At 62.3% G+C, this 57,671-nt stretch carries 43 protein-coding genes and 1 tRNA gene (1 of these 44 only partly in view); 14 read left to right on the forward strand and 30 right to left on the reverse strand.

Features of this window, described 5'->3' with window-relative positions; all coding sequences use genetic code 11:
* Positions 1-157: 157 nt before the first annotated feature.
* Positions 158-2,725, forward strand: a complete 2,568-nt coding sequence (gene glgP / locus HPY64_07540) for an alpha-glucan family phosphorylase (protein ID NPV66981.1) — start codon at positions 158-160, stop codon at positions 2,723-2,725.
* 79 nt (positions 2,726-2,804) lie between these two features.
* On the opposite strand, the gene HPY64_07545 is transcribed toward glgP, so the two are convergent.
* From HPY64_07545 to HPY64_07565, 5 genes are all read right to left on the reverse strand, one after another.
* The gene (locus tag HPY64_07545; GenBank protein ID NPV66982.1) at positions 2,805-4,043 is read right to left on the reverse strand and encodes an ABC transporter permease; all 1,239 of its coding nucleotides are present in this window, start codon (positions 4,041-4,043) and stop codon (positions 2,805-2,807) included.
* A gap of 1 nt (position 4,044) precedes the next feature.
* Positions 4,045-5,280 carry an ABC transporter permease gene (locus HPY64_07550; protein NPV66983.1) on the reverse strand — a complete coding sequence of 412 codons (1,236 nt, stop codon included), beginning with the start codon at positions 5,278-5,280 and terminating at the stop codon, positions 4,045-4,047.
* On the reverse strand, positions 5,273-6,193 hold the full coding sequence (locus HPY64_07555) for an ATP-binding cassette domain-containing protein (protein ID NPV66984.1): 921 nt from the start codon (positions 6,191-6,193) through the stop codon (positions 5,273-5,275). The genes HPY64_07550 and HPY64_07555 overlap by 8 nt, the downstream gene beginning before the upstream one ends.
* A 150-nt stretch (positions 6,194-6,343) precedes the next feature.
* Positions 6,344-8,140 carry a hypothetical protein gene (locus tag HPY64_07560; protein ID NPV66985.1) on the reverse strand — a complete coding sequence of 599 codons (1,797 nt, stop codon included), beginning with the start codon at positions 8,138-8,140 and terminating at the stop codon, positions 6,344-6,346.
* Positions 8,141-8,243: 103 nt separating this feature from the next.
* Complete coding sequence (locus HPY64_07565; protein ID NPV66986.1) at positions 8,244-10,394, reverse strand: DUF1926 domain-containing protein; 2,151 nt, start codon at positions 10,392-10,394, stop codon at positions 8,244-8,246.
* A 213-nt stretch (positions 10,395-10,607) separates the two neighbouring features.
* Between HPY64_07565 and HPY64_07570 the strand changes: the two genes are divergently transcribed.
* Positions 10,608-12,023, forward strand: a complete 1,416-nt coding sequence (locus tag HPY64_07570; GenBank protein NPV66987.1) for a hypothetical protein — start codon at positions 10,608-10,610, stop codon at positions 12,021-12,023.
* Here the strand turns inward: HPY64_07570 and HPY64_07575 are convergent.
* From HPY64_07575 to HPY64_07595, 5 genes are all read right to left on the reverse strand, one after another.
* Positions 11,977-12,330: a hypothetical protein gene (locus HPY64_07575; protein NPV66988.1), complete on the reverse strand. Its 354-nt coding sequence runs from the start codon at positions 12,328-12,330 to the stop codon at positions 11,977-11,979. The genes HPY64_07570 and HPY64_07575 overlap by 47 nt on opposite strands.
* 40 nt (positions 12,331-12,370) lie before the next feature.
* Positions 12,371-13,960: a hypothetical protein gene (locus tag HPY64_07580; GenBank protein ID NPV66989.1), complete on the reverse strand. Its 1,590-nt coding sequence runs from the start codon at positions 13,958-13,960 to the stop codon at positions 12,371-12,373.
* A gap of 7 nt (positions 13,961-13,967) precedes the next feature.
* Positions 13,968-14,654 carry a hypothetical protein gene (locus tag HPY64_07585; GenBank protein ID NPV66990.1) on the reverse strand — a complete coding sequence of 229 codons (687 nt, stop codon included), beginning with the start codon at positions 14,652-14,654 and terminating at the stop codon, positions 13,968-13,970.
* Between the two features lie 192 nt (positions 14,655-14,846).
* Complete coding sequence (locus HPY64_07590) at positions 14,847-15,611, reverse strand: class I SAM-dependent methyltransferase (protein NPV66991.1); 765 nt, start codon at positions 15,609-15,611, stop codon at positions 14,847-14,849.
* 39 nt (positions 15,612-15,650) lie between these two features.
* On the reverse strand, positions 15,651-16,313 hold the full coding sequence (locus tag HPY64_07595; GenBank protein NPV66992.1) for a DM13 domain-containing protein: 663 nt from the start codon (positions 16,311-16,313) through the stop codon (positions 15,651-15,653).
* Positions 16,314-16,473: 160 nt separating this feature from the next.
* Here HPY64_07595 and HPY64_07600 point away from each other — a divergent pair, with 160 nt between their 5' ends.
* On the forward strand, positions 16,474-19,557 hold the full coding sequence (locus tag HPY64_07600; GenBank protein ID NPV66993.1) for a GAF domain-containing protein: 3,084 nt from the start codon (positions 16,474-16,476) through the stop codon (positions 19,555-19,557).
* A gap of 14 nt (positions 19,558-19,571) precedes the next feature.
* Here HPY64_07600 and HPY64_07605 read toward each other — a convergent pair whose 3' ends face one another.
* The 13 genes from HPY64_07605 to HPY64_07665 form a co-directional block, all read right to left on the reverse strand.
* Entirely contained in the window at positions 19,572-20,588 is a 1,017-nt protein-coding gene (locus tag HPY64_07605) for a flippase-like domain-containing protein (protein ID NPV66994.1), read from the reverse strand.
* A gap of 87 nt (positions 20,589-20,675) precedes the next feature.
* Positions 20,676-20,752, reverse strand: a tRNA-Val gene (locus HPY64_07610).
* 60 nt (positions 20,753-20,812) lie between these two features.
* The gene (locus HPY64_07615; GenBank protein NPV66995.1) at positions 20,813-22,174 is read right to left on the reverse strand and encodes an Hsp70 family protein; all 1,362 of its coding nucleotides are present in this window, start codon (positions 22,172-22,174) and stop codon (positions 20,813-20,815) included.
* A gap of 166 nt (positions 22,175-22,340) precedes the next feature.
* Positions 22,341-23,630 (reverse strand): site-2 protease family protein, encoded by a 1,290-nt coding sequence (locus HPY64_07620; GenBank protein ID NPV66996.1) that lies wholly within the window; start codon positions 23,628-23,630, stop codon positions 22,341-22,343.
* Positions 23,630-24,187, reverse strand: a complete 558-nt coding sequence (locus HPY64_07625; GenBank protein ID NPV66997.1) for a dCTP deaminase — start codon at positions 24,185-24,187, stop codon at positions 23,630-23,632. Before HPY64_07625 ends, HPY64_07620 begins: the two co-directional genes overlap by 1 nt.
* A 56-nt stretch (positions 24,188-24,243) precedes the next feature.
* Entirely contained in the window at positions 24,244-25,953 is a 1,710-nt protein-coding gene (locus HPY64_07630) for an arginine--tRNA ligase (protein ID NPV66998.1), read from the reverse strand.
* A 69-nt stretch (positions 25,954-26,022) separates the two neighbouring features.
* Entirely contained in the window at positions 26,023-26,901 is an 879-nt protein-coding gene (locus tag HPY64_07635) for a methyltransferase domain-containing protein (protein ID NPV66999.1), read from the reverse strand.
* The gene (locus HPY64_07640) at positions 26,901-27,896 is read right to left on the reverse strand and encodes an NAD-dependent epimerase/dehydratase family protein (GenBank protein NPV67000.1); all 996 of its coding nucleotides are present in this window, start codon (positions 27,894-27,896) and stop codon (positions 26,901-26,903) included. Before HPY64_07640 ends, HPY64_07635 begins: the two co-directional genes overlap by 1 nt.
* A 13-nt stretch (positions 27,897-27,909) precedes the next feature.
* Complete coding sequence (locus tag HPY64_07645) at positions 27,910-28,827, reverse strand: homoserine kinase (GenBank protein ID NPV67001.1); 918 nt, start codon at positions 28,825-28,827, stop codon at positions 27,910-27,912.
* Positions 28,828-28,877: 50 nt separating this feature from the next.
* Entirely contained in the window at positions 28,878-31,418 is a 2,541-nt protein-coding gene (locus tag HPY64_07650; protein ID NPV67002.1) for a hypothetical protein, read from the reverse strand.
* Positions 31,419-31,457: 39 nt separating this feature from the next.
* A complete protein-coding gene (locus HPY64_07655) occupies positions 31,458-32,141 on the reverse strand; it encodes a hypothetical protein (GenBank protein ID NPV67003.1) in 684 nt (227 codons plus the stop codon).
* A gap of 110 nt (positions 32,142-32,251) precedes the next feature.
* Positions 32,252-32,845, reverse strand: coding sequence for an AmmeMemoRadiSam system protein A (amrA, locus tag HPY64_07660; GenBank protein NPV67004.1), 594 nt, complete (start codon positions 32,843-32,845; stop codon positions 32,252-32,254).
* 57 nt (positions 32,846-32,902) lie between these two features.
* Positions 32,903-33,826 (reverse strand): peptidase, encoded by a 924-nt coding sequence (locus HPY64_07665; GenBank protein NPV67005.1) that lies wholly within the window; start codon positions 33,824-33,826, stop codon positions 32,903-32,905.
* A gap of 175 nt (positions 33,827-34,001) precedes the next feature.
* Here HPY64_07665 and HPY64_07670 point away from each other — a divergent pair, with 175 nt between their 5' ends.
* Both HPY64_07670 and HPY64_07675 read left to right on the forward strand, forming a co-directional pair.
* Entirely contained in the window at positions 34,002-36,593 is a 2,592-nt protein-coding gene (locus HPY64_07670) for a hypothetical protein (protein NPV67006.1), read from the forward strand.
* A gap of 340 nt (positions 36,594-36,933) precedes the next feature.
* Positions 36,934-37,326: a hypothetical protein gene (locus tag HPY64_07675; GenBank protein NPV67007.1), complete on the forward strand. Its 393-nt coding sequence runs from the start codon at positions 36,934-36,936 to the stop codon at positions 37,324-37,326.
* A 7-nt stretch (positions 37,327-37,333) separates the two neighbouring features.
* Here HPY64_07675 and HPY64_07680 read toward each other — a convergent pair whose 3' ends face one another.
* The 3 genes from HPY64_07680 to HPY64_07690 form a co-directional block, all read right to left on the reverse strand.
* Positions 37,334-37,978 (reverse strand): MBL fold metallo-hydrolase, encoded by a 645-nt coding sequence (locus HPY64_07680; GenBank protein ID NPV67008.1) that lies wholly within the window; start codon positions 37,976-37,978, stop codon positions 37,334-37,336.
* On the reverse strand, positions 37,968-39,629 hold the full coding sequence (gene murJ / locus HPY64_07685) for a murein biosynthesis integral membrane protein MurJ (protein NPV67009.1): 1,662 nt from the start codon (positions 39,627-39,629) through the stop codon (positions 37,968-37,970). Before murJ ends, HPY64_07680 begins: the two co-directional genes overlap by 11 nt.
* Before the next feature lie 94 nt (positions 39,630-39,723).
* Positions 39,724-41,205: a tetratricopeptide repeat protein gene (locus tag HPY64_07690; GenBank protein ID NPV67010.1), complete on the reverse strand. Its 1,482-nt coding sequence runs from the start codon at positions 41,203-41,205 to the stop codon at positions 39,724-39,726.
* Positions 41,206-41,652: 447 nt separating this feature from the next.
* Here HPY64_07690 and HPY64_07695 point away from each other — a divergent pair, with 447 nt between their 5' ends.
* Together HPY64_07695 and HPY64_07700 are read left to right on the forward strand one after the other, a co-directional pair.
* On the forward strand, positions 41,653-42,513 hold the full coding sequence (locus HPY64_07695; GenBank protein NPV67011.1) for a methyltransferase domain-containing protein: 861 nt from the start codon (positions 41,653-41,655) through the stop codon (positions 42,511-42,513).
* A 105-nt stretch (positions 42,514-42,618) separates the two neighbouring features.
* A complete protein-coding gene (locus HPY64_07700; protein ID NPV67012.1) occupies positions 42,619-43,308 on the forward strand; it encodes a response regulator transcription factor in 690 nt (229 codons plus the stop codon).
* A gap of 94 nt (positions 43,309-43,402) precedes the next feature.
* Here the strand turns inward: HPY64_07700 and HPY64_07705 are convergent, their stop codons facing one another.
* A complete protein-coding gene (locus HPY64_07705; protein NPV67013.1) occupies positions 43,403-44,626 on the reverse strand; it encodes a DUF362 domain-containing protein in 1,224 nt (407 codons plus the stop codon).
* Positions 44,627-45,041: 415 nt separating this feature from the next.
* Here HPY64_07705 and HPY64_07710 point away from each other — a divergent pair, with 415 nt between their 5' ends.
* The 3 genes from HPY64_07710 to HPY64_07720 all read left to right on the forward strand — a co-directional run bounded on the left by HPY64_07710 (position 45,042) and on the right by HPY64_07720 (position 47,650).
* Positions 45,042-46,130: a hypothetical protein gene (locus tag HPY64_07710; protein ID NPV67014.1), complete on the forward strand. Its 1,089-nt coding sequence runs from the start codon at positions 45,042-45,044 to the stop codon at positions 46,128-46,130.
* Positions 46,131-46,248: 118 nt separating this feature from the next.
* Entirely contained in the window at positions 46,249-47,064 is an 816-nt protein-coding gene (locus HPY64_07715; GenBank protein ID NPV67015.1) for a transcriptional regulator, read from the forward strand.
* Positions 47,065-47,092: 28 nt separating this feature from the next.
* Positions 47,093-47,650 (forward strand): tetratricopeptide repeat protein, encoded by a 558-nt coding sequence (locus HPY64_07720; GenBank protein NPV67016.1) that lies wholly within the window; start codon positions 47,093-47,095, stop codon positions 47,648-47,650.
* Between the two features lie 78 nt (positions 47,651-47,728).
* Here the strand turns inward: HPY64_07720 and HPY64_07725 are convergent, their stop codons facing one another.
* Both HPY64_07725 and HPY64_07730 read right to left on the reverse strand, forming a co-directional pair.
* Positions 47,729-49,804, reverse strand: a complete 2,076-nt coding sequence (locus HPY64_07725) for an elongation factor G (GenBank protein NPV67017.1) — start codon at positions 49,802-49,804, stop codon at positions 47,729-47,731.
* Positions 49,805-49,908: 104 nt separating this feature from the next.
* The gene (locus HPY64_07730; GenBank protein ID NPV67018.1) at positions 49,909-50,817 is read right to left on the reverse strand and encodes a hypothetical protein; all 909 of its coding nucleotides are present in this window, start codon (positions 50,815-50,817) and stop codon (positions 49,909-49,911) included.
* 141 nt (positions 50,818-50,958) lie between these two features.
* Here HPY64_07730 and HPY64_07735 point away from each other — a divergent pair, with 141 nt between their 5' ends.
* The gene (locus tag HPY64_07735; protein NPV67019.1) at positions 50,959-53,262 is read left to right on the forward strand and encodes a heavy metal translocating P-type ATPase; all 2,304 of its coding nucleotides are present in this window, start codon (positions 50,959-50,961) and stop codon (positions 53,260-53,262) included.
* A gap of 255 nt (positions 53,263-53,517) precedes the next feature.
* Positions 53,518-54,606: a hypothetical protein gene (locus HPY64_07740; GenBank protein NPV67020.1), complete on the forward strand. Its 1,089-nt coding sequence runs from the start codon at positions 53,518-53,520 to the stop codon at positions 54,604-54,606.
* 28 nt (positions 54,607-54,634) lie between these two features.
* Here HPY64_07740 and HPY64_07745 read toward each other — a convergent pair whose 3' ends face one another.
* On the reverse strand, positions 54,635-55,579 hold the full coding sequence (locus tag HPY64_07745; GenBank protein NPV67021.1) for an esterase: 945 nt from the start codon (positions 55,577-55,579) through the stop codon (positions 54,635-54,637).
* A gap of 245 nt (positions 55,580-55,824) precedes the next feature.
* Between HPY64_07745 and HPY64_07750 the strand changes: the two genes are divergently transcribed.
* The gene (locus HPY64_07750) at positions 55,825-55,971 is read left to right on the forward strand and encodes a pilus assembly protein (GenBank protein ID NPV67022.1); all 147 of its coding nucleotides are present in this window, start codon (positions 55,825-55,827) and stop codon (positions 55,969-55,971) included.
* A gap of 216 nt (positions 55,972-56,187) precedes the next feature.
* Positions 56,188-57,671 carry the 5' portion of a serine hydroxymethyltransferase gene (locus HPY64_07755; GenBank protein ID NPV67023.1) on the forward strand. 1,669 nt of this gene lie beyond the right edge of the window, so only the first 1,484 of its 3,153 coding nucleotides appear in the window; it begins with the start codon at positions 56,188-56,190; the stop codon falls past the right edge of the window.

The raw sequence follows: 57,671 nt of genomic DNA on the forward strand, positions 1-57,671 counted from the left end.
GCCCGTCCCAAAACCGGAGAACAACCGTCATTTATCGATTCCATCCGAAGGGGCATCCGCCCTCATTCGTCAAAGTTGACCAATACTGCCGCTTGACCCTGACCTGTGGGCAGGCTATTCTTGGCAAGCACTGTCTACTCGCCGAATGGAGCACTTCATGATTCGACCTGTGGCGACCGTGGAAGTTACCCCCAAGCTCCCGGAGAAGTTGCAGGGTCTGCTTGAACTGGCCTACAACCTGCGCTGGAGCTGGGACCACGACACGATCAACCTATTCCGCCGGCTTGACCGCGAACTCTGGGAGCAAACGGAGCATAATCCCGTCCGAATGCTTGGCACCATCCAGCAGAGCAAACTGGAAGCCGCCGCGGAAGATGACGCCTTCCTGGCTCATCTCAGCCGGGTTTGGGATGATTTTGAGCATTACATGACCACGAAGAACACGTGGTATCGCAAGCGTTTTGGCGACTTTGACAAGCCATACATCGCCTACTTCTCCACCGAATTTGGCCTGACCGAGTGCGTCCGCAACTATTCTGGCGGCCTGGGCGTCCTCAGCGGCGATCATCTCAAGAGTTCCAGCGACCTGGATGTCCCCCTGGTTGGTGTGGGTCTGCTGTATCAGGAAGGTTATTTTCAGCAGTATCTGAGCGCGGACGGCTACCAGCAGGAAGCTTACCCGATCAACGACTTCAGCAACCTGCCGGTGCGTCGTGTGCTGGACAAAAACGGTCAGCCGCTCAAAATCAGCGTGCCCATGCCGGGCCGCCAGATGTACGCCCAGATCTGGAAGGTGCAGGTAGGTCGCATTCAGCTCTATCTGCTCGATTCCAACCTGACGGAAAACATTGAGGAAGACCGCGATCTGACCGATCGCCTCTATGGTGGCGACCGGCGCACCCGCATTCGCCAGGAAATCCTGATGGGCATCGGCGGTTTACGCGCATTGGATGCGCTGGGCCTGCGCCCGCTGGTCTGCCACATGAACGAGGGGCATTCCGCCTTTCTCTCCTTGGAACGCATCCTGCAGATGATCAAGGAGCGCGGCCTGTCCTTTGAGGAAGCGCTGTATATCACCAATGCGGGCAACATCTTCACCACCCACACCCCTGTCTCTGCAGGGTTGGAACGCTTCGGCTTTGACCTGATCGACGAGCATTTCACGCCCCTGTTCCGCGAACTGGGGCTGAGCCGCGAGCAGTTCATCGATCTGGGGCGGGAGAACATGGGCGGTTATGAGTTGTTCTCAATGCCGGTACTCGCCCTCAGGACATCAGCGGCGGCTAACGCCGTCTCCCGTCTGCACGGTGAGGTTAGCCGCAAGATGTGGCAATGGATGTTCCCACGCCTGCCCGAAGCGGAAGTGCCCATTGGCGCCATCACCAATGGCGTCCATGTCAAGACCTGGGTCAGCCAGGAGATGGCCGTGCTGCTGGACCGTTACCTCGGCCCGGCCTGGCGGGAAAACCCCGATGATCCTGACGTGTGGAAGAACATCGATCTGATCCCGGATGCCGAGTTGTGGCGCAGCCACGAGCGCCGCCGCGAGCGCCTGGTGGCCTTCGCCCGCAAGCGTCTGCGTCAACAACTGATCCGGCGCGGTGTTTCCCAGGCGGAGATCATAGCCGCCGGGCAGGCCCTTAACCCGGACGCGCTGACGATCGGCTTTGCCAGGCGCTTCGCCACCTATAAGCGGGCTACCCTGCTCTTCCGTGATATTGACCGCCTGATCCACATCCTCAACGATCCGGAGCGCCCGGTGCAGGTGATCTTTGCCGGCAAGGCGCATCCGCACGATATCGCCGGTAAAGAACTGATCAAGACTATCATCACCATGGCCCGTCGGCCAGAACTGCGCAACAAGATCGTCTTCCTGGAAAACTACGACATCACCATCGCCCGCTATCTTATCCAGGGTGTCGACCTGTGGCTGAACACCCCGCGCCGTCCAAAGGAAGCCAGCGGGACTTCTGGCATGAAAGTGATCTACAATGGCGGCCTTAACGCCAGCATCCTGGACGGCTGGTGGGCGGAAGGGTATGACCTCTCGCTGGGCTGGGCCATCGGCAGCGGCGAGGAATACGCCGAAGCTGAATGGGAGATGCAGGATCAGATCGAAAGCCAGGCGTTGTATAACCTGCTGGAACAGGATGTCATCCCTACTTTCTATACCCGCGGCCATGATGGCCTGCCAACTGCCTGGATCGCTAAGATGAAGGCCTCCATGCGCCAGCTCAGCCCGATCTTCAATACCCATCGGATGCTGCGGGAGTACACCGAGAAATACTACGTCCCGGCTCGCGACCGCTACTTGCGCCTGACCGAAAGCGATCTGACCAACGGGCGCGACTACCTCCGCTGGTGGCAACGCATCAAGAGCAACTGGGATCGTGTCGCCATCAAGCGCGTGGAAATCCCCACCGACGAACTGAAAGTCAGCGAGGAAGTCACCGTTCGGGCCTGGGTGGACCTGGCTAACCTGACGCCGGGAGATGTCAGTGTCCAGCTCTACGCCGGGCGGCTGGATACCGAGGGCTTCATTCAGAACGGACAATCGGTTGAAATGCAGGTTGCCGACCGTCGTGATGACGGCACTTATGAATACGTGGTGACCACCCACTACACCGAAAGCGGGGCGCGCGGCATCTCCGTGCGGGTGATGCCCCACCACGAATACCTGGATGGTATCTACCAGACCGGCATGGTGCACTGGGCGGTCGAGTAACCTAACCCTGCTTGCCAGATCACAAAAGCCCCTGTCAAGATAGGCAAACAGGGGCTTTTGTTTGCGCGCCTGCGGCGGCTTAACGCTCGCGAACCAGCTGTGGAATGTCACGCCAGCGCGGCAGATGCCCGGACAGCAGCACCTGTACCCGGAAGAGTCGTCCGGCCAGCCAGATCGCCCCGAAACCAGCCAGAAGCAGCAGCGCCAGGCCAAGCAACAACTGCCAGAGCGGCACAGTGGTCACCATCAGGCGCATCACCATCCCCACCGGCGCCGTCACCGGGAACAGACTCAACACCACCGGCAGCACGGCATTGGGCGTTTCCGCAAAGATAGCCAGGAAGTAGTAGGGTAGCATCGCCGGCAGGGTGAATACCACCGCCATTTGCGGCCCTTCCCGCATGGACGGGGCGATGGCTCCAACAGCGGCATACGCCCCGGCAAACAGCAGGAAACCGCCAATGAAGTACAGTAGTACCCACACGAGCATCTCCGGCGCCACAGCCAGATCGGAAAGCGACGGTATGATCGCGCCCAGTTGCCTCAGACCATACACCGCAACAATCCCCCAGACCACGATCTGGATCAATCCCAGCAGGCCGGAAGCCAGCACTTTGCCCGCCAGCAACGGCAATGGCCGCACTGAGGAGAGGATGATCTCCATCATGCGGCTCTCCTTCTCATAGATCACGCTACTCATCAGGTACCCGCCGGAGAAGAAGATGGCGATCGCCAGCAGCAGGGCAAACACGTACACCAGCACAAAGGACGAATCCTCGCTGCGGGCTACCGCCGCCTCCCCACTGGCAGCGACCTGATGCTCCACAATCACAATGTCAGAGCGCAGCCGCAGCGCCAGATCGCGATCCACGCCCTGCAGCAGCCGGTCCATCAGGAAAGCCTGAAAGAAGCTATCCCCCTGCATGCTGTTGATGCTCACCGAACGGATATAGCGCGTCACGTTGCCCGTATCCAGATAGTCAGCAGCGATCACATATACGGAATCGACCTCGCCGGCGCGCATCGCGTCCAGAGCCGAGTCCTCATCGGGGTAACGGATCAGCATTGAACCGAAAAGGCCGGGACTCTCGAACAGGCCGCTGTGATCCACATAGCCTAACTTCCCGGTGAAAGTCTCCTCCGTCTGCGCTTCCCCTCCGCTCTCCCGCTCACGGCTGGCCTGATAGTTCAGAAAAGCCTGTACACCCAGCAACCCCACCACCACCAGCACCGGCAAGATAAACGTCGTGAACAGGTAAGCCCGCCGCCGGAACTGATGCACAAACTCAAACTGGAAGACTTCCCACAAGTGGCGCATTTCAGCCAGCCTCCTGCGACGTTGTCAGCATTGACCGCCGCCCCTGCCGCAGCGCGTTGAGCAACTCCCGCAGCGACAGACGTTTGCCGTACATCAGCAGCCCGATCCGGAAGATCTGCGCCGCCACCCACACCGTCAGGAGGCAGGCCGCTGCCAGCAGGACGATACTCAGGATCACCTGCCAGCCCGGAACCGGCCCCATGGGTATACGCAACAACATAGCGATCGGCGCTGTCAGCGGGAACAACGACAGTGCAACCGGCACAGCGTCATTGGGATTCTGCATGAATAGCATGATCATCAAATACGGCAGCACAGCCGCCAGCGTGATCACGCTGGCGAACTGGCGGCCTTCCTGCTCTGCCGTGACTACCGCGCCGATGCCAGCCATAATCGAGGCTACCAGGAAGTAACCCAGCACCAGGTAGACCAGTCCGATTGCTAGGTAGCCCGGATCCAGGTAAAGCGATTGCAGAAAGGCACTCTCCGGCTGGCTCTTGATCAGCAGCGCCCCGCCGATGCCCCACAGAACGACCTGCGTCAGCCCCAGCGCGCCCAGCCCCAGCACCTTGCCCCACAGCATCTCCAGCGGCGTGCAACTGGTGATCAAGATCTCCATCATCCGGCTCTCTTTTTCCTCCACCACGCCGGACATCAGGAACTGAGAGGTGGTATTGACCGCCATGAGAAAGATGAGGCTAAAGACAAGTGGCGACATGAAACGGCCCAGAAAGGCGTCAGTGCTGGAAAGTTCCGCGCCGGTATCCAGCTCAATTACGGTCAGGTCCAGCGGGTTGCGCAGGCGTTCCACCGGCAGTTCCGGCGGCGCCAGGCGAGCCAGGTTGGCCTGCACAAAGTCGGCGAACTGGTCTTCAATGCCATCGGGGACGCTCTCCAGCGTATAAGCTTCCGCCACTCCTGTTTTCAGGAAGTTTTCCGGCAGCACAAAATACGCGCCAATGCGCTTATCCAGCAGGGCTGCCTGCGCCGATTCGACATCAGCGAACGCCTGATACTCTTCCGGCTTTTCCACCGCCTCGTTCAACACACCGGTCTGATCCACATAACCGATGTTTCCCAGCTGGCCGGTGCCAGCAAACGTCGTGTCGGAGATCGCAAAAACCACGAACATCATGACAAACGTAAACAGCGGGACACCGAACGCCGTGAACAGGAACGAACGCCGGCGGAAGTTGTACCAGTATTCGCGCCGGGCAATCAGCCATATCTTACGCATTGTTGTTCCTGCCTCCCACGACCTCAATGAAAATCTCGGTCAGGCTTGGCACGGCCAGGCTGAAGCTGCTGACGTGATGATCCGGACTGATGGCCAGACGATGCATGATCTCAGCGGCGGTCACACCCTCCGCCAGTTGCAGGGTGAACTCCCGCCCGCTATCGTTGACCGTTACCCGCTCCACGCCATCAATAGTTGACCAGTCGCCCCGGCCCCGTACCACCACAGCATTGTGGGCAAAGCGGCTGCGCACTTCGTCCACCGGCCCATACAGCACACAGCGCCCGTGATCGATCATCAGCAGGCGGTCGCCCATCTCTTCCACCTGGTGCATCTGGTGGGTGGACATCAGGATGGTTGCCCCGCCATTGCGCAGTTCCAGCAGCATATCCTTGAGCGTCTGGGTGTTGACCGGGTCCAGACCGCTGAATGGTTCATCAACGATGATCAGCTCTGGCCGGTGCAGGATCGTGGCGATAAACTGCACCTTTTGCTGCATACCCTTACTTAGCTCGCTGACCTTTTTGTTGCGGTACTCGCCCAGTTCCAGCCGCTCCAGCAGGCGAATCGCTTGCTGGCGGGCGTCCGCCGCACTCATTCCCTTCAAGACGCCCAGGTAACCCAGCAGTTCCAGCAGCGGCACGCTCTTGTACAGGCCGCGCTCCTCCGGCATATAACCAATGCGGCTCTTGGTCGCCTCCGTCAATGGCCCGCCCAGTACGGTAATCGTGCCCGAATCGGGCTTCAGGATGTCCAGAATCATGCGCATGGTCGTCGTCTTACCCGCGCCGTTCGGCCCCAGGAAAGCGAAGATCTCCCCCTGCCTGACCTCAAAAGTCAGATCATCAACGGCGCGGTGACTGTTGTACGTTTTGGTGACGTGGTTAACAGCAATCACCGTAGTCCCTGCCATAATGACTTCCCCCTCTTCAGCATACGGCTCTTCCCGCGCTAACTTCTTCCGGGTCGCCACCCCATCTTAGCATGCCTGCCAGGAACGCTCACCCCCAATTCTGGTGGGATCGGCGGCTACCAAAGTATCTATACGCAAAACCCCCACGAATCATTCGCTTGCGGGCAAGGATTCTGCACCGGTCAGGTTCATCGCCGCCAACGCCTCAGTCATAGCTTCCTCAAAGGCCCCCAACACTGGTGCGACATCTGCCGGAGCGGGGTCGGCGGGGTAGGCCTGCCGCCAGATCTCATTCACCTCCACGGCGTTGACCTCCCGGCGCAGCCAGTTCTGGAAGTGTACCGCCTTGATCTCGTCATACTGGTCAGGCGTCAGCATCTGTACACGGCTGTCCAGCACCTGGATCACGTGGTAGCCATATTCCGTTTGTACCGGCCCGATCAGGTCCCCCACCGCCGCAGCAAGGACCGCTTCGGCAAACGGCTCCGGCATCTGGTCGGCGGTCAAAAAGCCCAGGTTGCCGCCATTGCCCCGGGCATCTGTATCGATAGAGAGTTCGGCGGCCAAAGCTGCGAAATCCTCGCCAGCCGCCAGCCGTTCCAGCACCTGCCGGGCCTCCTCCTCAGTTTCTACCAGAATGTGACGTGCATGGACACGGTTCACCTGACGGTCAGTGATCTGCAGTACGTTGAAGCCGTCCGCCGATTGCAGCGGACCAACCACCTGCCCCACTTCTGCGCCAGCGATCGCCATTCGCCAGGCAGGCAACAGATCGCCGGGGCTATAGAATCCGATATCACCGCCATCCGCCGGAAACAGCGACAGTTCTTCCACCAGCGCAGCGAAGTCCTCTCCGGCGGCCAGCCGGTCAAGCACGGCCTGCGCCTCCGCTGTACTGGCTACCACGATCCGCTGCAGCCGGTAGGCGTCTTCCTGTTCCAACACCTGAATCACGTGGAAACCGTATTCCGTCTGGATCGGGCCAACTATCTCGCCTACCTCTGCGCCAAAAGCGGCTTCCTCAAACGCAGTCACCATTTCCCCGCGCCCGAAGAAACCCAGATCGCCGCCATTGCCACGGGCATTCTCATCCAGCGAACGCTCGCGGGCCAGGGCCTCAAAATCCGCGCCAGCCGCCAGTTCGTCCAGAATGGCCTTTGCCTCGTCCTCGGTGGCCACCAGGATGTGCCGCACGTTCACCGCCCGCGGGTCAACCTGCGCCTCAGCGCCCATCGCCTCAACCAGCGCTTGCTGTTCGCTGCGGACAGTCAGCTTGAAACGCAGGTCAGCCTCGCTGATCGCCGTGTACGGCGCGATCCGGGCCAGGTAAGCGTCGCGGGCGGTTTCAAAACCCGCCGGAAGGCTGCCATCACCGGCAGGCGACAATCCCACCAGATTCAGCCACAGGTTGTTATAGAGGGCGGTATTGGCTGGCAGGCCGCGATCTTGATACTCCCGGTGCATGATTCGCTCGCGGATCATCATCGTCAGGACGGCACCGGCGAATTCCTCTGCTCTGGACAGGGTATAGAGTACGCCGATAACCGTTGGCGACATCGCCTCCCGGGGATTGGCGACCGTTTCCGGCGTCAGGCCAGCGACAGCGATATTCTTGCTCAGGGCATCCAGCGCCAGCCAGCGCTCGTACCGCACCCGTTCGCGGAACTCGGCGACAGTGATCTCATGCCCGGCGACGCTGGCAATAACCGCCCGCGGGTCGATCGACGGGTCGTCAGTCGGGCGAACATATGGCGTTGGCGACGGGCCGGGTGTGGCTGTCGGCGGCACACGGGCGGCAGCAGTAGCTGTCTGCGCTACAAAGTAGGCGGTCGCCGCAGCGGCCGTTTCTTCCGCGCCGCTGATCGTCACGCGAGGCCGTTCCACTGCACAGGCTGTCAGCAGAGCCGCCAGCAGGATCATCGAAACCAGAACAGGGATGCGTTTCACAGCGCCAATCTCCAGAGATACCAGAACCGGAACAAAACAGCGGGGCAGGCCCAGGCCCGCCCCTCTGCAAACCACTGCGATGGTCGTAACGCTTGCGGTGGGATCACCCCAGCAGACGGGCCTGCAGCACCATACCCACCTGCCACTCCTCACCCGGTTCCAGATGCAATGGCCACCACGGCAGGAAGATCGTCCCCTGGTAGCCACGCTCAAAACCGGCTTCAGACAGGGTGACTGTCTCCAGCGGGAAGCGCCACAGGGTCGCCGGACGGGAGAGAACAACATCCGTGCGCAGACTGCGCAACATGCTGGTCGCGCTGAAGTCGGTCACTGCCGGGTGTTCCGTCACGTCCAGCAGGGACATCCGGCGGCCATCCAGCTCAAAGACGCAGTGCTCGGTATCAGCGCCGCCATCATAGGCCAAGGCCAGCTCCACGCCAAAGCGAATGTCAAAAGGCTGCGCCGACTGATTACGGATAGTGTATAGCGCCTCGATCTTGTTCTCATCGCGCGGGATGCGGAAGCGCTTGGAAACCAGCACCGGCAGGTGCGCCTGCCCGATCCAGACATGGCCATCCCGCCACAGATGCAGGTTGGCTACCTCACCGCCAACTTCCCATTCGGCCTGGTAAGGCAGGATGACGCAATCCCCCTGCTCTGGATAAGCGGAGCGGTAGAAGCCCTGCAGGGTGGCGTCTTCCCGCAGGAAATGGTCGATAAACGAACCACGGGTATACCAGTCTGCGATCAGGTACTGCTCGATGCCCGGCTCTTTGACCCGGATGCAATCCACTGGCAGGGTGTCGTAATCGACATTCTCGCCGACAACTACCAGCCGACCTTCCGCTGCCGCGGTCACCAGATCCTGGTGATATCCCTCGTCACGGCGTGTCATCAGGTTAATCAGGTTATACTTCGCCGGACGATGATCCCACTCTTTGAGTGCGCCGCCATAGGCCAGGTCAAAGATCATCAGGGTCTGCGGGCCACGCAGGACCAGTTCCTGCTGATTGTCCAGGTTGACATCCATCTTCTGGACGGAAAGCGGCGGGTTTTCCCCTTCGGCCAGCATCTCGGCGGCGATCAGGTTGGCGTAATTGGCCACACGGAAGTGGAACAGGTAGATGCCCCCAAACACGCCGTGCCAGTAGGCATCATTGCTCTGGGCCGCCCAGAGCAAATCCAATGCCAGGTCTTTGTCCGGCCCGTCCGGCATCGCGTGGACGCTGCGGCTGATGTGCAGCGCCCGTTTGTGCATCCGGTTGATCTCTTCATACTTGACCATGAAATTACGCCAGATGCCACCCCGGACAAAGCGCAGAAGCTGGTCGTTGCGCTCCCGGCGCAAGTCCTGCACGATATTGCGCAGGGCGTATTCCTGGGCCGGGGGCAAGGCCCATTCGCCCATCTCCCGGTAACTGGCAGCCGGTAGATAGGCCCGCCCCAGCGCCGGGAAGCGATTCATAAACGCGCCCGGTGTGATCGTCTGCAACCAGTCACGATTGGCATCGATGGCCGCAAACAGCGCCTCCATATAGCCGCGCTGCCAGCAATGCTCATACGTGCCCGGCCACACGCCGAACTTCTCGCCATCCTCGCCCATAAAGACCAGCTTGGGCTGGAGCCGCCGCAGATCGCCCTGTGACTGCTCCCGCAACCAGGCGATGTTTTCCTCGACGCTACGCCAAGGAATGCTATAGCGCAGAACGCTCAGGGTGGGGAAGACGGCCAGTTTGTGTCCCTGTTCCTCAGTGACGTAATAGCCAAAGAGGTCTTTGTCCTTGTCAAAGCCAACTTCCTCAAAATGCGCGTCATCCACGATCACGTACCTGGCCCCGGCCTCGGCCAGCGGTTTGGCCAGGTGCGGCTCCCAGACGCGTTCAGCCAGCCATAACCCGGCCGGTTCCGTGCCGAACCAGCGGCGGACGGTCTCGGTTAGCTTCTGAATCTGTCCGATCTTGTCCGCGTCTGGCAACGCCGCCAGGATCGGCTCGTAGTACCCGCCGGTTAGAATCTCCACCTGGCCGCGTTCTACAAGCCCCCGGACACGCTCCAGAAGCTCCGGGTAATGCTCCGCCAGCCATTCCAGCAGGCTGCCAGAGAAATGCAATCCAACCTGGATGCCAGGATGGCGCTCCAGCAGCTCAATCATCGGCAGGTAAGCTGCGTGGTAGCTCCGCTCATAGACAAAATCGAAGTTCCCAATGGACTGATGATTGTGAAATACCAGCGACAGATACATCGGATTAGACATGCGATTTACTCCGGCGCAGGCGAGATCCGAGCGGCGGGGATTGTAACATGGCAACACGCCCTGCGTCGACCGGAGTCATTGGTAATAATGACTAAAGAACTGGCCGGATCGCGCATTTGCCGCTGTGAGTGGGCAGCCTGCCGGGGGCATTATACAATCAGCGCCAAGACAGGCTGGCAGGCGGCCTGCCGATCACGGGAGGAGGTGGGTAGCATGAGGCATCATCGTTGCCGCGCACTGGTGGCCGGTCTGGCGATCTGTCTGCTGGCGCTGGCGGCCTGCGCCGGGCCAGAGCCAACCGCCACCCCCACCCAGACCGCTACCCTGCCCGGCCCGGAACCAGCCCGTTTCACCGTGACCCCTGTGCCGACCCTCTCCCCGACGCCGACGCCCATCCCGCCAACAGCTACGGCGACCCTGCCGCCGCCGACCGAAACACCCACCAGCGAACCTACCCTGACTGAAACGGCTACTGCCACGGAGACAGAGACGCCGCTCCCACCCAGCCCGACTCCCAGCGAAACACCAACGGTTACACCCACACTGACCGCGACACCCCTGCCGCCCAGCCTGACTCCATCTCCCTTGCCGCCAACGGAGACAGCAACCCTCACCCCACCGCCGCCTAGCGCGACGGCCACGCCTTCGCCCAGCGTGACGCCCCTTCCACCAACGGTGACGCCCAGCGAAACGCCAACAACCACACCAACAGCGACGGCGACCACCACCCCTGCCCCGCCGACACCGCCCCCGCCCCCCTCGCCCACGCCTCCCGCGCCGCGCCTGGACATTGCCGTCGGCCTGGAGCCGATGGACATCGCGGCAGCTAGCGGGCTGCTATGGGTCGTCCACGCGGATGGCACCGTCCTGGGGTTGTCCGAGAATGGGGAGCCGGCCGCCGTGCTAGCTACTGATCCCGGCGCGGTCGGTCTGGCGACGGATGGCGCGCGCCTGTGGGTCGCTCACCGCGCCGGCATCGTCACCCAGATTGACACATCCAGCGGGGCAGTCACCGCCCGCTGGACGCTAAACTGCACTGACTGCCTGCTGCGGGGGATAGCCTGGGATGGCAACCGCGTGATCGTCAGCGATTTCGCCAGCTACACCCTTGTCTGGATCGATGTGGCCAGCGGGGCGATCACCACGCTCCCCGCCGGGGCGGAAGGGCCGACGGCTATCGCTGTAGACGACTATGGCCTGCTGGTCATGCACCAGAGTCTGCTGGAAGGCAGCACCGTCCTCACCCGCCATGCGCCCGATGGCACGCTGCTAGCCAGCCTGACCGCGGAAGGCTTCCCCACGGCGATGCTCAGCGCTGGTGAAGATCTCTGGCTAGCCCTGCGCCAGCAGGACTCCGGCAGCCTGGTACGTTATGACGCCCGCACGCTAACCGAAACCTGGCGTGTGGAGGCCGCGCCAATCAACGATCTGATTCTGGCGGGGGGACGGCTGTACAGCGCGGATTTCATCAACGATACGGTAACCGCGCGCAACCCGGCCAATGGGGATGTCCTGGCGGTGGAAATGGCCGCCGACCTGCCACAGGCGCTGGCGGTTACCCCGGATAACTTCCTGTGGGTGCTCAGCCGCCGGGCGGGTGTCCTGACCCGGCTGTGGCTCGGGGGCTAAGATCAGCTGCTTCAGAACCGTCTTCCTCTGTGGAGACGGCAGGAGACGCCATTGGTGCAATTCCCAGCAGGCGCTGGCGTCGCTCCAGCGGCTGGGCCAGGAACCAGATCAGGATCGGCCCGGCGACCAGCAACGGCCCGGCGCAGGCCGCCAGAAAAAAGGCTGCCACCCTGGGCAGGCCCAGCGCCGCCCCCAGTAGCCACAGCAACCCGCCAGCAACGGCGAACGCCACAAATACGGCTATGCCCAGCGCCAGGGCACGGCGAACCGCCCCGGCGCTATCCACTGTAGACGGGAATTTGCTCATCTGCCGCGCCGTCCTCCAGCCTGCTGCAGGTCGCAGTCGTCTATTCCTCCCACACCCAGAGCCAGGTGTTGCCGAACTGGCAATTCACCAGCCGGCCATCATAGCTCAGGGCAGCGATCCCAACGCCGCCCTGCAGCGGCGGATTGGAACGCTCAGCCGCCAGTTCCCCATTGAGGTACACCCGCACACGGTCGCCCACGCCCACCACCAGCAGACGCGCCCGCGTCAACCCGGCAAATCCGCCGGGGTCTGTACGGTAAAACGCCGGATCAAACCGATCCGTCTGCCATTCAGCCAGCCCGACCCCGCCCAGACCGTCCACAAACGCCAGGCTGTAGCGACTCTCGTCAACCCGGCGGAAGAACAGGCCGCAAGCGTTATCAGCGCCTTCGCTCTCCATACTGACCGTAGCGCCCAGCACAAAGTCGGTCTGCATACGGCCCTGCCCCAACGGCAACACCTGCATGCCAGGTCGAGACACCGTGGTGAAGCTATCAGGAACCAGCATCACCTGCCGCCCTCCCTCCGGGGTCAATCCCAGCGCAGCCAGTTCAGCAACCAGAGACGCAGAATCAGGGGCCTCCCAGGCCTCCAGAGTCGCGCCGACCGGCTCCTCGTCCGCCCCGGCGGGAGGCAACGGTGCGGTCACCAGCAGGTTGTCGAAAACCACCACCGGGAAAACCCGCTGTCGATCCACCGTGCCCACGCTCAGCGCCACACTGCCGGGTGCACTGAGCGCATCCGCAGTCACGGTATCCAGTTCCTGGCCGTTCACGTAGAATGTGAAGGCGTCCCCGTCCATCAGCACGCCCAGCTCCGCGCCCGCTGACAGATCGGCCAGGGCGGGGTGCTCGCTCCAGTCCCGCAGGCGCAGCCAGGTTGAGCTACCGGTGCGGGCCATGAATGCCCAGTCACCGCGACTGCTGACCGAAAACAGGTAGTAACTGGATGGGCCGCTTTGCCGGAAGATCAGGCCGTATTCCCAGTAGTCCGGCTCATTGGTCACCCGGGCTTCCACCTGGACATACGCCCGCGACGGCACAATCGGGCCATCCTGCGGGGCGACCCACCCCAGCGTATTGGCCGTGCGAACAATGACGGAAAGCCGCCCATCCGTCTGTGTCGCTTCCATCAGATCGGGATTGCTAGTCGGCCACTGCCGTGCGCCGTCGAAGGTCTCCCACAGGAGCGGATCGGCGAAGGCGGGCAACAGTGTCAGAGCGAAGCTGCCGGAAGTCTGCCCCTGGGCGTAGCGGTAACGCCCTACCCGCAGGGTATAGCTCCCGTCGCCGGGGATGGCTACGTCTTCCAGAGCCGCATCCAGCCGATCCGGAAAGGCGATGTCGTCGTGTTCGGCTAGCAATCGGCCGCCCGCATCAAGAACCTGCAGGACGGCATCCAGATCGCCATCCATCGCCTGAACCACGGCGGCGATCCGATCGCCAGCGCGGGCCTCAAATTGCCAGCGCAACTCCGGGGTTTCGTCGTCCAGCGTCCCAAACACCGTCTGCATCAGGCGGATGGCGGGCAGTCCATCGTCCTGGGCGCGTATCACTGCCGGGCCTGACCACAGGGTCAGGCCAAGCGCCAGCAGCACGATGCTCACCGCTACCTGACGCCAGCGTATCATAGGCGCACTATCCTTTAGCGACGGTCTGGCGACACACCAGCCGCCACAGTTCCACGAAATCTTCCGGCTGCAACTCCGCGCCGTTCTGCCAGCGCTCATCCTCCGCCTGGAGCAGCCGCCGCTGCTGGCCAGCTACGCGCAGGTTAAGCCGATCTTCCTGCAGGGCGCGGCGGGAGACCAGCGGCGTGAAGGCTTCGCCTTCCTCCACCTGGTCAAACTTCTTGGGGTCGTAGAAGGTGTAGACGGTAACCTGCTGCTCATCCTGGAGCAACTGCATAGCCAGGCACAGGTAACCTTTGGGAACACGCCCGCGCCGCGGCACACTGAAGCGCCAGGTCAGCAGATTGACCCGGCCATCCCAGCGCAGTACCCGCTCCGGATTCTTGCGGTCGCGCAACACCAGCCAGGTGTCGTCCACCAGCAACTCGCGCCCGCTGGGCCAGTAGCGCTTGAGCAGCCGGTCAGCCAGCATGGCTGCGCCAATGGCCGCCAGGATGGCCAGCGGCAGTAGCAAACTACCGGCTGCCGTCCCCTCAAGATTCAGCGCCGCCAGCAGCACTGGTCCCACCACTAGCGTCAGAATTAGCGCCACCACCGCCAGCAGCGGGACGACTACCCGCACGCCCAGGTGCTCCACATCCACCGGCAGGCGGCGCATCTGCTGTTCGTCATAGGGAGTATTCGCTCCAGACATCACCACACCTGTCCATCATCGTATACCATTGGCTGCAGGCCGAGGGGCCATTTTACCACGGAACGCCGCCAGCCCAAGGGAGCCAACCACGCCCAGCCGGATACTGGCCGCAGCACTGAACAGGCAGCCCGCTCTCACCCCGGCCAGTGCAAACCGACTGACTGCATAGCCCGCCAGGCCGTGCTCCGCTGACTACAGGTCCCGCACCTTCGTAGCCAGGAAGATGGCCTGCCCGGTGCGATCCGTCGTCGGATCAAACGGTTCCAGAGCCGGATTCACGACCTGATCGATCTTGAAGCCGTTGCGCTGCAGCAGCGCCCCAACCGCCTGCAGGGCAAAACCGCGCACAACCTGGACTTCATCTGCCCGCTGCCAGGCGCCTTCCACCTGCTGATAGAGGATGTAATGGCGCGTGTTGGCCATTGTCTCAAAGCTGTACTGGCTGCGCACGAGTAGAAGCAACTGGCTACGGTCATCATACAGCACACGATCGGCGTTGCCCCACTGCTCGGCCAGGCCCTGCAGGGTGACCAGGTCAAAGAGCAACAGCTTGCCCGGTTGCAGGGCGGCGTTGGCCTTCTGGAATACCGCCTCCAGGTCGCGGATGCTGGAGAGTTCGTTGAAGGTGTCCAGCGCCAGCACCAGGTCGTAGCCTTTGTCAAAAGACGCCTGCCGCATATCGGCTTCCCGCCAGTCCACCACAACGCCCTGCCCTTCGGCCCGCTGGCGGGCTTGAGCCAGCATCGCCGGCGACTGATCAATTGCTGTAACCCGGAAACCGTTCATACTGAACCAGCAGGCAGCGCGGCCAATGCCGCACCCCAGTTCTAGAATGCGCCGTCCCAGCCAGCCTTCCATCTGGATTTTGTCAAACAGGCGCTGCCGCAGCGCCTCGCTTGCATCGCCCAGACCAGCTGCCTCGTACACTCCCGCGCGTGCAGCATAGATATCGCTCATCGTCCACGATCTCCGCTCAATTGCCGCAGACCACTTAGCTCACCGGCGGACAAACGCCGCCGAACTGAACACTTCCTGATAAGGCAGGCAGAAGATCACCACGCTCCGCACCGCATCCATATCGAAACCGGCTGGAAGAGCGTAGTTCTGGCTGCCCACCGTCCCGCGCAGCGCCCCCCAGTCAAAGCCAAGCCCCTGTTCGCGCACCTGCTCCGGCGTCCGGGGCTCAGGGTTGGCGGAAAGGAACAGGTGAAGTTGCGGGCCGGGGCGAACCTCAAAGTTCTCCAGCCGGATCACCCAGCTTTGATCAGCCAGCTGGTAAACGAGGACTGTACCGCGTGCCCAGCGCACTGCATCGATTGTCGTGAACTCGCCGGAGGCATACAGAATCGGCCCCTGCATGGCGGGCGGAGCCTGCTCAGCGGTCGGTACGGGCACCGGCCCGGCCAGCCCGGCGTCGATCAGCGCTTCGGCAAAGGCCATATCTTCACGGGCAATAGTCTCGATGACCTTTTGCTCTTCCTGCGGCAGATCGGTCAGCCCCGGCAGAGCGTCGGCGACCGGGGACCGGTTGACCAGCGGCCACCACAGCGGGAACGCAAAGAGAGCAGCGACTATCAGCGCACCTGTCAACAACAATAACCAGCGAATGCGCATCTCCGGCTTCTCTCCCAGGATGGCATGAATCGGTTGCTTATCCACATTTCCAGGGGTAGCGATGCGCCTGCTGCCCGGCGATATCCCATGCCCGGCCCTCCAGCACAAAGCCACCGCCTGTAGTATAATACATTCCCGGTAGCGAGCGGTAAGATCGGGGATCACACTGTCCGCCGCATGCATGTTGCGGCAAGGATAACCCGCCGTGAGTCTGTGGATTCCACCTGCGCTGCAACAGCGCACTGTCAGCCAGCCAGCCTACACAACCTCCAGAGCTGACCGCGTCGCCGGCGCTTTCAGCGGCGAGCGACTCCATGCTCTCCTGCAGACACTCCGCCAGATGATCGGTGCTCGCGTCCGCGTCGAGCATCCGGACGCTTCAGCTGAGGCTATCGTCGCTGCTCAGACCAGTGCCATCGACGCCTGGCTGCGCCACCTGAATGCTGCCTGGCCGGAGGCGCCCTTTCCGCTAACAGCCGATCTCATCGCCAGCCAGCAGGTGCGTTGTTCAGTAGAGTTCTACAGCCTGGCCGATCACTACGCGCGTAGCCTGGCCGACAACCGCATCTTTCCCGAGCAGCATGGCAACGAACTGCTGCGGCTGCTCGTCCGCCCCTACATGCACTTTCTGCCGCTGCGCTTCAACTACCCTGTTGCTGCTGCCCTGTTGCGTCGCCAGGGCGTTGACATGACCACCCAGGACATCACCTGGCAATCGGCGACCATCCGCTGGCGGGCGCCAGAACTTGCCGCCGTACCCGCCGATCTTCAGGCTGAATACTTGGAGTCAAGCGCCACCGTATACCGATCTTTGTTCAGCATGTTGCCCGGCGAGATCACCGGCAGCCAGCGTGCCAGCGTACACACCAGTCACTCCCTCCTCCAAGGCGATCCCTATTGCGAGTGGCGCTACACCTGGCAACGCGAAAACCGCCTGCTCAACCGGGGCGTGCTGGCCGGGTTGATTCTCTCCGTGGTGCTGGCGGTAGCCGCCGGAACGATCGCGCCCTGGCTGGCCTGGATCGCCCTGCTGCCAGTCGTGATTGCCTGGTCGCTACACCGCCAGCACGAACTGCAAAGCGACCTGCGTTTGCGCGATGCTGAGCTGGCTGAAAAGGTCCGCCAGACCCAGATTCAGGCCTCCGAGATGGCGGAAGTCTCCAGCGCCCTGCAGGCCGCCAACGAAGCCCTCCAACGCCAGGTGGAAATACTCACCAGCCTGCGTAACGCAGCCCTGAGCCTGAGCACCTCGCTGAACCAGCGTGATCTGCTGAGCAACGTGCTCGCCATCCTCACCGGACAGATGCACTTCGATCGGGCGCTGGTGCTCCTGATGCATCCGGGGCGGAAATCCCTGATCTTCGGGGCGATCAGCCACCCTGCGACCACTCCGGAGGACCGGTTCCGGCTGGAGCAACTGGAGATTCCGCTGGCAGCGGCGAACGAATTCACCCTGCTGGATCACTGGCGCAATGGCCGCGCCGCCCAGGTGAATAACGCCAGCAGCCTGTATGGCCGCCGCTTTGGCTGGATCTTCCGCCTGCTGGGCATGGAAACATTTTTCAGCGTCCCGTTGCGCATTGGCGAGGAACTGCTGGGCGTTGTTATCGTCGACAACCAGCTGACACGCCAGCCATTCAGCGAAGAGGACAAGAGCCTGCTGGAAGCCCTGGCTCCCAACCTCAGCATCGCCCTGCAAAACGCCCGCCTGTACCGGCTGACTGACGAGCAACTCACCAAGCACGTCCAGGAACTGGACATGATGCGCCAGGTCGACCGCGAGCTGATGGAAGCCCTGAGCTGGGAACGGGTGCTCAACATGACGCTGGATTGGGCCTTGCGCATCACCGGTGCCCATGCCGCCTCGCTGGCGATGATTGACAGCGAAAAGCATCAGCTGCGCGTGGTGGCCTCCTATGGCGCCGATCTGGGCCGTAGCCGGCTGGACAACGACACCCTGAGCATGGATGAGGGGATCATGGGCCGCGTAGCCCGCACCGGGCAATCAGCCCTCCTGACTGATGCCCGCACCGATCCGGATTACGTCCCCTGGAACGAGCAGACGGCGGCCTATATGTCCGTGCCCATCCGCCGGCGCGGGCGTGTTATTGCCGTGCTAAACCTGGAAAGCCCGCATCCCGGCGCGTTTAACGCCCAACACCTGGACTTTGTGGAACGCCTGGCCAATCGCGCTTCAGTCGCTATCGACAACGCCCGCCTCTTTGAGGAAACCCAGCGCGAACGCCAGAAGCTCTCCAGCATTCTGGAAAAGACAGCCGATATCATCATTGTTGTCGGCTTCGACCAGCGACTGGTCCTGCTTAACGAAGCGGCTATCTCGGCCTTTCACCTGGACCCGCATGTCGATTACGTCGGTCGGGACTTCTTTGAGGTCTTCGCCTTCACTCCGCTGGAGGAGTTTGGGCGGCGTTTCCTGGAGCGCAGCGGGCAGGATGTGAACATCGTGGCGGAAATCGCCCTCGATGGCGAACGCTACTTCCACACCAATGTCGCCTCCAACGAGCAGATCGGGTGGCTGCTGGTCATGCATGATGTCACGCCCTTCAAGGAAACCGAACAACTGAAAAACGAGCTGATCGCCACGGTTTCCCATGACCTCAAGAACCCGCTCAGCGTGATCAACGGCTATATTGAATTGCTGGGGATGTACACCGAACTGAACCAGCGTGGGCAGGAATTCATGGCCATGATCCGTCGCTCCATCCGCACCATGCGCCAGCTCATCGATGACCTGCTGGACCTGGCTCACATCGACAGCGGCCTGCAGATTAAGCCAGAGCCGGTGTTCTTGAAGGCGGTGATCATGGAAGCGGTCATGAGCCTGAAGAGCCTGGCGGATGAAAAGCAGATCGCGATCGCGGTGGATATTGCCGACGACCTGCCCCCTGCCGCTGGCGATGAGCACCGCCTGTACCAGATCATCGTCAACCTGCTCAGCAACGCAATCAAGTACACGCCGCCGGAAGGGCATGTCTGGGTGGAGGCGCGACCCGCCGGTGAATCCGTTCTGGTCTCTATCGCCGATGATGGCCTGGGGATCAGCCCGGAAGATCAGGCCCAGGTGTTCGAGCGCTTCTACCGCGTGCGGCGCCCGGAAACAGACGGCATCGAAGGCACCGGGCTGGGACTGGCCATCGTCAAGAGCCTGGTGGAAGCGCATGGCGGCGAGATCGGCCTCAAGAGCCACCTCGGCGAAGGTTCAACCTTCTACTTCACCATCCCTGTTGCTTCAGTAGCTGACCGCCCGGTAGTTGCCGGCGTGGAGTAAATTGACGGCAGTCATCAGCGTACGGGCAGACCATCCGGCGTGTAAGCCTCCCGGCGGGTCAGATCAGCTTCGACCTGGACGGTGAGCAACCGCCGCCGGTAGACGAACCCGACGATCATCCCGACAATCACCCCCCACCACAGTTGTACAAAGCGCGCCAGCAGCGTCGCCAGGCCAGCAACCGGGGCCTCCAGGCCAATCACCGTCCGCAGGGTGACACCGATGCTCAAATCCGCCGCACCCAGCCCGCCCGGTAGGGCACTCAGCGAACCGACCACCACACTCAGGCTGATCACCATCAGCGCCTGAAAGAACGTTGTCATCCCGGCGGGCTGGCCCAGCCCCACCAGGATCAGATACACGCCAACACCGTCAAGAAAGTTGGCGATCGTCCCCAGCCCAACCGCGATAAGCAGATTCCGCCAGCGCACGATCTCGTAGCTGCTGGCATAGAAATCGCGCAACGCGCCAGCCAGCCGTCGCACCAGCGGCAACCGCCCCGCTCCATCCAGCAGCCACAGACACACAGGCCGTACCTGTAGCACGACGATCAGTAATCCCAGCGCTGCCAGCGATCCGATCACTACCGGCCAGTACGTTTCCGCCGCCAGCACACCGATCGACACCGCAAGCAGGATGATGACCGCCAGCCCGTCGGACAACCGTTCCGCCGCTACAACAGGCAGCGTCCGGGCGATCGCCATGCCGGTCAGGCCCTTCAGCACGACCGACTTGAGCGCTTCCGCCGCTTTGCCGGGGCTGAGCGCCAGCACAAAGCCGGAGACAAACACCGCTGCGCTATCATCCAGCCGAATATCCTGTACGCCCACGACATGCAGGTAGAAGTGCCACTTGGCAAAGCGCAGCACCCAGTTGGCTACCCGCAGCGCCAGCGCGGGAATCATCAGCAGCCAGGGAAAGTCCAGCGCCTGTTGCGCCAGCGCCCCCAGATCGCTGAGCAACATGGTGGCAACCACCACGCCAAAGCCCAGAGCCAGGCTGATAATGATCCCCCTCCAGTATCGCTTCATCCTGCGCGCTCGCCCATCAGCAGCCCAACGTTCTTCAGTTATACCGGAAAACGCAGACGCCTGCGGTGGCAGGCGTCTGTCAGCGTCTGGTGGGCAGTACAGGACTCGAACCTGTGACCTCTCGCTTGTAAGGCGAGCGCTCTAACCAGCTGAGCTAACCGCCCGCACTCCGCCTTCATTCTAATCGACCCGTAGCAGTTTGTCCATACTCCCGCGTGGCGCTGCTAGGCATAGCGCTCATGGGCGATGATCGCCAGCCCGGCGCTGATGCTCGTGAAGGCGTCCTGCGCGATCACTTTCTCGCGTCCAAAGCGCTCCTCCAGTAGAGCGATGTAGAGCGGGATCGATGCCGATCCCCCCGTACGCAGGACGACGTCGATCCGGTCCTCAGTCATCCCCGCCCGGGCCAGCACCGCATCCAGCCCGGCGTTGATCGGGTCCAGGGTGCGGCGAATCTGGTTCTCCAGCCGGTTGCGGGTATAGGTTTCGCTGATGTTGATGTTTGGCCCCTTAACCGCATAAATCGCATAAAGCGAATCGGAGAGCGTGATCTTGACGCGCTCGGCCTCGTTGCGCAGGGAAAAACCCAGATTGTTGTTGACCAGCGACTTGAGTGCCCGGATGCGCGCCGGATTGCTGCTGGTCTTGATCGCGTGGTCAATCAGCTGGGCGTTCTCCGGGGTGGCCAGTTCCAGCAGGGATTGCCAGTCCTGGATGTGATGGGTGATATAGCGTGGAAAGGGCAACTCCTGATGGCTGAAACCGGGGCGGAAGGTCGTACCTGCACCAAAGTACTTTTCCATACTCGCCACAATCCGCCGGTCAATATCGTCTCCCCCCAGCAACACACCTTCCGTGGCGATGATTTCCGGGGCCTGTGGGCCGCCCAGCCGTACTACCGTGAAGTCCAGCGTCCCGCCGCCAAAGTCAAAGACCAGCGCAGTCTGGCGGCGATCGGTCCCAATGTGGTAGGCGTAAGCCGCCGCTACCGGCTCCAGTTCAAAGCTGACTTTCCGGAAGCCGGCCTGCAGCGCCGCCTCGTGGAGCGTCTGCTGGGCCTGCGCATCAACAGCAGGATCATGGGAGAAGATCACCGGGCGTCCCAGCACAATATCCGTGATTGCTGCGCCAAGCTCGTGCTCGGCCTGCGCTTTGGCCTGCCTGAGCACCAGGGCAATCAGGTCACGGGCGGTATAGTGCCGCTGAAAGATGAATGTTCCCCCGTAGTTTTCATCCCGCAGCACGGTCTTGACCGATTGCAGAAAGCGACCCGGCGCCTCAACATCCTCATAGGCATAGATTTGCTCATTGTAGATGATGGGGCTGCCGCCAGTGCTGGCGACCATGATCTCGATGTCGCCCACGTAGCGCCGCTCATAGCGGATGGGCCGTCCCACATTCTCGGCAATATAGCGGCGAGCGGCATCAAAGCCCACCACTGCCTTCTGATCGCGGGGGATATAGATCAGGGAGGGCAACAGACGCGGGTCTTTGTTGGCTGGATCGAGTGTGAAAGACCGCACCTGCTCCCCATCAAAGCGGGCGAGACTAGAATTCGTCGTCCCGAAGTCGATACCGGCTTCCATCGGCGGTAGATCCTCCTCTGGCAGGCCGCGGCCATGCGGCGAACGACTCACGAGTGCCAGCCGAGCCAATCCCTGTTACGAAAAATGGTGGCTCAGACCGGCAACAGGCAGATTATTTATTCTACTTGAGACCTGCCGGGAATTGAAGAGACAGTCTGGAATCCGGCTATTTGTACGCGCCAGGGTCAAAGGGCGTCGGCGTTGGAATGTTAGGTACGACCAGGGTCGGGATGGGTGACGCGTTGGGGTTGACCGTCAGTACCTGACGGCTGATGATCGGGCGTGGCACCACAATCAGCAGGAAGATGAGGATGGTCAGCCAGCCCAGTATCCGGCGTCGGATATCCAGCGGCGTAATATCATCATGGGGCGGCGGATGGCGCAGGCCGGTCAACGAGGCCAGGACAGCCCAGACCAGCCAGGTCGGCCAGAAGAAGATCCCGGCCAGGGCCAGCATGCCCAGAACCAGGTAAGCCAGCGGCCATGCCCGGCGGCCAAACAACGCATAAGCCACATGGCCGCCATCGAACTGACCCAGCGGAAGCAGGTTAAGCGCCGTCAGCAGCACACCGAACCATGCTGCCAGCGCCACCGGATGCAACAGGATAGCCCGGCTCAGGCTGCTTTCCACTAGCGGCGCGCCAAGCGCTTCCAGCAGAGGTGGTACCCCCACACCTCGGAAGATCAGATTGATCGGCGCGCCAAACGTAATCGGCGGCAATAGCAACCCGATCACGAACATAGGCAGAGCTACCACCAGCCCGGCCAGCGGCCCGCTGATCCCTACATCAAACAGCGCCCGGCGTGTCTTGAGAGCACTGCGAATGAAGATCACCGCGCCCATCGTGCCCAGACTGCCGGGGATGGGCAGCGGGATGAAGAACGGTAGCGTAACCTTCACGCCGTGGCGACGAGCAGCAAGGTAATGGCCCATCTCATGCACGCCCAGAATAAACAGGAGCGTCAGGGCGAATGGCCCGCCCGCTGCCAGCGCTTCGGCCAGCCCCAGATCGGCGCCATTCAGGAGAAACGACGCAGCGTACACCGTCGAAGCGATCGTCGCCAGCAACAGGGCGATGTGTAACCACAGTGGCGAACGCCCGGAGGCGCGCACCGCCCGCCGCAGTGGGCCGCCGCCCGGTGCAGCCTGATCAGCATCGGCGATGCCCGGTACAACCAGAACGGTATCGACTTCGCCTTCCCGCTGCAAGAAGGCTGAATAGCCCAGCGGCGTCAGGCGTTCTTCCAGGTATAGAGCCGCCTCAGTGGCAGGCAGCACCAGTTGCCCGCGGAACAGCAGGCCACTGTGATCCCCACTGGCGATCTGGTCGGTGATCTCGACGGCCATGACCGCCCTGACTGCTTCCTGTAGCGCGATCATCTGCGGATCGCTTTCAGACGCGGCAAAGGGCGGGGTTGGTTCTGGCGTTGCAGGCGGCAGCTCGTAGAGTGACATCAGACTTTAGGTAGCTCGATGTTCTGCTGATGCTGGTACTTGCCCTTCTTATCAGCGTAGGAAACTTCGCATTCCTCATCCGCCTCAAAAAATAGCACCTGGGCAATACCCTCATTGGGGTAAATCCGGGCGGGCAGCGGTGTGGTATTGCTGATCTCCAGTGTGACATACCCTTCCCACTCCGGCTCAAAGGGCGTCACATTGACCACAATGCCACAGCGGGCATAGGTCGATTTACCCACGCAGATCGTCAGCACCCGGCGCGGGATGCGGAAGTACTCAACTGTGCGAGCCAGGGCGAACGAATTCGGCGGGATCAGAATCGGGTCGTCCGACACGATGTCCACCATCGAGGCCTTGTCAAACCGCTTGGGGTCCACAATAGCGGAATGCACATTGGTGAACACCTTGAACTCGTTAGAAACCCGGATGTCGTAACCATACGATGATACGCCATAGCTGATCACGCCGTTGCGAATCTGGCGATCCTCGAACGGCTCGATCATCCGGTGCTCCAGCGCCATTTTGCGAATCCAGTGATCCGGTTTCAGTCCCACCGGCACGCCCCTTCCTACTCACCAGCAATCGATTATGCTCCTGCCAGCCCGAACTGTTACATCACATCCGGCGCGCTCATGCCCATCAACGTCAGCAGGCGCTTGAAGACCACCTTCGCCGCCCGGTAAAAGCGTAACCGCGCCCGTGCTACGTCTTCCGGCACCTCGCTATGGAATACCCGCACATTGTCATACATCGGGTGAAACAGCCGGGCCGTTTCCAGGGCAAAGAAGGCGATCTGGTGCGGGGCCATCTCCTCCAGCGCGTAGATCAGCGTCTCGCCCAGCCGCAGCGCCTGCCGCAGGAAGGTTATTTCCGGCTCACCCAGCAGGCTCAGATCAGCGCCCGCATCACTGAAGCCCCGTTGCTCCGCCATACGGAAGATACCCGCGCAACGTACATGAGCATTCTGGATGTAGTACACCGGGTTTTCGTTGTTCTGAGCAACGGCCAGGTCGAGGTCAAACTCGACATCGGTATTGGCGCTGCGAGCCAGCAGGAAGTAACGCACCGAATCCGCGCCTACTTCGTCAATCACAGCATCCACCGGGATGACATCCCCGGCCCGTGTGCTGCCCTTGATCAGCGCCCCACCGCGATAGATACGCACCATCTGGTGGATGATCACATGCAACCGCGACGGATCGTAGCCCAGCGCCTGCAGGCCGCGCTGCACGACTTTGTACTGCGTACCATGGTCAGCGCCCAGCACGTTCACCAGCAGGTCAAAGCCGCGCTCCATCTTGTTGACATGATAGGCGATGTCTGGCAGGGTATACGTTGGCTCACCGCTGGCCTTGACCAGAACGCGATCCTTCTCATCACCCAGAGCGGTGGAGCGGAACCAGGCTGCATTCGCCGCACCGCTGGTGGCGGCCTGTGCCCGTTCGGCCTCGCTGGCCCCTTCCCAGACCGGCGCGTCGTAGATGTAGCCGCGCTCACGCAGCGCCTCCAGTGTCCGCCAGACCGAGCCATCTTCATACAGGCTGTTCTCGTTAAAGAACACGTCATGGCGCACGCCCAGCCGCAGGAGCGAGGCCCGGATCCATTCGAAGATCACCTTCTCGGCATATTCCTTGAAGGGCGGCCAGTCGGCTTCACGCCAAGCATCACCCACCTCAGCGACCAGCCGCGCAGCTACCTCGGCCAGGTATTCGCCCGCGTAGCCTTCTTCCGGCAGCGGCGCATCCTGGCCGAGCGCCTGCAGGTAACGCGCTCGCAGGGAGCGCCCCAGCATCTCCATCTGGCGCCCGGCGTTGTTGAAGTAGTACTCGCGCTCAACCCGGTAACCGACGGCCTCCAGCACGCGGGCGATCGAATCGCCGATGACTGCGCCGCGCGTGCGGCCAATATGCAGCGGCCCGGTCGGGTTAGCGCTGACAAATTCCACCTGGGCGCGTTTGCCGGCCCCGATCTGCAGGGCACAGAAGTCATCGCCCTCGGCGATAATCGTCTCCACCTGCTGCTTGAGCCAGTCGTCGCTCAGGCGGAAGTTGATGAAACCCGGCCCGGCCACCTCCGCTGCGCCAGCAAACGGTGCATCCGGAAGATGCCGGACAATGATCGCTGCGATCTCCGCCGGTGGCTTGCGGGCCAGGCGGCCCAGCTGCATCGCCACTGGCGTGGCGTAGTCAGCGAAGCCGGGATTGTTCGGCGGCTGCACCCGGACCTCCGGGATTTCAAAAAGCGGCAGGTCCCCTGCCGCCTGGGCGTGTTCGATGGCTTCGTGCACCAGCCGGGCATATTCGTGCGTCAGAACCTTCAACGTCGCACACTCCTCATGCGGATACCTGCGGGCTGACCCGCGCCATTCTAGCATGAGCCTGCGGGTGTTTCAACAGCCGCCTTCCCGGAGCAACGGTAGCAGTTCGATCACCCCATCTTCGCCTACCGTCGCTCGTTGCTCGCAGGAGAGGCAGACCCACACCCCGCCTTCCGCCGGGATCATCTGCCCGGTGCAACAGGCTGGACAGCGCAAAATCTCGGCCAGCGGGCGTGGCCCCACCGGCGTGGAAGTTCCCGCTTTGTGCGCCCAGAACAGGTCGTAATCGACCTGCCAGCGCTCATGCTGCACATCGACCAGCCCCAGTTCGTCCGTCAACCACGCCTGCATGGCCGCGGTGGAAAGTGTCTTGCCGGGCATCAGGCGGGCGTCCGTCCCGGTGCGGTTGGTGATCAGCAGTGTCCCACCGGGGCGCAGCACCCGAACCAGTTCGCGTAGATCCTCCCGCGCTCCGGGGAAGAATTCCCAGGCCTCGATGCAGGTCACCACATCAAATGTATTATCGAAAAACGGCAAATCGCTGGCCGTGTGCCAGATCAGCGCTGCCCGATGCTGGCGGTACAGCTTGAGCGCCGCCCGAAAAAGCATCTTCCGGCTAATGTCCAGGCCAACCACCCGGCCCTGGAAATCATCCTGTTCCAGCAGCAGGGCGGGCATCCGTCCGGTGCCGGTAGCGACATCGAGCACCAGCGGCGCAGCCACGCCCTCCGCCTGCAACCGGTGAAGCAGCGGACGCGCCAGGAAGAAGGTCTCGTAGACTGGATCGTAGTTCTTGGTGCGATCGTAGCGGAAGGCATACCAGTCGTAGAGCAGCGCCACCACCCGCCAGCCGAGATACATCCCCTCTGTCAGCCACAGCAGGTACCACAGCCCGACGCCCAGCACGATCAGCGTGCCCAGCCCGATCAGAATCAACGCCAGCGGTTCCATCAGGCCAGCTGCCCCGTCTCCCGCAGCCAGGCTTCAGCCCGGCGCATACCTTCCACCAGGCTGACGCGCGGACGCCAGCCCAGCCGGTCGGCGGCACGGTTCATGCTGTAGCCCCGCCGCCGGGCCACCAGGCCCGCGACCATCTGACGGATCGGTTGTGGTTCCCCGCGCAAGCGTAGCCACGGCTCCAGTATTGCCGCGCCAGTCAGCAGCAGAGACGCTGGCACCGGGATCAACCACTGATGCCCGGCCATCGCCGCGTACGCGCCCAGGAATTGCCGCCAGGTCACCGGCTCATCGGAGACAGCGTTGAACACACATCCCACCGCCGCCGGATGCTCCGCCGCAACCAGCAGGAGGTCGACCACATCCTCGACATAGATCACCGGGCAGTAGGCCGTTCCATCGCCCGGCAGGGGAGCAGGTCGCCGCCGCATCACCGCGAAGAACCGTCCCGTCCAGAAGTGCGATCCCGGCCCGTAGATCATACCCGGTCGGATCACCGTCGCCTCCACGCCCAGTTCGCCCGCTCGACGAAACAGCACCTGCTCGCCCAGCGCCTTGCTCTGGGCATAATGCTCCAGGCCAGGACGCGGGGGCAAACCCTCATGCATGATTCCGGGCCGGTCATAACCATAGACAGCGATGCTGCTGACATGGACAATCCGGCGGACTTCGGCGGCGCAGGCCGCCTCAACCAGTTGCCCCACCGTCGTGACGTTGACCCGGTATTGCTCCGCTGCCGGGCCGCCTGTAGCCGCTGCGACGTTGAATACCACCGTGCAGCCAGCCACCGCACGCTGCAAAGCCTCTGCATCGTTCAGGTCGCCCACACATAGCTCTGTGCCACGCGCGGCAATCTCCGCACCGCGCGCCTCCGAGCGCACCAGACCACGCACACGGACGCCTTCCGCCAGCAGGCGGGTAGCCAGCGCACCGCCCAGGAAACCACCTGCCCCGGTAACCAGCACCTGCTGGCCGCGCAATGCCGTCATAGACCGTCTGCCCCTACTCCGGATGCATCTCCGCCGCTGTCACCACCACACCCTGCGTATCGACCAGCAGCGTCCAGACCCGCGAGAGGATATCCCGGCTGTCAAAGATGGACTGCACCGCATCGGCGATCCGGTAGTGGTTGGCCGCAGCGAAGATCAACAGGGCCGGGCCATTGCCGCTGATCGTCACGCCAAGCGCCCCGCTCTTGATCGCCGCTTCCACCGCTTCCCGATACCCCGGAATGTATTCGCCAAGATATGGATCAAGCACCCGATCGGCCAGCACCTGGCTCAACAGCCTGAAGTCACCACCACGAAGAGCCTCAACCATCAGCTCCGCCCGTCCAATATTGGCCACAGCGTCCGCATAAGCGATCGTCGCTGGCAGTGACATATCCTCCGGGTCGTAGTGTTCCAGCTGGGGAGCGACAACCAGGACTTTCAGCGGCGCCACATCGACGCGCCGGAAAACAGCGCCGCTGTCTCCCCTGGCGGCAATGGTCAGTCCGCCCAACATCGCCGCAACCAGCCCATCGGCGCGCCCCAGAATCTCCACCCCCAGGGCAATCAGATCATCGCGCGTCAGCGGCATCCCCATCAGGTTGTTGGCTCCGATCAGTCCGGCCACGGTCATCGCCTCTTCCGCGCCCAGGCCGATGTTGAGAGGGATGGCATTGCGCACATCCAGGCGCAACCCCAGCGGGGAATCCTCCACCTGCTGGAACACGCGCACCGCCGCGTACATCACTGGATGGTAGCAATCAGCAGGCAGATCGGCGCCGCCTTCGCCATGCGTTTCGATCAACAGCGTGCTATCGCTGCGCTCGACAAAAGCGGCGCTCACATGCAGGCCCAGCGCCAGACCCAGGCTCTCAATGCCAGGCCCCAGATTGGTGCAGACTGCGGGAACGGTCACTCGCGCTTTGCGCATGGTCGCTCCTGTACCGGGCTGTACAGCGGCCCGTTTCACCACACGCCGGGTCAGGCCAACGGATCAGATCGATCAGGTTTATCCGGCCTGACCCGCACCGACACCTGCTGCCGCCCGTTTGATCCTTTGCGCTGGCGCGGGCCGGGCGGCGGGGTTGGCCGGTAGTGACTGGCGGCAGGGGCTGAGGGTTCAGGGGTAGCATCGTCGCTGATGATCTGCCAGCGGGCGCTCCGCACGCGCCGCTGTGTGCCGCTCGCAAACGTGATGATCGCCCCGCCGGCGCTGCGCTGGACGGTCACGCCGTGCTGCCGCACTCGCACCGGCCAGGGCAGCGCATACGCCCCCCCGATCGCCACGCGGCGCGGCGAAAGTATCACAAAGCCCATCAGCCGCCACAGCAAATGCAGCGGCGCTATCCCGCTGATGTGGTTGCGCTCGCCCAGGCCTTCCGGCGCATCGCTGTTGTAGCCCGCTCGAAAGGCCTTCTCCGTCGTCAGCGTATGCATCCGGGCAGCCAGCAGGCGCTCCAGAAGTTGGACTGCCAGATCAGGCCGTCCGGCGTCAATCAGCGCTTCGCCCAGCAGGGCGTTCCACAGCGGCCATACCCCGCCGATCCCGTCGCGCTGAGCCGGGTCAAAGGCCGGATCATCCGCCGGGACAATTGAGATTCCATAAGGTCGCCAGTAACGCGCCGGGTCGATCAAAGCGGCAATCAACCGCGCGCGCCGGTCAGGATCGCCAGCCCCGGCCCACAGCGGCAACAGCAACGCGGCGTTATGGCGGGTCCAATCCACGCTGCGCACCTGCACCGTGTACACGCGGCTCAACCCCTCCGGGATCACCCGGCCAACGCGGGCAAAGATTCCGGCGGTTGTCGCCGTACCCAGACCACGGTGCCACAGGAAATCATCCCCTTCCAGCGTCTCCACGATCGCCCGCCCATCCGCCCCACCGCCTTCCAGCGTCAGGCGCATGGCGGGACGGTGATCGCGCCCGCCTTCCACACGAACGATCAGGCGGTTGGCTGGCTGCAGATCGAGCGCCGGGAACAGGGTCTGGTCACCCGGCCCTTCCGCTACAAGCAAGCCGGGCGCCGTCACATGAGCATCGCGGTCACGGTAATGGTAGGCGCCCGCAGCAGCATCCCACAGGGCATTCAGCTGAGCCTGCAGACCCTCCAGCCGCCGCTGCACAGATGCTGCAGCCGCCTTTTCGCCCAGCAGGTCGGCCATCAGCAGCAGGCTACGCGCTTCGCCAGTTAACAAAGCGGCCAGATCGGGTGCTTCTGCAGCACGGATATCGGCGTTCTGGGCGCCGCGCCAGGTGGGTGAAAAAGCGGGATTGCCGGGAAACGCGCTCTGGGTGACCGATTGCCATTCCGGCAGGCCATCACCGTCCCGATCTACGTCCGGCGCAAACCACCGCTCGAAGAAACGCACCAGCGCGGGAAAGACCTCGCGCAGGAAAGCGCGATCCCCGCTATAGGTATGGATCTGCCAGGCGGTTGACGCCAGCAGCGGCAGGCTGAGCAACCCACTCCGCTGGCCGCCAGGGCCGGGCCGGGCATCTACAAACCCGTCGGGGGCCGCCGAAGCCAGAACTTGCCGCAGAATACCCTGCGCCAGTTCCGGCCCAGCCGGGGCCAGCGCAGTCAACGCCAGGTAGAGTTCATCCGCTGCCGCACCGCGCCATGTGTCCGGGTGATCGCTGCCATCGCCCCGCAGGCTGTAACCGCGCCCCGGCGTGCGAGCCAGTACCAGCGCCGGTTCCGCTGCGCCTGCCACCGGCCCCACCAGACCGCCAAGCGCCACCCGGTAACTCATAGCGATGGTCGCGTCCCGCGCCAGGTCACCGGTTTCGATCTGCGGGATGGCTGCATTGATCTCGCGGAGGCGCTCCAGATGGCTGTTCCAGTCCTCCTGATACAGCCAGTGATCCGCCAGGGCCAGCGATTCACCCAGGGATGGCCGCGCTGCATGAACCCAGCGGATAGCCACCTGTTCGCCCGGCGGGAGCGATAGCCGCGCCGCCAGTTTGGGGCTGGGGCTGCTGGAGGCGCGCACCGCATGCATCAGGATCACCGGTTGAAGGTTACCCACATCAGGCAGATGCAGGGCGTACTGGCCGCTATCGAGAGTCAGGACGTTGACCTTGCCGCTCTGCTGCTCGGTCATGATTTGGGCGAACAGATCAGCGCCGGCTTCCAGCTGGCGATCCCCCAGATTGTGCAGGGTGAAGCGCCCGCCGATCGCGTGCGAGGTCATCGCCCATACTTCCAGCAGGACGCTGAGCACAGGCAGCGGTTGCGCGCTCAAGCGCAGGTAGCTGGGCCAGAATGTATGCAACACCGGCTTGCCACTGTAAGCAGACGCCTCATAGACAACCTGCCCATCCACCACCCACATTGGCACCAGCCGCGCCAGACCACAGCGCCCGCCATAGCGCGTTTCCAGCACCAGGGCGGGCGACTGTTCTTCCCCGATGACCAGTTCCCAGATCTGATCATCGCCATAGTCAGTATGAAATTGCCTGGCATCCGCCGCCAGGCACAGCGATAACGGGTCTGCGCTGGTGAGCTGCCAGTTACGCATGATCCTCCTCCCCGGAGGCGCGGGGTGGCTGCTGCGGCGCTATTTGACCAGCCGCCAGGTCATATCTGCTTCTTCAAAGGCAAACACCTCGTTGCCCAGGCTGGTCAGCAGATGAATGCCGGGGCCGGGCACATAACGGCCAGCGCTATCCAGGTAGCCGCCAGCGCGATATTCGTAGGTCGTCACAAAGCCGTATTCCGGCGTTATCGCCCAGCCGACCAGATTGCGCACTTCTTCATCCTGCCGCCACAGCTTGCCAAAGCCACGCCGCGGCTGGATGGTATCAGTAGGCGGAGTGAGTTCCGGATCGATCTCCACTTCGCCTTCAACAAAGGTATCGTCAAAGATCAGCCAGCGACCATGTTCGGTAGTACCTTCGTCATTGACCATGACCCAGATTTGGGTATTGGGCTGCAGCCAGAACATCCGTCCGTTCTGGAACACCTGCTCGGCCACCTGAATCTGCGTCACAACCGGCGTTGGCATAGCCGGGGTCGCTACCACTGTCAACGGGCCAAGACCAGCAGCCGGCGGAGTTGGCGTGGCGGAATTGCCGCTGCTGGCTTCTGATGTCTCCACGGCCAGCGCGGTCAGGGTCGGCGGTTCATGGGTCGCCGTTAACACAATGTACACCTGCGTCTCAGGCGGACCGCTACAGGCGGCCGCCAGAAGGATTAACGTCATCGCCACCAGGGCGAACAGCAACTTGCGCGATTCAATCATCGGGTCTCTCCCAGATCCATCGTCACACTGAGTCACCCCCCAACTCCCAAACTTCCCGCATTGTAACAGCCTTGTGAGCATACGAAAAGGCTGACTCTTCTGCCCGGCTGTTACCCTCCTCGAGCAGCGGCGTGCTCCTCGATCACCACCGTCTCGTACAGGTGCACCTCAACGTCAGGGCGTCGCCAGGCTCCAGCGGGCAAGCCCATCTTCTGGCACAGCATATCCAGAAAGCGATGGGGATCAGGGATTTTCTCCCAGACCTGTGGCAGGAATGTCGCCCTTCGTCCGCCGACCATCAGCACCACGCCATCCACGCCGGGCCGCAGCAACCGGGGAATGTCTTCCGGGCGGTCAAAAGCCAGCGGGCGCGGCGGAGTCAGGATCGAGATTTCAACCCGCAGGCCCGGCACTTCCTCACTACGCACCGGCATGAAGCGCGGATCGTAGAGAGCCGTCTGCACAGCCATAGCGCTCACTTCTTCCGCCAGCGGACGGCGGGCCGTCAGCGTCCCCGTGCACCCGCGCAGATCACCCTCGGCTGTGTACAGAGTCACAAAACAGGCCCGCGGTCTGGTCAGCGCCGGCGGCAATCCGGCCAGGTCCAGCGGCGCAGGTTCCCGCCCAGCAGCTGCATCTTCCACAGCAGCGCGGGCGATCTTCAGCAGCGCAGCCTGCTCCTCAGGCGTGTACTCTTCGATCATCGGGTCTGCTCCCCGGGGCGTCTGCCCTGCCATGCCAATCTGCCTTATTGTAGCACGCTACGCGGGCGCGCCGTACAGCGCACGCAGAACCAACGGGGTCAGGTCAGTGAGATCACGCACGGAGGCTGCCAGCGCCGCATGCTCAGGACCGACAAGCAATGTGGGAACGTCATTCTCGGTGTGACGCCGCGTGCTCAGGTCTTCCATATTGCCATGATCGCTGGTCACGATCAACAGGGCATCAGGTGGCCAGTCTGCCAGCAGCCCGGCCATCACCTGGTCAAAACGTTCCAGGAGCGCCACCGCCCGCTCAAACGGCCCGCGATGGCCCAGCACATCCGTTACCCAGGTGGAAAAGAAGGTCAGCGTCCGCTGTCGGGTGAGCGTTGCCAGCAACCGGCCTGCTTCTTCCGGCGCGTAAACCGGCGTATCAGTGTAGCCCAGTTCGCTGCGCCAGCCGTCGCCCGTCCAGTCAGGACTCATCGCCTGGCCCCGCCGCAACGCCGCCACATCCAGCAGCGGCAGCCCGGCGTTATGCACACACTGCTGGATGGAGGACAGAAGCCGTTTCCCCCGGCTGACCGCCTGAAAAAAGCCAGGCGGATAGGCGTCGATCAGCGCTGCAGTTCCACCCCGTGCTACCACCTGCATGAACAGATTATCCTCCGCCAGGATCGCCCGAATGCGGTCATCAGGGCGAGGGCCGTAGTGCTCGCCGATCTCCGCGGCTACGTTCCGGCCGGTCAGGATGGCCGCCTGCCCGGTGGCGCTCTGCGGGCGGCCAGTGACGCCCAGACGTGGATCAGTTGGCACAAAGCTGGCGCTCCCATTCTGGTGGCGGGGCCGATCGATGAGCCAGCGCCCCCCGGCCAGGCTGTTGAGCAGCGGCATCTGCGCCACAGCAAACGGATTGTGGCGGGGATCATCCGCACCCAGGCCAATACCGTCCAGAAAGATGATCAGCACGTGGTTGACGGTCACAAGACGGCGCTCCAGCCCTGCCGGGCACTCAGGTACTTTCCGGCCCCACTCCTCGCCTCGGATGGGACTACAGGCATGGTTGCAGCAGGAAATACACCGAGTATGATGATAGTAGAGATAGTGGCGCCTGATTGTACCTTTTTTTGCGCCATCTACTGCAGATAAGGAAAGATCTATGAAAGCTCCACGCTGCTTTGCCGTCTTCATGGTGGCGCTCACTATCTTCAGCGCCACTAGCCCGGTCCTGGCGCAGGGACTGGATCAGACCCTGAACTGGCCGGAAGTCGGTTTCGCGATCCGCTACCCGGCTGGCTGGGGCACCCAGGTCCCCGACGAACAGACCCGAATTCTGCTCTCCGACCCCGCCTTCGACGTCATCAACAGCGACGCACCACCTGATTCGCCCGCCGTTATCATCGCTGCCTTTTCATCCGAGATGGTCGGCGCGATAGGCTCACCGCAGGACGTTCTGAACGCGTTTGCCGGTGAATTTGGAGTAGAGGTAAGCACACCGCTGGCCATCACAGTGGCTGGCTTCCCGGCCCTGCGTATAAATGCTGCAGTACCGGACTTTGTGGGATTCAGTTACGACATCGTTATCATCACCACCAACAACTATGCCTACATGGTAGCTGCAGTAGCTCCCACTGCTCAGGGATTCACCAGCCAGTTTGACAGCATGTTGCAGTCCATCACGATCAGCGAGTCGTCCTCTGGCGGCCCTACCAGCCCGACCAGCGGCCCAACAACCAGTAGCCCTGCCCAGGCAGTTACCACGCCGGTCAACGCCGTACGGATCACCCTCGACCAGACGCTGACCAACAACTGGAATGAAATCGACGCGGCTGAGCTGGTCGGGACAGATGCCAGCGGTGCCGAGATCCGCCAGTGGGCTATCCGCGCCGAGGCCACCTCGCAGTATGCCTCCAGCAGCTGGTCGGCCCAGCAGGCTACCGGTGCGCCCAACACCGCCACCTGCGGCGACAACAGCACCGCCTGGGCTTCCGCCACCGCCACCGGCCAGGACGCTCTGACTGTCTACTACGCCACGCCGGTCATCCCAACCCAGATCAACATCTATCAGACCTTCAATCCCGGCGCGATCGTCCTGGTAGAAGTTCTCCCTGCTGACGGCTCCGCGCCGATCCCGGTCTTCAGGGGGTACGACTTGACCACCGCCTGCCCCGGCGTGTTGACCGTTGACGTCGGCGCAACTGTCGAGCCAGTAGTCCCGCCTGGAGGCGGCGCGCCGGTTGACACTGTACGGATCACCCTCGACCAGGCGTTGATCAACAACTGGAATGAGATCGACGCGGTTGAGCTGGTCGGCACTGATTCCAGCGGTACGGAGATTCGCCAGTGGGCCTTCCGCGCCGAGGCCACCTCGCAGTACGCCTCCAGCAGCTGGTCAGCCCAGCAGGCTACCGGCGCACCCAACACCACCGGCTGCGGCGACTACAGCACCGCCTGGGCTTCTGCCACCGCCGCCGGCCGCGAAACCCTGACCGTACACTACCTCGTGCCAGTCTTCCCAACCCAGATCAACATCCACCAGACCTTCAACCCCGGTGCGATCGTCCTGGTAGAAGCTCTGCCGATCGATGGCTCTGCGCCGATCGTCGTCTTCAGCGGGCGGGATACTGCCACCGCCTGTCCCGGCATACTCAGCATTCAGGTGCAGACTGCGGCAGCCCCTGGCGGCGAAGCGAGCCTGGCCTATGGCGACGCCGTCAGAGGCGCGATCAATAACGCCACCTACAGCCAGGACTGGACGTTCATGGGAAATGCCGGAGATGTCATCACCATCACCATGCAGACTGTCACCGGTGACCTGGACCCGTACCTTTACCTGCTTGACGCAGCGGGTAACGAACTTGCCTACAACGATGACGCCGAAGATACCAGTATCGGCCAGTACAATGCCCAGATCGCCCGTTTCACCCTGCCCGCCACCGGCCTGTATACGATCCGCGCCACCCGCTTTGCCGAGGAGTCGGGCACCTCTAGCGGCGACTACCGGCTACGGCTGGAGGCCGGCGGGGTCGCTCAGCCCGGCGGAGCACCTGCGACGATCGGCGGCGGCAGCATCAGCATAGGCCAGACCGTAACCGGCCAGATCAACAATACCACCTACGAGCAGGATTGGACCTTTGACGGCACAGCTGGCGATACCGTCACCGTCACCATGATCAGCACTGGCGGCGATCTCGACCCCTATCTGAGCCTGCTGGACAGCGCAGGAATGGAACTGGTCAGCAATGACGACTCTGTGATTCCTTTGCGCAACAGCCTGGATTCCCAGCTCTCGTTCATACTACCAGCGACCGGACGCTATGTCATCCGCGCTTCACGCTTCGCCGGATCGGATGGCTCAAGCAGTGGCACGTACGAGTTGACTCTGAGCGCCGGTGGGCCATTCTCCAGCAGCACGCCAATCAGTATCAACCAGACCGTCACGGGAGAGATCAGCAATACCTCTTTCGGCCAGGTATGGTCATTCGAAGGCCAGGCCGGCCAGGTGGTGGTCATCACCATGCGAGCTACCTCTGGCGACCTGGACTCAACCCTCACCCTGATGGATGCTACCGGAGCGACATTGGACTACAACGATGATGCTGAAGACCCGGCTGTCGGCGGCTACAACGCCCAAATACCTCGCTACACCCTGCCAGCGTCCGGCACCTACTACATCTATGCTGCCCGCTATGGTGGTCAATCGGGTAGCACCAGCGGCCTCTACGAGCTAACCCTGGCGCAGAGCAAGTAAAGGATCCCAGCACTGTTTCAGGGGGCGATCTTCGCTTGAAGATCGCCCCCTGCTGGATTATACGGGGTACTGTATCCTTTTCGGTTGAAATTCGTGGAATGGTTTTCATGTTCCTGCAACAGAATGAAGTCGCGTGTCATTTTGAGAGAAAATACACATGCGATTTGGTGCTTAGATGGGCAACCTTCCAACCGGCATCTGAATTTCAACCGCGAAAGATACACTACCTTATACGGCATCGGTCGCCAGGCCAGCCGTACTCCGGTACACTTGAGCCGCGGCCCTGATCCTCTACAATAGACTGATGACGGCATCAATTGTGAGCACGGGAAGTAGCAGGATGTACCGCTCGGAAGCCCTTGGAGAGATTCTCAGGAGCCTCAAAGAAGGCCAGCGCGGGGTGCAGGCCGCGGTTGTACTGAGCGTGGAAGGGTTGCTCGTCGAAGCCTACCCTCCCGACACCAGTGCGGACAGCCACATCAACCCCACCAGCAGCCCGCAGGTCGCAGCCATGGCCAGCGTCATGGCCGGCCTCTCCCGTCGCACGCTGGAGCGCCTGGCCCAGGGGGCGCTGCAACGCCTGCTGGTGCAGGGCGAAGAAGGTGTGCTGCTGATCTATCCCTGTGGGCGCAACTTCCTGGCCGTGCTTGTTGATCGGGATGCCCGCCTGGCCCCCGTGATCACTGCGATGAACGCCAAGACCCCCCAGCTTCAGGCCATCCTGGAACGCTGAAGCTACTTCAGAACGGGCCGCGTGTCAAAAATGGGTTGCTGGCCCGCTCCGCGCCAATGGTCGTCAGCGGCCCGTGGCCGGAAGCTACCGTAAAGGCGTCGCCCAGCGGCAGCAATTGTTCCCGGATCGAACGCAGCAACAGGTCATAGTCCCCGCCGGGCAGGTCCGTCCGCCCGATGCTCCCCTGGAACAGGCAATCGCCACTGAAGACCGTCCGGGCGGCGGGCAGCACGTAGCTGACATGGCCGGGCGTATGTCCCGGCGTGAACAGCACGCGCAGGGATAGGCCATCAACCGTGATCTGCTCGCCGGCCACAACAAAGCTGTCTGGCTCCGGAGCCGGGGGGAGTTCCAGCCCGAAGAGTTGCCCGGTCAACGCCATGGTCTGCAACACCGGCAGGTCGGCCTCGTGCAGGCAGAAGGGCGCTCCGGTTGCCTGGCGCAGATCATCCGCCGCCAGCACATGATCGAAGTGGGCGTGGGTCGCCAGAATCTGGTGAACTGTCCATCCATGCGCCTTGACCGCCTGCAGGATCGCCGCTGCATCATCAGCTGGATCGATCACCACTGCCGCGCCGGACCCAGTATCAGCGACGATGTAGCAGTTAGTCTGCACAATACCCAGTGTAAGCGTCACTATCTCAATAGCCATCGACCTGCGCCTCTTCGCTATCCAGCAGCACCGGCGCCGCCTGTTCGTCGCGTGCGCCGCGCCGCAGCAACATCACCATCGCCTGGCGGATCTCGCCCATCCCCAGCAATAATGCAGCGCCGACATAGACGGCGCCACCAACCACCACTACTGCTACGACACGGACAACCAGTTCCAGTTTCTCACCGGTATCCTGCCCGAAGCCCGCCGCCGCCAGCGCCGCATCCAGGGCCAGAATCACAACGGCCATCGCCACACTGGCCAGCGCCGAGCGGGTCAGCGTCCCCAGCACCACCGGGCCGTTCAGACCGTGCCAGCGTCGCCGCAGGATGATCATTAGCATGGTCACTTCGACGCCGATCGCCGCCGAATTCGCCAGCGCCAGCGCCCCTACACCTAGCACCGGCGCTAGCAGGAGCGCCACCAGCACCCCGAACACCGCCCCGGTCACTGCCGCCAGCAGCGGGGTCAGCGTATCCTTATCCGCATAAAAGCCGCGCGCCGTGATCTCCAGTACAGAATGAAGGATGATCCCGATGGCAAAGAACTGCAACGCGCTATAGACCATATCCGTGGCGCTGGCGTCAAAGGCCCCGCCTTCCAGCAGGGCGATGCCCGGCCTGCCCACCAGCAACAGCCCCACCGCGGACGGGATCGTGGCCACCAGGATGAAGCGCAGCGCCCCGGCAAAAGCCCGGCGTTTGCCAGTCTCATCGCCCAGCTCGCTGAGCGCCGCCAGGGTGGGGAAAATCACGAATCCCATGGCCGTCCCGATCAACGTCTGCGGGATCTGCATCAGCTTCCAGCCCCAGTCAAAGGCACTGACCGCTCCTTCCCCCAGCCGCGACGCAATGTTGTTCGCCACCAGGAAGTTGAAGCTGACCACGCCCAGACCCAGCAGACGCGGGATCATCAGCACGATCACCCGGCGCAGGTTGGGATCGCGCCAGCCCAGCTCCGGCCACCACCGCGCCCGGTAATGAATCAGGCCCGGCAATTGAATGCTGAAGTGCAGGGCCGCACCCAGCACCGCGCCCCAGGCCACCCCGTAAATATCAAAGCGATCCAGCAAAAAGACGATCCCGAAGAGCAGACCCAGGTCCTGCAGAATCGGGGCCAGCGCTGGCAACAGGAAATGGCTATGGCTGTGCAGAATGCCCTGGAAGATACCGCTAACGGAGAAGATCAGCGTGGAAAGCAGCAGGATGCGCATCAGCGCCGCCGCCTGCCCCACCTGTTCCGGCGGGAAGCCCGGCGCCAGGAAGGTGTGCACCAGCCACGGTGCCAGGATAAAGGCAAAGAGACTGAGCGTCGCCGTCACCACGAAGATCGTATTGATCACATGGCTGGCCAGCTTCCAGGCGTCGATACGTGCCCGGCGGGCCAGCAAGCCGCTGAAGACCGGGATGAACGCATACCCCAGCGCCCCGCCGCCGATCATGAGGACCAGCAACTCCGGGATGCGGTTGGCCGTGATGTACGAATCCCAGCGGGTATCCAGCCCGATCTTGCGGGCGATGATGAAGGTTTGCAGCAGGCTGATCGCCTTGGCCGCACCAAAAGCGATCATCAGCAACACAGTAGAACGCGCCAGATGCCCCAGCGTGGTATGCGCTGCATCCGTTACCGGCGCGTCAGGCTTTGCGCTCATCAGCAGACTCCCGGTTGCAAGCGATCCTTCAAGCAAAAGGGCACGGCCACACCCGTGCCCTGGATAGTATCACCATCTCATGCGCCCGGCAGCCTCAACTGCCAGTGAGCGCCGCCAGTTGTTCAAGCGCCTCCCTGGCCGGGTCAAAGTACCGGTTATGCTCCAGCGCCAGGTTGAACTGGGTGCGGGCCGGGCCGTATTGCTCACGGGCCATATAGACCATCCCCGTCCAGTAGTATGTCTCTTCCACGTAGGGCGTTGTGCCCAGGTTGGCTTGCACCAGCGCCAGCACATCATCGTAACGCCCAACCTTGTAGTAGGCCTCGAATGGTCCGAACTGGTACCACAGCATACGCCAGGGCAATCCCCGGCCAGCATTGCGGGCCTGGTCATAAGCGCGAGCCGCCTCGTCATACATGTTCAGAGCCAGGTAGCTTGTGCCCATGTTGAACCAGGCAAACGGGTTATCGGGCCGGGCGGTGGCTTCCTGCCGGGCCACTTCCAGGGCCAGCCGGGCATTGGTGGTCGGATCAGCGTGCTCGCCCAGCACCGCACGCAGATCATTCTCCCGCCCCTGCTCGTAAAGCACAATGTAGGTGCGGTTGAAGTGCTGCCACATTTCGTCGAAATAGTCGTAGGAGACTGTCAACCCCTGGAAGTTGCCATGACCCAGAAAGCTGTCGTACACGTATATCTGCTGCAACTGATCGTCGTAAGCGATCACCAGCCGGTAGTGCCCCATCCAGTCGTAGCCTTCCGGCATGTAACCTGTTTCGACAATGACGGGGAAGCCTTCCAGGATCAGCCGGCGAATCATGTTCAGATCGCCGCCCATCCGCCACAGAGCACGCACGCCGGTATGCTCATTGACAAAGCGCACCATCTGCCAGGGGCTGACGTTTTTGTCCTCGACATCTGGCTTGAGGAAGCTGGCCGCAACACTCTGATCCTGTGTCCAGCCGAAATAGGTCAGGCCCATCGTCAGGGTGGCCGGGCCGCAGTTGTTCCAGGTCTGGTAGATGTGCTGGAAGCCATACAACCGCGCCGAAGGCAACAGCGCTACCGCCGTAGCCGGGACATCGGTCGGCGGAATCGGCGTGGGCGGCGGCAGGGTAGCCGTTGGCGTTGGCAGGATAGGTGTCGGAGGAGGCGTTGTCTCCTGCGGCGGAATGGTCAGGGTTGGACCACTGGTCGGGATAGGCGACGGCGTAGCCGTGATGATAATCAGCATGTCTTCATTGGGCGTTGGTGTGGCCAGCGGATCACCGACCACAGCCGCTGGTTCCTCCGTCGCCGGGGTAAGCAGCAACGCGGCTGCCGTGAGCGACTCGCTATTCGCTGCTACTGTAGGCAGGGTATCGGCAGTGTATTCACGTTGCGGGTCAAAGGCAGCCATGAACGGCAGATAGTGCTTGATCTGCTCGCGGTACTGCGGGCGCAAACTGCGGTACACCAGCGGAGAAACGATCACGCCGATGATGATCAGGCCGATCAGGGCCACCAGCCCCCACTGGATCAATGCCCGCAACCAGCCGCCGCGCTGCGGCTGCCGCCGGCGTGTATGGCGCTGGCGCAAACGGGAAAGGGACCGCTCAGTCCGATCCTGACTCGCGGGGGTTACCCGCGGGATACGCTGTGTTGTATGTTCCGAGGAATCTACCATGTAAGTCACTCCCCGATGCAGTACGCCCCGGCAGCAGCGCGCTGCACCCAGAAACCTGTTTCCTGGCCGCCAGCCATCTCCAAACGCTACGATAAAGCATGGCGACGCGGACGGTTAGTGTAGCAGCATCTACCGGCCTTGACCAGAGTCTCTGATCCGGTCAGCCTTCCACCCGTGGCATACGCGGAACGTCTTGTAGCTAGAGGAACTGCGAGTGAGCTAGTATTTCCACCCGTCCAAGCTGCTGATACCGCTGCCTGGCCGCATCGCCACCGGACATCCGCATTCAAAAGCGGATGAAAAACGTATTTGATTATAGCACCTGAGCGGCATCTGTTACCCTACGCTAAGGGCACGCTTATGCAACGTACGGCAACGGTAATCGCCCGGCTCTACCGCCTGACCGCGCCCGTGTACGAAACAGCGATGGCCCCGGTATTCGGGCCACTGGCCCATGACCTGGTTTATAGCACACCCCCGACCCTCGCGGATACCGTCCTCGATCTCGGCACGGGCACCGGCTTCGCCCTCCGGCAAGCGGCTCCCCACGCCCGGCGCAGCCTGGGCATCGACATTTCCCTGCCGATGTTGCAGGCAGCAGCGGCGGTCCGCGCCGTGCAACACTGGCCGCGTACCTGCCTCCTGCTGGCTGACGCCGCTACCCTTGATGCGCTGGCCGACCGCTGCGCCGATGTCGTTTTCAGTTCTTTCGGCCTGGGAGACTGCCCGCCGGAACAGGCACTACGCGCAGCAGCGCGGGTGTTGCGCCCCGGTGGGCGGCTGGCCCTTCAGGAATGGGGGCCGTATGACGGTGAAAACGACCCGCGCCTGATCGTGGATGAGACGCTGGCTTCCTGCATGCTCCCGGAGGCGGCAGGTCTGTGCGAGGAATTCCGCGCTGAACTGACCCGCCCGCGGGCCTGGGAATCCCGGCTGCAGGATAGCGAGGACTATGCGCTGGCCCTGGCTGAGGCTGGCTTCGTGGCAATCCGGGCGACGGAATACCGCCCGGTCACACTGCGCCTGAGTGTTGAAGCATTCCTGGCCTATATGCTGGGCTGGGCTTCCCGCGCCGTGGAAGTGGCGGCGCTAACCGGGGACGCCCGGCGGCATTTTCTGGCCCTGGCCCGCCAGCGTCTTCAGATTCGGGCAGATACTGAGGGTCTGTTATCCTGGTCGCCGGTGGTGTTGCGGGCAACGGCAATCCGCGGCAGCCTGTAAGTCATGAGTTGCGCACACTGCTTTCCGAGCTATGATTGCAGTCAGCCATCCGGTGCCACATGGTGAATAGAAAGCCTAAGTCTCCGTATTCCGCAGCGGGTACTGATGATGCGCCAGCAGGAAGTACTGATCATTGAGGACGATCTGATCTTCGCTGATAGTCTGGTGACCACCCTGAAGGCAGCCAGCTATGCTGTTCGTATGGCTTACAGCGGGCAGCGCGGCCTGGAGGCAGTATGTCAGGCCATACCTGATCTGATCTTGCTGGACCCGCAACTGCCCGATATCAGCGGTTGTGAAATCCTGCGTCGGATTCGGGTCTTTTCCAGCGTGCCCATCATCTTTGTCAGTAGCCTGGAAACCCCTCAGGACAGGGTTACCGCGCTGGAACAGGGCGCCGATGACTTCTTTTCCCGACCAATTCATCCCGATGAACTGCTGGCGCGCATCGGCGCGCTGTTGCGACGCATACGCTGGAATCCGGCTGCCAGGTCGGTGCTGGAAGCCGGGATATTGCGGTTGGAGGTTGCCCGCCGTATGTTGCTGGTCAATGGCGAGCCGATCGCGCTGACAGCGGTAGAGTTCGCTATCCTGAAGGCACTGGTGGAACAGGCGGGAACACCAGTAGCCTGTGAGCAACTGGTCAATACCGTCTGGGGACCCGGCAGCAGCAGCTTCGCTGCCCTGCGGGTGAACATCTCCCGTCTGCGACAGAAGATTGAGGCCGACCCGCGCCATCCCATCCTCATCCAGACGGTTCCGGGGCGGGGCTATCTTGTGCCCGATTCAGACTAGAAGTCAGATAGAAGTAACAGGGGCTGGACGGTCACCTGCTGCCATCCAGCACTCTCCAACGCTTATTGCTTGACTACACAAAAAATGCTATCAGCTAGCGCCCGCGCCGCCCCCGCAGCAGCAACATCCCGCCCAGAAAGAGCGCACCAGCCATAGCCACCGCACCTCCGGCGGCAGCCGCCAGAATCCGTTCCGGGTCTTCGCCCGGCATGACAACCTCGCCATCGCCATAGGCCTGGAAGAGCTGCCCCCACTTGGTCTGCAGCGCTTCCTTCACCCGCTGGCGACCTACAAACGGGTACCAGTACAGGTTGTGATACACATGACTGGCCGCGTAACTCCACGGCACCAGCGGCGTGCGCAACAGGAAGCCCTCTAGCCCCTTCAGCCAGCCATGATAGATCATCTTCTGTCCTTTGCTGGCAAAGGTGTCTTCCTGTACGAAGTTCCAGGCTGGCTCATCGCGGATGTCGTACCCCACCACCTCGATCTGGTTCGGGTCGCCAATACCCAGCCCGCGCTCATGAGCCAGCCGGATGAAGTCCAGGGACATCGGATCGAATCCCTGCAACTTGGCGCTCATCGCGTCGATAGCTACCTGGTCGGCGGAAGCCAACAGGATATCCTTTTCATGCCAGCGCATGGCCCGCGGCCCTGGCCCATCCCCGGCAAAGGTGCCGTCCATGACGGCAAAGAGACCGGTGTGAATATCCTGCTGGATTTGCAGCAGGTCCACTACCGTCTCGTGGATGGCGGCGTGCGTCCAGTGGCGCTTGCGGCTGAGCAGGCCGCCAAAGGCGTTCTTCATGGCGCCGGTGATCGTGGTAAAGACATGAGTTTTCACGGTAGGCAGCTGGATGATATTCCGCCCGTAAAAGCACTCCGGGATGTAAATACCCTCCGGATAGATCCGGTCGAGCACCAGCAGTGGTTCCTTTGGCTCGTACCGCACCCAGCGAAACTGTGGCTCGTAAAGGTGCCAGTTCTCCAGGCCATACTTCTCGGTCACATAGGCATGCTTGTTGTTGCGCTCGCCGACTCGCGCATCAACCACGACCGTATCGTTATGCGCCGCAATCAGCCGGGGATATCCCGCGCTCTGCAATTCCCGGATCACCCCTTCGATCTGCCAGGGGGTGCTGGAACAGGCCGGATACCAGGTATCCCAGGAAATGTTGATCTTGAGCAGGGTATCCTTGTCTTTGGGCAGGGCCTCCTGATACCCCGCCAGGCGCATCACCTGCCGGACATCCTCTAGTACGGTTTCAGGCCGGGTCTTGAGAATGGCGACCTTGCCCTTGCCCGGAAAATCGGCCATTGCTGTTGCTCCTCACAATTCGCCCATGCCCCATCAGTGGCATCTATCAGTACAGTATGCAACAGTTGCAGTATAGCGCACGCCTGACAGGCTGTCTACGCTGGAAATCCGCCAGAATTTATCGCAAATTGGGACGCAGTAGTACTGAAGCCATGCAACCTGCAGGGCAATTCCGCGTAGAATAAGTGATAGCAGAAGACTCTTTCCACAGCAGGAACGGAGTCAGCACTTCGCCAGGGTGTTCACGGCCCACCGGACGCTACCACGCGGCAGTGATCTCTGTTCAGGCGGAAGAGTATCCGGCTATATAGTGTATCGCTCAAATGTGCCTTGCTGTGGCGTGAGGAGGTAGTATCAGTATCTTTATCCTGTGCGCCATCCAATTCTGCGCTATGAACTGAGAGGAGCCAACCAAATGAAGAAGCGTCTTGTTAGCCTAGCAATTATCCTGATCCTGCTTGTTGGCATGGCACCAGCCGTTCAGGCCCAGGGAGAGGACAACTACCTGGTTTGCGGCAACCTGCCAGAAGCTGACTGCGCCATCCTGTTGGCATCCGCGATGGCCAGCGATGATGTCAGCTCCGCTGACATGAGCTTCACCATGGACCTGACCCTGTCCGGTCTGGCAGCGGTTGCCGCTATGTTCGGCGCCAGCCCTGACGAAGCTCCGGCGGGTGATGTGTCCTTCACCATTGACGGCGGCGGACCCTTCATGCTGGACACAGCCGCCATGCCGCCTATGAAGGGGTCGTTTGAGTTCACCTTCAGCGGCACTGATGGTTCCAGCCGGGAAGAAGGCAGCGTTGGGGTGGTCATCCTGGATGGCATCATCTATATACGCGATGAAAATGGCCAGTGGGAAGGCATGACCTTCGAGGACCTGCTGGAATCCGACCCAACGACCGCTGGCATGCTGGAAGGATTGCTGGGTGGCGAGTCTTCTGAACTACCGGAAGGCGCGCTTAATCCGCAGGATCTGATGGGCGGCAACACCGCCGAACTGCTGGAAGCAGCCGGCCTTGGCCCAGAAGCCCTGGAGCTTGTCAAGACTCCCGGCTTCATCACTGTGACCCGTCTGAACGATGTCGACATGATGGGCCAGAAGATGTACGTGTTTGAGACCCGGCTCGATACCACGCCTCTGTTCAATTCCCCGGACTTCCAGGCGCTCCTCAACCAGGCCCTCACCGCTGCAGCCAGTGAGGACGACGAGATGGCCGGCATGGCGATGATGGTCCCGATGCTGCTAAGCAGCACGACGATCAACGTGACAGCCACCCAGATGATCGGTGCCACCGATATGATCCAGCATGGCCTGACCGTCAATCTGGTCGCCACCCTTGACCTGAGCACGATGATGGCGGCCTCCGGCGGTCAGAGCCAGGGCCAGCCCCAGATGCCGCCACTGGTGCTGGAGGTCAATATGGAAATCCTGCTCGATAAGGTCAACCAGCCCTTCACCATTACCGCGCCGGCCGGCGCCACAATGGTCAAACCGTCATAACATCCCATCGTCCCAGGACGGGCCGTCCGCCGGTGGCGGCCCGTCTCCTTTCGCTTGCCCCTCCCCGCTCTAACATCTATAATGCCCCTACGCAGGCTTGATACGAACGGAGTGGCCCATGAGCTTCAGCGATAGCTCCGGCAGCCTCGCCAACCGACTGAGAAAGGCGCGCGCCCAAAATACGCCGCCGGAAAAAAGCTCTCCCGACCGGGCTGAACAGCTGGCGCTGCGGGCGCGTATCCTGGGCGTGTTGATCCGCGACGCCCGCCTGGCCCGCAACCGCACGGCAGCGGCCTGCGCCACCAGCCTGGGCGTTGACGAACAAACGCTGCTCAACTGGGAATACGGCCTGGAACAACCCAGCCTGCCGCAACTGGAGTTGTTGGCTTACGATCTGGGCGTGCCGATCAGCCACTTCTGGGGAACCACTACCTTCGCCGGGGAAGGCACCGCCCATGTCATCACCCGCGAGGAATACCTGATTCTGCGCGACCGCGTTGTTGGCGCTCAGATGCGCCGCGCACGCACGGAAGCCGGCCTCAGCCTGGACGACCTGAGCCACCGGGTTGGCATCCCGGTAGAACTGTTGGATGCCTACGAACTGGGGCAGATTTCCGTCCCGTTGAGCGAACTCACCACCCTTGCCTCCGCCCTGAACGTCTCGCTCAATACCTTTCTGGAAGCCAGCAGCCGGGTTGGGCGTTGGCTGGCGTTGCAGGAGGAATTTCATCGCTTCAGCCAGCTACCAGAGGATATCCGCCATTTTGTCAGCAACCCGACCAATCGCAGCTTTCTGCAGCTGGCCATGTGGTTTAGCGCCCTGAAAGTGGATGAACTGCGTGGAATCGCCGAAAGCATCCTGCACCTGAGCCGTCTCGAGGCGGGCAAGATGCGCCAGATCGCTGAGAGTATCCTGAATGATATCACGCTTTAGCCGTGACCCGATTACCGAGGAGTCAGGGGTGAGCACCGCGAACGAACTACAGGAACAAGGAGTTAAACTGTTCCAGGAACATGACTACACCGGCGCTGCCGAGCTTTTCCGTCAAGCCCAGGAGGCCTATACAGCCGCTGGTCAGACCGACATGGCCGCCGAAATGATGGTCAATATCGGCCTGGTTCATCGTGCCCTGGGTGAACACGACCGGGCTGCTGCGCTGATCCAGGACGCGCTGAATGTGTTCACCGCCATGGGGGATGACCTGCGGGCGGCGCAGGCGCTGGGCAACCTGGGCGGCGTCTTTGCAGCGCGGGGCGATAAGGAACAGGCCATGACCTGCTACCGCCAGGCTGCCGACACCTTCAAGGAACTGGGTGAAAACAGGCTTTACGGGGAGACTCTGCTGGCGCTGGCCGATCTGCAGGTGCGCAGTGGGCAGATCATGACCGGCGCAGCCACCTACGAAGCTGGTCTGGAGCACCTCGAGCGCCTCAGCGGCCCGCAGAAGATTCTGCGCGGCCTGCTGGATATCCGCCGCCGCCTGATCGGTTCTGGCGCCCCGCCTTCGGATGAAGCGTAATTCTCCTTCTGGCCCTATAAACAGAAAGGCGTACCCGCCCAGGGCACGCCTTTCTGTTTTCTGCACCGTCAGGGTGCGCTACTCTTCTTCCTGTTCCTTCTTGGCAGCGTCGATGATTGCCTGCTGCAGATGCGCCGGAACCGGCTCGTAATGGTCAAACTCCATCTCGTAGATGCCGCGTCCGCCGGTCATCGACCGCAGGTCGTTGCCGTACCGCTGCATTTCCGCCAGCGGCACCTGCGCTGTCACCACGCTCTTGCCACCTGAAGTGTCCATACCCTGGACACGTCCACGCCGGGTGTTCATGTCGCCCATAATGTCGCCCATGTATTCTTCCGGCACGATCACGCGCACATTCATGATCGGCTCCAGCAGCGTCGGCCCGGCCTGGGACATCGCCTCACGGAAGGCGCCACGACCGGCGATCTGGAAGGCGATATCCTTGGAGTCAACCGGATGCTCCTTGCCGTCATAGACCACGGCCTTGACATCCACCACTGGATACCCGGCCACCGGGCCGGACTCCAGCGTCTGGCGCACGCCCTTTTCCGTAGAAGCCACAAATGGCTGGGAGATTGCGCCGCCCACGACCTCGGAGGCGAACTCAAAGCCCGCGCCGCGTTCCAGCGGCTCCACCCGCAGGTGAACTTCCGCAAACTGGCCGGCGCCGCCGGTCTGCTTCTTGTGGCGGTAAACAGCCGTAGCGGTCTTGGTGACTGTCTCCAGGTAGGGCACTTTGGGCAGCGCCGTGTCCAACCCGACGCCCAGTTGCTCGGCGCGGCTGATGGCGATGTTGATGTGCATCTCGCCCATACCCTCCAGGATGGCCTGCTTGGTGGCCGCTTCCTGCCGCCAGGTGAGCGTGGGATCAGCGTCGCACAGGCTGGTCAGGATGCTGCCCATCTTGGCGCTATCGGCCTGGGTGCGCGGGGTGAGCGCCACCGCATAGAGCGGGCGGGGGAAGCTGGGCACAGCCACCTGCAAGCCATCGCTCTTGGTGGTGAGTGTGTCGCAGGTGGTCGTCTTGCTCAACTTGGCCACCGCGCCAATATCGCCAACATGTAGCCGTTCCACCGGCATCTGCTCTTTGCCGCGCATGACCAGCAATGAGCCAACGCGCTCCTCGACATCTTTGTTCTTGTTGTAGTAGCGCGTATCGGGCGTCATGCTACCGGAGAAGATGCGCAGGTAGTTCAGCGTCCCCACAAACCGGTCGGTTGAGGACTTGAACACATACGCGGCCAGCTTGCCATCATCAGTCTGCGGGGGTTCCATCACCTGCACCTGGTCGCCAACAACCACCTTGAAGGCCCGTGTATCCGGCGTGGGTACATAGGTGATCAGGGCGTCCAGCAGCGGGACAATCGCCAGGTTGTGCGTCGCGCTGGCAGCAAATACCGGAACTGTCCGCAACGCGGGATCGGTCGCCGCCTTGCGAATGCCCTGCCGCACCTCTTCCAGTGAGAGGGCTTCCTCTGCGAAGTATTTCTCCATCAGCGTGTCATCAGATTCGGCGGCTGCCTCAACCAGCGCGACCCGCGCCTCCTCAACCTCGTCGGCCATATCCGCCGGGACATCGCTGGCCTGCTTGCCCGCCTCATAATAAGCCTTGCCCGTCAGGACATTCACCACGCCTTTGAAGGTATGTTCCTCGCCAATCGGCAGGGTCACCGGCACAAACTTGTAACCCGGAAACGACTTGCGCAGCGACTCCAGCGTGCGGGCGTAGCTGGCATTCTCCCGATCCATCTTATTGATGATGACCAGCAGCGGCAGCCCGAATTCTTCGGCAAAGGACCAGGCCAGCTCCGTACCGACTTCTACGCCAGACACCGCATCCACGACCACAGCCACGGCATCCGCCACGCTGATGGCGTTCTTGACTTCACCCTGGAAGTCCGTATAGCCGGGCGTGTCCAGCACATTGATCTTGTAGCCCTCGTATTCGCACGGCACCAGCGACGTGCTGATCGACATGCTGCGTTCGCGCTCGTCTTCTTCAAAGTCAGAAACGGTGTTTTTCTCCTCGATCCGACCCAGACGCGTCGTCGCTCCGGTGTTAAAGAGCAGGGCCTCCACAAGCGATGTCTTACCGGCGTCCTGGTGCCCGACAAGGGCAACATTCCGCAGTTTATCAGTGGTATAAACCTTCACCGAGCCTAACCTCCAAGGTAAAGCCAGGCCGAACGCCTGGCCAGATGGTAGTGGGGATTTTAGAGAATGAAACCTTGCTTGTCAACGAGCAGCCGTTGCGTCCCTCAACCCTGGCGCACCGGCAGGCCGACTGCCTCTGGCGGCGGAAAGGCCAGTGTTCCCCGGTACTGGATCTTGTGGGCGGCAACCTTCTGCCCGACCTGCAATGCCGCCGCCAGGTCCAGACCGGCGGAGAGACCGGCGCACACGCCTGCCGCCAGCGCATCCCCGGCGCCGACGGTGTCCACCACATGCGGTACTCGCTCCGCAGGAAAGTGACGAGCCTCGCCGCTGGCAGCGTCTACCAGGATGGCTCCGCGTGCGCCATCCATCCCGATTACCTTCTCAACGCCAAACCCTTCGTGCAGATGGCGGGCGAATTCCACCAGCGGCGGGCGCAACCGGGCCAGACTGACAAAGATCAGGTTCGCCGCCAGGTAAAAGTCGCGGTGGTAATCGTCCACATCAACCACATCATGCACATCGGTCACCACGTACTTGCCCATGGTATGCGCGGTGTGCGCCGCATAACGCACCCAGTCATGCGTGGACGTGTACACCCAGGGGCCGGCCTTGCTGAGCGCCTCCCGCAGCGGCTCCTCAGGGTAGCGGTAGGTCGATGACTGGCCGAAATCGCACAGCAACTGGCGTTCGCCGCTGGGCGCTACCAGAATCACCGTGCGCGGCGAACGCTCCCAGTCAGCGCGGATGTACTCGGTCGCGATGCCGTAACCGGTCAGCCGCCACAGCAGCTCGGTGCCCATAAAATCCTGCCCCACCACCGAGACGACCTGCGTCGGCTGCCCCAGCGTCTGCAGCCCAACCGCTACGTTGGAGGCCACGCCGCCGACTTCATCCATGATCATGTTATTGACGTAATGGGCCGTGCCAAGTTGCAGCGGGAACCCGTACACCGGCACGTTGGTTTCCATATTTGCACCGGCGATGACCGTCCAGACTGGCGTTGCAACCATCTCTGACCCCCCCTCCTGAGCAGACGCAATGAGTTTACCCCGCCCGGCTTGACACGCCAACCATTCAATGTTAGGATGGAGCCAATATATGAGCGAGTACTCATATATTTATTCGAGAACTTCTGTTAATCAGGATACCTCATGGACCTCAAAACATCCCTGCCAACCAACCTTGAACTGCAGATTACCGGGATGGACTGCGCCGATTGCGCCCTGACCCTGGAGCGCAGCATCGCCCGGCTGAAGGACATCAGCGCCGTTGAAGTGAACTTTTCCACCGGGCGGATGCGCGTCTCCGGCAACGCCGACCGGGCCGTCATCGAGGCGTGTATCCGCAACCTGGGCTACGGTGTCGCAGAAGCCGGCAAGACCCCGGTCGCTTTGCCGGATTACAGCGGGCCGGTTGGCCTGCTACGCTTCCTGCTCGCCCGGCGGATCACGACTCTGGCGCTGGTTGGTGCGCTGCTGTTGCTGCTCAGCGCTGCTCTGACTCTGCTGGGCGCTCCGTCAGGGCCGGTGACAGCCCTGCATCTGGCTGTCGTCGCTCTGGCTGGCCTGCCGATCATGGTCAACGGTTGGCGGGAACTGCGCTACAGCCACAACATCACCATCAACCTGCTGATGAGTATTGCCACCCTTGGCGCCGCGATCATCGGCGAGACCGGTGAGGCCGCGACCGTGATCGTTCTGTTCGCCATCGGCGAAGCACTGGAGGGGTATGCTGCCGACCGCGCCCGCTATTCCCTGCGCGGCCTGCTGGATCTCGTGCCGCAGACGGCGGCGGTTCTGCGCCCATGCCTGGATTGCGCGGAACACCTGGGCCAGGGTGGCTACACGGGTGGCCCCTGTCCCTTCTGCGGCGTCCACGAAACGCGCGTGCCAGTCAGCGATCTGGCCGTCGGCGACACCATCCTCATCGCTCCCGGCGAGCGCATCCCGATGGACGGCGTCATCCGGGAGGGCAACTCGGCCATCAATCAGGCCCCGATTACAGGGGAAAGCCTGCCAGTGGAGAAGGCTACCGGCGACGAAGTCTTCGCCGGGACGATCAATGGCGCCGGGGCGCTGGAAGTCGAGGTCACCCGCCTGGCTGAAGATAACACCCTCAACCGCATCATCCATCTGGTCGAAGAAGCGCAGGCCAGCCGCGCCCCCAGTCAGCGGTTTATCGACCGGTTCGCCCGCTGGTACACCCCGATAGTGGTCATCCTGGCGCTGCTGGTTGCTGTTGCGCCGCCGCTGCTGGCCGGAGCGCCTTTCTGGGATACGTCGGATGGGCGCGGGTGGCTGTACCGGGCGCTGGCGCTGTTGATCATTGCCTGCCCGTGTGCGCTGGTGATCAGCACGCCGGTCACGATCGTCAGCGCCCTGACCAGCGCCGCCCGGCAGGGCATCCTGATCAAAGGTGGCGCGCCGCTGGAAGCGCTGGCCGGGGTGCGCGCCTTCGCCTTTGACAAGACCGGCACGCTCACCCGCGGTGAGCCAGTGCTGACCCTGGCTCAGGCCGTGGACTGCCAGACCGGGACAGGCGATCTCACCTGCGAGCCGTGCCGCGATCTACTGGCGCTGGCTGCCGCCGTCGAGCGCCGCTCCGAACATCCGCTGGCCCAGGCCGTGGTCACGGCGGCCCAACATAACGCCCTGCTCGATCGCTATCCGGCTGCCCGCGCTGTCACCAGCCTGGTTGGTCGCGGCGTGCGCGGCGAGATCGCTGGCCGCCCGATCACCATCGGCAGCCATCAGTTCTTCGAAGCCAGCTACCCTCACCCGGACGCGCTGTGCACCCGGACAGCCTACCTGGAGCAACAGGGTCACACGGTAATGCTGGTGGCCGATGGCGATCAGGTGCGCGGCCTGCTGACTGTCGCCGACCAACCCCGCCCCAGCAGCCGGGCCGCCTTGGACGAACTGAAGGCCCTTCATCCCCGTCCACGGACGATCATGCTGACCGGCGACAATCGGGTCACCGCCCGCGCCATTGCCGACCGCGTGGGCGTCGACGACGTGCGGGCTGACCTCCTGCCCGGCGATAAGCTGGCGGTTATCCGGGCATTGCAGGCTGACTACGGCCCAACCGCCATGATCGGCGACGGCATCAACGACGCCCCAGCCCTGGCGGAAGCCAGCGTTGGCATTGCCATAGGGACAGGCGGCACCCAACAGGCAATGGAAACCGCCGACATTGTACTGTTACAGGATGACCTGCGCCGCTTGCCGGAGGCCGTGCGCCTGAGCCGCCGTACGCTCAGCGTGATCCGGCAGAATATCACCCTGAGCCTGGGGCTGAAAGCTGCTGTCTTACTGCTGGCGCTCGCCGGATGGTCGACGCTGTGGCTCGCTGTGCTTGCCGACATGGGCGCTTCTCTGCTGGTGACGGCCAACGGCCTGCGCTTGCTGCGCAAGCATCCCGCCGCACCTCCTCTGGCACCCCGCAACCAGGCCTGAGGCCTGAGGCGTACCCGCTGCCAGCCCCACCATACAGCCGGCAACGGTCTACAACTGACCGGCAAGCCACCATACCTGAATATGGCCAGCAGGTCATGGGCCTTGGCGATAGCTACGGGTATACTGGGGGGGCGCCACGGCCAGCTTCATCGGCAAGCCCGGACGCTACAGCAGACTCTCTCCCCACCCCAACATCTCACCCTGAGCCGTCGGCCCGGCCCGCTTGCCATGCTTTCACCTAGAGGCACACAGGCAATGCTTGAGTTCAAACCCGACCTGGAAAAGACCCTGGAACGTATGGAAGCGTTCTGGGCGTACGCCGTGCTGGATCGCCCGGTGGTGCAATTCCACCTGGAAAAGCCGCCGGAAGACCGCATCCCCCTGCCCGAATCGCACCACAGCAACGCGGAAGAGCGCTGGCTGGACGTGGAGTATCAGGCCCGCCTGACTCACGCTACACTGACTAACCGCCTGTTCCTGGGCGACACGCTGCCGGTGGCCTTTCCTAACCTGGGGCCGGAGGTTCTGGCGGCGTTCTACGGTTGTCCATTGCGCTTCGGCGACTACGGCACCAGCTGGACCGAGCCGATCCTGAGCGATTGGTCCGAGGCCGACCGAATCGCGCTGGACTGGCAGAACCGTTACTTCACCAAACTGGTTGAGCTAACCGACGCCATGCTGGAACTTGGCAAAGGCAAGTACCTCGTCGGCATGCCAGACTGGCATCCCGGCGGCGACCTGCTGGCAGCGCTGCGCGACCCCCAGAATCTGGCGATTGACCTGATCGACCACCCCGAACAGGTAAAGGCTTTACTGGAACGGCTGCAGCCGGACTACTTCGCCGTCTATGACTTCTGGTATGCCAAGCTCCGCGCCGCCGGTCAGCCCATCACCAGCTGGCTGGAACTGGCCGCAGAGGCCAAATACTACATCCCTTCCAACGATTTTTCCGCCCTGATCAGCGCTGCAATGTACCGGGAATTCTTCCTGCCGGGCATCATCGAGGAGTGCCGCTTCCTGGACCGCGCGATCTATCACCTTGACGGCCCCGCGGCGCTTCGTCATCTGGATACAGTTCTGGAAATCCCCGGACTGCATGCCGTGCAATGGGTGCCAGGGGCAGGCCATGAAGGCTTTGCCCGATGGATACCGGTCTACCAGCGGATTCAGGCTGCCGGCAAAGGAGCCTACGTCTACTGCGACGTCACCGATCTTGACCTGCTGATGCAAACGCTCAAACCGGACGGCCTGGCCATTTCCATCAGTGGCATTCCCGATGCAGAAACAGGCGAGCGCGTCCTCGCTGCGTTTGAGCGCTGGACATTGCACCCGGAGCGTGCCTAGCGCTCCGGTGCGGCAATTTCCCGGTCAGCTACCCTATTGAAAACGCCCGCGCCGGGTTAGTGACCGTGATCTGATAGATGATCTGCTCTGGGACGCTATGTGCTCGCAGGGCCGGGACGAACTGCTCGAACAGCGCTGTGTACCCCCGGAAACCATCCGGCCTGGGCACACCATCGGGCTGCGAACAGTCATACCAGCCTGCATCATGCGAAAGCAGTAGATGATCTGCGTATCCCGCCTCAATGAACGCCAGCGTGGCCTGGAGCAATGCCGCCTGGGGATGCCAGTTCTCCGCGCCGATCGCATCGAATTCGATCCAGGCTCCCCTTCTGGCCGCTTCAACCTGTACGGCGGTATCCGGCTCGGTGTGAGCATGCACCCAGATGAAACGTCGCAGGTCGTGCCCGGCCTGTTCTAGGATGTCCATCTCACGCCGGGCTACCGCCCCGCCGATAGTATGGCTGGCGATCACAGCGCCAGTCTGCCGGCTTGCCAGCGCAGCGGCCCGCAGGTTGCGCACTTCGATATCCGTCGGACCGTGGTCGCTCATAGCCAGCTTGATGAACCCGGCGCGGCTATCTGTGCCTTCCATCCCCCGCGTCAACTCGTCCACCCACAGCGCCGCCAGCGCCTCGACATCCAGATCGGCGATAGCTGCCGGGATGAACCCTTCCCGGTAGGTACCGGTTGGGGCGATGATGTGAACGGAGGTGCTCTGCGCCAGGCGGCGCAGCACCGTCACGTTGCGCCCTACCCCAACCGGCGCGCAATCCACCAGGGCAGTCCCCCCTGCAGCCTCCAGAGCTGCCAGGTAAGGTCTCACCACAGCAACGACTTTCTCCGGTTCGGCCTCCGCGTAGCCAGGAACAAAAGGACCACGCAGATCAACAAACAGGTGCTCATGTGGCAGCATTGGGCCAAGCGATTGCGCAAGCACATCGCCTCTCACAGTTCGCACTACTCCGGAAGCCATGACATCCTCCTCAGGGTCAGAGGCCCAGGACTCGGGTTTCAGGGGTGACTATGCATCATGACCCCGCGCCCTGTCAACGACTGATCACGCCAGAACCCTGGAACACCGGTCAGGCGGTCTTACCAGCGTCTATTCCAACATACCAAACAGTCTTTTCCTAGTACCTCTATCCCAGAGAAATCGGGGCTAAAGCGTGCTATTCTGACAATGACCTAGCAAGTGTGACTTATCAAGGAGTTGCTTCCATGCTTTATCTGCCACGCGAAGAAGGTCAGGGTCTCGTTGAGTATGCGTTGATTCTCGTCCTGGTCGCGATCGTCGTGATCGTGATCCTCGCCCTGCTCGGCCCGGCCATCGGTAACATCTTCAGCAACATCGTCGCCGCACTGTAACGTTTTTGGCTTGTCTTCACCGCCCCGCCCCCTCAGGCGGGGCCTTTGTTTTCCCCCTACAGTCAGCCCATCAACATGTGGGCAAACTGCCAAATAGTCATTAGAAATAGTGCTCAACTGCCATTCGCTCAACCTCCTCCGGCGTGTTACAATCCCGCTACCACGCAATATGCATTTTGCCTGCCTGTCCAGCGCAGTGGAAGGAGCTTTCGCCACATGGGGCAGAAGGATTTCCTGTTCCGCGACGACCTGGTCACACTCGACCCGGAAGTCGCCGCTTTGATCGGCTTTGAGGAAGCGCGCCAGCATCACCGCCTGATCCTGATCCCATCCGAATCCACTATCTCAGCGGCAGTCCGTAGCGCTACCGCCTCTGTCTTCCAAAACATTTATGCGGAAGGCTACCCGCTGCAGAGCACGCGCAAACTGACCGAAGCCGAGATACTGGATTACGAAGCCCGCCTGGCGGAATATCGCCGGAATTCCGATGAGCGCTACTACAAAGGGACGGAGTACGCGGATATTGTGGAAGCGCTGGCTCGCCGCCGCGCCGCCGAACTTTTCGCCACCCCTGCCATTCCGGCGGAGAAACTGTGGGTTAATGTCCAGCCTCTCTCCGGCGCGCCGGCCAACAACGCCGTTTATTCGGCACTTGTTCAACCCGGTGAGACGGTGATGGGCATGGATCTGCTCCATGGCGGGCATCTGACGCACGGCAGCCCTGTCAACCGCAGCGGTATCTACTATCACATCGTTAGCTACGGCGTCGATCCTCAGACCGAGCGGTTGGACTATGACGCCATCCAGAAGCTGGCGGAACAACACCGCCCCCGGCTGATCATCTGCGGTTTCACCAGCTATCCCTATGTGGCTGACTATGCCCGCTTCCGCCAGATCGCCGATTCCGTCGGCGCTTACCTGCTGGCGGATATCTCTCACATTGCCGGTCTGACCGCCGCTGGCGTCGTCCCCAGCCCGATTGGCCATGCGCATGTGGTCAGCTTCACCACCCATAAGACGATGGACGGCCCGCGTGGAGCCGTGCTGATCACCCACGACTCTGCCATCGGCCGCAAACTGGACCGCGCCGTCTTCCCCGGCGAACAGGGCGGCCCGCACATCAACGCGATGGCTGGGATGGCTGTTGCCTTCAAGCTGGCCCGTACAGAACAGTTCCGCCGCCTGCAGGAACAAACCATCCGCAATGCCGTCCGCCTGGCGGAGAAACTGGCCGAGCACGGCTTTCGCATCCCCTATGGCGGCACCGATTCGCATATGCTCCTGCTCGACTGCAAGAGCATCACCGGCCCGGATGGCACGCCGCTCAGTGGCGACATGGCCGCTCGTATCCTGGACCTGGCCGGGATTGTCCTCAACCGCAACACCATCCCTGGCGACAAGAGCGCCTTCAGCGCCAGCGGTCTGCGCATGGGCACCCCCTGGCTGACCCAGCGCGGCTTCCGCGAGCCGGAGATTGATCGCCTGGCGGCCATCATCAGCAATGTGTTGCACGCCTGCACACCCTTCAGTTACCTCAAGGGCAACAAACCACAACTCCGCAGCAAGGTGGACTTCGATGTCCTGCAGCAGGCAGCGCTGGACGTGCGCACCCTGGTGCACGATGTGGGCATCGACACACCTGGGCCGGATGGCATTGGCTATCCCCACGTGTACTACATCGACAGCATCCCTGACACCGG

It is taken from the genome of Anaerolineae bacterium (assembly GCA_013178165.1).
GTDB lineage: Bacteria > Chloroflexota > Anaerolineae > Aggregatilineales > Ch27 > Ch27.

Coding starts and splice junctions, on each gene's coding strand:
- HPY64_07645 (NPV67001.1), bottom strand. CDS start 28,827: ATGCGCAAAGCGCGAGTGACCGTTCCCGCAGTCTGCACCAATCTGGGG.
- HPY64_07615 (NPV66995.1), bottom strand. CDS start 22,174: ATGGAAGCCGGTATCGACTTCGGGACGACGAATTCTAGTCTCGCCCGC.
- HPY64_07580 (NPV66989.1), bottom strand. CDS start 13,960: ATGATACGCTGGCGTCAGGTAGCGGTGAGCATCGTGCTGCTGGCGCTT.
- HPY64_07740 (NPV67020.1), top strand. CDS start 53,518: ATGCTTGAGTTCAAACCCGACCTGGAAAAGACCCTGGAACGTATGGAA.
- HPY64_07700 (NPV67012.1), top strand. CDS start 42,619: ATGATGCGCCAGCAGGAAGTACTGATCATTGAGGACGATCTGATCTTC.
- HPY64_07575 (NPV66988.1), bottom strand. CDS start 12,330: ATGAGCAAATTCCCGTCTACAGTGGATAGCGCCGGGGCGGTTCGCCGT.
- HPY64_07620 (NPV66996.1), bottom strand. CDS start 23,630: ATGTCACTCTACGAGCTGCCGCCTGCAACGCCAGAACCAACCCCGCCC.
- HPY64_07570 (NPV66987.1), top strand. CDS start 10,608: ATGAGGCATCATCGTTGCCGCGCACTGGTGGCCGGTCTGGCGATCTGT.
- HPY64_07715 (NPV67015.1), top strand. CDS start 46,249: ATGAGCTTCAGCGATAGCTCCGGCAGCCTCGCCAACCGACTGAGAAAG.
- HPY64_07640 (NPV67000.1), bottom strand. CDS start 27,896: ATGACGGCATTGCGCGGCCAGCAGGTGCTGGTTACCGGGGCAGGTGGT.
- HPY64_07585 (NPV66990.1), bottom strand. CDS start 14,654: ATGTCTGGAGCGAATACTCCCTATGACGAACAGCAGATGCGCCGCCTG.
- HPY64_07650 (NPV67002.1), bottom strand. CDS start 31,418: ATGCGTAACTGGCAGCTCACCAGCGCAGACCCGTTATCGCTGTGCCTG.
- HPY64_07695 (NPV67011.1), top strand. CDS start 41,653: ATGCAACGTACGGCAACGGTAATCGCCCGGCTCTACCGCCTGACCGCG.
- HPY64_07675 (NPV67007.1), top strand. CDS start 36,934: ATGTACCGCTCGGAAGCCCTTGGAGAGATTCTCAGGAGCCTCAAAGAA.
- HPY64_07545 (NPV66982.1), bottom strand. CDS start 4,043: ATGCGCCACTTGTGGGAAGTCTTCCAGTTTGAGTTTGTGCATCAGTTC.
- HPY64_07710 (NPV67014.1), top strand. CDS start 45,042: ATGAAGAAGCGTCTTGTTAGCCTAGCAATTATCCTGATCCTGCTTGTT.
- glgP (NPV66981.1), top strand. CDS start 158: ATGATTCGACCTGTGGCGACCGTGGAAGTTACCCCCAAGCTCCCGGAG.
- HPY64_07705 (NPV67013.1), bottom strand. CDS start 44,626: ATGGCCGATTTTCCGGGCAAGGGCAAGGTCGCCATTCTCAAGACCCGG.
- HPY64_07605 (NPV66994.1), bottom strand. CDS start 20,588: ATGAAGCGATACTGGAGGGGGATCATTATCAGCCTGGCTCTGGGCTTT.
- HPY64_07590 (NPV66991.1), bottom strand. CDS start 15,611: ATGAGCGATATCTATGCTGCACGCGCGGGAGTGTACGAGGCAGCTGGT.
- HPY64_07635 (NPV66999.1), bottom strand. CDS start 26,901: ATGGAACCGCTGGCGTTGATTCTGATCGGGCTGGGCACGCTGATCGTG.
- HPY64_07735 (NPV67019.1), top strand. CDS start 50,959: ATGGACCTCAAAACATCCCTGCCAACCAACCTTGAACTGCAGATTACC.
- HPY64_07750 (NPV67022.1), top strand. CDS start 55,825: ATGCTTTATCTGCCACGCGAAGAAGGTCAGGGTCTCGTTGAGTATGCG.
- HPY64_07680 (NPV67008.1), bottom strand. CDS start 37,978: ATGGCTATTGAGATAGTGACGCTTACACTGGGTATTGTGCAGACTAAC.
- HPY64_07670 (NPV67006.1), top strand. CDS start 34,002: ATGAAAGCTCCACGCTGCTTTGCCGTCTTCATGGTGGCGCTCACTATC.
- HPY64_07565 (NPV66986.1), bottom strand. CDS start 10,394: ATGTCTAATCCGATGTATCTGTCGCTGGTATTTCACAATCATCAGTCC.
- amrA (NPV67004.1), bottom strand. CDS start 32,845: ATGATCGAAGAGTACACGCCTGAGGAGCAGGCTGCGCTGCTGAAGATC.
- HPY64_07555 (NPV66984.1), bottom strand. CDS start 6,193: ATGGCAGGGACTACGGTGATTGCTGTTAACCACGTCACCAAAACGTAC.
- HPY64_07550 (NPV66983.1), bottom strand. CDS start 5,280: ATGCGTAAGATATGGCTGATTGCCCGGCGCGAATACTGGTACAACTTC.
- HPY64_07730 (NPV67018.1), bottom strand. CDS start 50,817: ATGGTTGCAACGCCAGTCTGGACGGTCATCGCCGGTGCAAATATGGAA.
- HPY64_07655 (NPV67003.1), bottom strand. CDS start 32,141: ATGATTGAATCGCGCAAGTTGCTGTTCGCCCTGGTGGCGATGACGTTA.
- HPY64_07745 (NPV67021.1), bottom strand. CDS start 55,579: ATGGCTTCCGGAGTAGTGCGAACTGTGAGAGGCGATGTGCTTGCGCAA.
- murJ (NPV67009.1), bottom strand. CDS start 39,629: ATGAGCGCAAAGCCTGACGCGCCGGTAACGGATGCAGCGCATACCACG.